At 68.5% G+C, this 57671-nt stretch carries 45 protein-coding genes, 2 tRNA genes and 2 pseudogenes (2 of these 49 cut by a window edge); 18 read left to right on the forward strand and 31 right to left on the reverse strand.

What is annotated here, in order from left to right:
• From J2853_RS20485 to pyrG, 4 genes are all read right to left on the reverse strand, one after another.
• A protein-coding gene (locus J2853_RS20485) for a ParA family protein (protein ID WP_089206256.1) crosses the window boundary here: on the reverse strand, positions 1-105 show its 5' portion. Its footprint begins 837 nt before the window's first position; the window shows 105 of its 942 coding nt (coding positions 1-105); it begins with the start codon at positions 103-105; its stop codon lies off the left edge, out of view.
• A 99-nt stretch (positions 106-204) separates the two neighbouring features.
• Positions 205-1131 carry a site-specific tyrosine recombinase XerD gene (locus J2853_RS20490; protein WP_307568745.1) on the reverse strand — a complete coding sequence of 309 codons (927 nt, stop codon included), beginning with the start codon at positions 1129-1131 and terminating at the stop codon, positions 205-207.
• Between the two features lie 12 nt (positions 1132-1143).
• A complete protein-coding gene (locus J2853_RS20495) occupies positions 1144-1794 on the reverse strand; it encodes an NUDIX domain-containing protein (protein WP_307560281.1) in 651 nt (216 codons plus the stop codon).
• Entirely contained in the window at positions 1791-3461 is a 1671-nt protein-coding gene (gene pyrG / locus J2853_RS20500; RefSeq protein ID WP_307560283.1) for a CTP synthase, read from the reverse strand. Before pyrG ends, J2853_RS20495 begins: the two co-directional genes overlap by 4 nt.
• 186 nt (positions 3462-3647) lie before the next feature.
• On the opposite strand from pyrG, the gene J2853_RS20505 reads away from it, so the two are divergent.
• On the forward strand, positions 3648-4421 hold the full coding sequence (locus tag J2853_RS20505; RefSeq protein ID WP_370879303.1) for an acyltransferase: 774 nt from the start codon (positions 3648-3650) through the stop codon (positions 4419-4421).
• Positions 4422-4551: 130 nt separating this feature from the next.
• On the opposite strand, the gene J2853_RS20510 is transcribed toward J2853_RS20505, so the two are convergent.
• Positions 4552-5157: a response regulator transcription factor gene (locus J2853_RS20510; RefSeq protein WP_307560287.1), complete on the reverse strand. Its 606-nt coding sequence runs from the start codon at positions 5155-5157 to the stop codon at positions 4552-4554.
• Between the two features lie 1004 nt (positions 5158-6161).
• On the opposite strand from J2853_RS20510, the gene J2853_RS20515 reads away from it, so the two are divergent.
• Both J2853_RS20515 and J2853_RS20520 read left to right on the forward strand, forming a co-directional pair.
• Positions 6162-6752, forward strand: a complete 591-nt coding sequence (locus J2853_RS20515; RefSeq protein WP_307560288.1) for a DUF4126 domain-containing protein — start codon at positions 6162-6164, stop codon at positions 6750-6752.
• Between the two features lie 205 nt (positions 6753-6957).
• Entirely contained in the window at positions 6958-7572 is a 615-nt protein-coding gene (locus J2853_RS20520) for a hypothetical protein (RefSeq protein WP_307560290.1), read from the forward strand.
• A gap of 25 nt (positions 7573-7597) precedes the next feature.
• Here J2853_RS20520 and J2853_RS20525 read toward each other — a convergent pair whose 3' ends face one another.
• Positions 7598-8845, reverse strand: a complete 1248-nt coding sequence (locus J2853_RS20525; protein WP_307560292.1) for an MFS transporter — start codon at positions 8843-8845, stop codon at positions 7598-7600.
• 122 nt (positions 8846-8967) lie between these two features.
• Between J2853_RS20525 and J2853_RS20530 the strand changes: the two genes are divergently transcribed.
• Positions 8968-9936, forward strand: coding sequence for a LysR family transcriptional regulator (locus J2853_RS20530; RefSeq protein WP_307560294.1), 969 nt, complete (start codon positions 8968-8970; stop codon positions 9934-9936).
• A gap of 183 nt (positions 9937-10119) precedes the next feature.
• Complete coding sequence (locus J2853_RS20535; RefSeq protein WP_307560296.1) at positions 10120-10992, forward strand: serine protein kinase RIO; 873 nt, start codon at positions 10120-10122, stop codon at positions 10990-10992.
• Between the two features lie 233 nt (positions 10993-11225).
• Here the strand turns inward: J2853_RS20535 and uvrB are convergent, their stop codons facing one another.
• Complete coding sequence (gene uvrB / locus J2853_RS20540; RefSeq protein ID WP_307560298.1) at positions 11226-13337, reverse strand: excinuclease ABC subunit UvrB; 2112 nt, start codon at positions 13335-13337, stop codon at positions 11226-11228.
• A gap of 374 nt (positions 13338-13711) precedes the next feature.
• Here uvrB and J2853_RS20545 point away from each other — a divergent pair, with 374 nt between their 5' ends.
• From J2853_RS20545 to J2853_RS20570, 6 genes are all read left to right on the forward strand, one after another.
• Positions 13712-15262 carry an SPFH domain-containing protein gene (locus J2853_RS20545; protein WP_307560300.1) on the forward strand — a complete coding sequence of 517 codons (1551 nt, stop codon included), beginning with the start codon at positions 13712-13714 and terminating at the stop codon, positions 15260-15262.
• Positions 15263-15318: 56 nt separating this feature from the next.
• Positions 15319-16569 carry an SPFH domain-containing protein gene (locus tag J2853_RS20550; protein WP_307560302.1) on the forward strand — a complete coding sequence of 417 codons (1251 nt, stop codon included), beginning with the start codon at positions 15319-15321 and terminating at the stop codon, positions 16567-16569.
• A gap of 28 nt (positions 16570-16597) precedes the next feature.
• Positions 16598-17371 carry a sporulation protein gene (locus J2853_RS20555; RefSeq protein WP_307560304.1) on the forward strand — a complete coding sequence of 258 codons (774 nt, stop codon included), beginning with the start codon at positions 16598-16600 and terminating at the stop codon, positions 17369-17371.
• 328 nt (positions 17372-17699) lie between these two features.
• Entirely contained in the window at positions 17700-18710 is a 1011-nt protein-coding gene (locus tag J2853_RS20560; protein ID WP_307560306.1) for a hypothetical protein, read from the forward strand.
• Positions 18710-19360, forward strand: coding sequence for a hypothetical protein (locus J2853_RS20565; RefSeq protein ID WP_307560308.1), 651 nt, complete (start codon positions 18710-18712; stop codon positions 19358-19360). Before J2853_RS20560 ends, J2853_RS20565 begins: the two co-directional genes overlap by 1 nt.
• A gap of 9 nt (positions 19361-19369) precedes the next feature.
• Entirely contained in the window at positions 19370-20191 is an 822-nt protein-coding gene (locus J2853_RS20570) for an inositol monophosphatase family protein (RefSeq protein ID WP_307560310.1), read from the forward strand.
• Here J2853_RS20570 and J2853_RS20575 read toward each other — a convergent pair.
• Positions 20181-21350 carry an ArsB/NhaD family transporter gene (locus J2853_RS20575; RefSeq protein WP_307560312.1) on the reverse strand — a complete coding sequence of 390 codons (1170 nt, stop codon included), beginning with the start codon at positions 21348-21350 and terminating at the stop codon, positions 20181-20183. The two genes, J2853_RS20570 and J2853_RS20575, sit on opposite strands and share 11 nt — an antisense overlap.
• Before the next feature lie 134 nt (positions 21351-21484).
• On the opposite strand from J2853_RS20575, the gene J2853_RS20580 reads away from it, so the two are divergent.
• Positions 21485-27172, forward strand: a complete 5688-nt coding sequence (locus J2853_RS20580) for a WD40 domain-containing protein (protein ID WP_307560315.1) — start codon at positions 21485-21487, stop codon at positions 27170-27172.
• 203 nt (positions 27173-27375) lie between these two features.
• Here J2853_RS20580 and coaE read toward each other — a convergent pair whose 3' ends face one another.
• The 5 genes from coaE to polA form a co-directional block, all read right to left on the reverse strand.
• Entirely contained in the window at positions 27376-27975 is a 600-nt protein-coding gene (coaE, locus tag J2853_RS20585; RefSeq protein ID WP_307560317.1) for a dephospho-CoA kinase, read from the reverse strand.
• A 217-nt stretch (positions 27976-28192) separates the two neighbouring features.
• Entirely contained in the window at positions 28193-28648 is a 456-nt protein-coding gene (locus J2853_RS20590; RefSeq protein WP_307560319.1) for a GNAT family N-acetyltransferase, read from the reverse strand.
• Between the two features lie 241 nt (positions 28649-28889).
• Positions 28890-30404, reverse strand: a complete 1515-nt coding sequence (gene rpsA / locus J2853_RS20595) for a 30S ribosomal protein S1 (protein ID WP_307560321.1) — start codon at positions 30402-30404, stop codon at positions 28890-28892.
• Positions 30405-30626: 222 nt separating this feature from the next.
• Positions 30627-31739: a polysaccharide deacetylase family protein gene (locus tag J2853_RS20600; protein WP_307560323.1), complete on the reverse strand. Its 1113-nt coding sequence runs from the start codon at positions 31737-31739 to the stop codon at positions 30627-30629.
• 108 nt (positions 31740-31847) lie between these two features.
• Positions 31848-34556, reverse strand: a complete 2709-nt coding sequence (polA, locus tag J2853_RS20605) for a DNA polymerase I (protein WP_307560325.1) — start codon at positions 34554-34556, stop codon at positions 31848-31850.
• A gap of 146 nt (positions 34557-34702) precedes the next feature.
• Between polA and J2853_RS20610 the strand changes: the two genes are divergently transcribed.
• A complete protein-coding gene (locus tag J2853_RS20610; RefSeq protein WP_370879534.1) occupies positions 34703-35047 on the forward strand; it encodes a PaaI family thioesterase in 345 nt (114 codons plus the stop codon).
• Between the two features lie 286 nt (positions 35048-35333).
• Here the strand turns inward: J2853_RS20610 and J2853_RS20615 are convergent, their stop codons facing one another.
• The 3 genes from J2853_RS20615 to J2853_RS20625 are packed head-to-tail and all read right to left on the reverse strand — an operon-like array spanning position 35334 to position 37810.
• The gene (locus tag J2853_RS20615) at positions 35334-36086 is read right to left on the reverse strand and encodes an amino acid ABC transporter ATP-binding protein (RefSeq protein ID WP_307560329.1); all 753 of its coding nucleotides are present in this window, start codon (positions 36084-36086) and stop codon (positions 35334-35336) included.
• Positions 36087-36091: 5 nt separating this feature from the next.
• On the reverse strand, positions 36092-36898 hold the full coding sequence (locus tag J2853_RS20620; RefSeq protein ID WP_307560331.1) for an amino acid ABC transporter permease: 807 nt from the start codon (positions 36896-36898) through the stop codon (positions 36092-36094).
• Positions 36899-36946: 48 nt separating this feature from the next.
• Positions 36947-37810 carry an ABC transporter substrate-binding protein gene (locus J2853_RS20625; RefSeq protein ID WP_307560333.1) on the reverse strand — a complete coding sequence of 288 codons (864 nt, stop codon included), beginning with the start codon at positions 37808-37810 and terminating at the stop codon, positions 36947-36949.
• Between the two features lie 323 nt (positions 37811-38133).
• Here J2853_RS20625 and J2853_RS20630 point away from each other — a divergent pair, with 323 nt between their 5' ends.
• Positions 38134-38694, forward strand: a complete 561-nt coding sequence (locus J2853_RS20630; protein WP_307560335.1) for a DUF4352 domain-containing protein — start codon at positions 38134-38136, stop codon at positions 38692-38694.
• Between the two features lie 79 nt (positions 38695-38773).
• Here the strand turns inward: J2853_RS20630 and J2853_RS20635 are convergent, their stop codons facing one another.
• The 6 genes from J2853_RS20635 to J2853_RS20660 all read right to left on the reverse strand — a co-directional run bounded on the left by J2853_RS20635 (position 38774) and on the right by J2853_RS20660 (position 44790).
• Complete coding sequence (locus J2853_RS20635) at positions 38774-39508, reverse strand: ABC transporter ATP-binding protein (RefSeq protein WP_307560337.1); 735 nt, start codon at positions 39506-39508, stop codon at positions 38774-38776.
• Positions 39498-40343: an ABC transporter ATP-binding protein gene (locus J2853_RS20640; RefSeq protein WP_370879307.1), complete on the reverse strand. Its 846-nt coding sequence runs from the start codon at positions 40341-40343 to the stop codon at positions 39498-39500. Before J2853_RS20640 ends, J2853_RS20635 begins: the two co-directional genes overlap by 11 nt.
• The gene (locus tag J2853_RS20645) at positions 40340-41437 is read right to left on the reverse strand and encodes a branched-chain amino acid ABC transporter permease (RefSeq protein ID WP_307560339.1); all 1098 of its coding nucleotides are present in this window, start codon (positions 41435-41437) and stop codon (positions 40340-40342) included. The genes J2853_RS20640 and J2853_RS20645 overlap by 4 nt, the downstream gene beginning before the upstream one ends.
• Positions 41438-41508: 71 nt before the next feature.
• A complete protein-coding gene (locus tag J2853_RS20650; RefSeq protein WP_307560341.1) occupies positions 41509-42477 on the reverse strand; it encodes a branched-chain amino acid ABC transporter permease in 969 nt (322 codons plus the stop codon).
• 163 nt (positions 42478-42640) lie between these two features.
• Positions 42641-43846, reverse strand: coding sequence for a branched-chain amino acid ABC transporter substrate-binding protein (locus J2853_RS20655; RefSeq protein ID WP_307560343.1), 1206 nt, complete (start codon positions 43844-43846; stop codon positions 42641-42643).
• A 332-nt stretch (positions 43847-44178) separates the two neighbouring features.
• The gene (locus J2853_RS20660) at positions 44179-44790 is read right to left on the reverse strand and encodes an ANTAR domain-containing response regulator (protein ID WP_307560345.1); all 612 of its coding nucleotides are present in this window, start codon (positions 44788-44790) and stop codon (positions 44179-44181) included.
• 116 nt (positions 44791-44906) lie between these two features.
• Between J2853_RS20660 and J2853_RS20665 the strand changes: the two genes are divergently transcribed.
• Positions 44907-44981 (forward strand) — tRNA-Leu (locus J2853_RS20665).
• Positions 44982-45080: 99 nt separating this feature from the next.
• The gene (locus J2853_RS20670; protein ID WP_307560347.1) at positions 45081-45848 is read left to right on the forward strand and encodes a helix-turn-helix domain-containing protein; all 768 of its coding nucleotides are present in this window, start codon (positions 45081-45083) and stop codon (positions 45846-45848) included.
• 2 nt (positions 45849-45850) lie between these two features.
• Here the strand turns inward: J2853_RS20670 and J2853_RS20675 are convergent.
• Positions 45851-45935, reverse strand: a tRNA-Tyr gene (locus J2853_RS20675).
• 515 nt (positions 45936-46450) lie between these two features.
• Between J2853_RS20675 and J2853_RS20680 the strand changes: the two genes are divergently transcribed.
• On the forward strand, positions 46451-46993 hold the full coding sequence (locus J2853_RS20680) for a GNAT family N-acetyltransferase (RefSeq protein ID WP_307560349.1): 543 nt from the start codon (positions 46451-46453) through the stop codon (positions 46991-46993).
• Positions 46994-47208: 215 nt separating this feature from the next.
• Here the strand turns inward: J2853_RS20680 and J2853_RS20685 are convergent, their stop codons facing one another.
• Both J2853_RS20685 and J2853_RS20690 read right to left on the reverse strand, forming a co-directional pair.
• Positions 47209-47652, reverse strand: coding sequence for a hypothetical protein (locus J2853_RS20685; RefSeq protein WP_307560351.1), 444 nt, complete (start codon positions 47650-47652; stop codon positions 47209-47211).
• A 670-nt stretch (positions 47653-48322) separates the two neighbouring features.
• A pseudogene (locus J2853_RS20690) lies at positions 48323-48784 on the reverse strand (transposase); the annotation flags it as partial.
• Between the two features lie 134 nt (positions 48785-48918).
• On the opposite strand from J2853_RS20690, the gene J2853_RS20695 reads away from it, so the two are divergent.
• Positions 48919-50190, forward strand: coding sequence for an IS256 family transposase (locus J2853_RS20695; protein WP_307568692.1), 1272 nt, complete (start codon positions 48919-48921; stop codon positions 50188-50190).
• A 33-nt stretch (positions 50191-50223) separates the two neighbouring features.
• Here the strand turns inward: J2853_RS20695 and J2853_RS20700 are convergent.
• From J2853_RS20700 to gltB, 6 genes and pseudogenes are all read right to left on the reverse strand, one after another.
• A pseudogene (locus J2853_RS20700) lies at positions 50224-50658 on the reverse strand (transposase family protein); the annotation flags it as partial.
• Between the two features lie 339 nt (positions 50659-50997).
• Entirely contained in the window at positions 50998-52428 is a 1431-nt protein-coding gene (gene pyk, locus J2853_RS20705; protein ID WP_307560355.1) for a pyruvate kinase, read from the reverse strand.
• Positions 52429-52506: 78 nt separating this feature from the next.
• A complete protein-coding gene (locus tag J2853_RS20710) occupies positions 52507-52911 on the reverse strand; it encodes a DUF2784 domain-containing protein (RefSeq protein WP_307560357.1) in 405 nt (134 codons plus the stop codon).
• A gap of 316 nt (positions 52912-53227) precedes the next feature.
• Entirely contained in the window at positions 53228-54898 is a 1671-nt protein-coding gene (locus J2853_RS20715; RefSeq protein ID WP_307560359.1) for a S8 family peptidase, read from the reverse strand.
• A 202-nt stretch (positions 54899-55100) separates the two neighbouring features.
• Positions 55101-56579 (reverse strand): glutamate synthase subunit beta, encoded by a 1479-nt coding sequence (locus J2853_RS20720; RefSeq protein WP_307560361.1) that lies wholly within the window; start codon positions 56577-56579, stop codon positions 55101-55103.
• Positions 56580-56692: 113 nt separating this feature from the next.
• Positions 56693-57671, reverse strand: partial view of a glutamate synthase large subunit gene (gene gltB, locus J2853_RS20725; protein WP_307560364.1) — the final stretch only. The gene runs 3527 nt beyond the window's last position; the window shows 979 of its 4506 coding nt (coding positions 3528-4506); its start codon lies beyond the right edge, outside the window — the gene reads right to left on this strand; the stop codon is at positions 56693-56695.

Consider the following 57671-nt stretch of genomic DNA (forward strand, 5'->3'; position numbering starts at 1 on the left):
AACTCCCCCACTGCGAGGAGTCCCGGCGGTTTTGGTGTCACCCCAGGGATTCTCGGGGTTTCCGGGGGTCGTTCCCCGGACAGAACCGTCGGTGGTCACAGTCACCAGTCGAACCTCCCTGACGGCCTCGAACCGGACCGTCCGGACGGACACTATGGCGTCAACACGTATGCGGCAAGGCGGCACGCCCGGACATAAGCAAGCTCAATGCCGTGTGCGCTGCTGCGCGGCGGCATAGACCTCACGAAGCTTGTCGACCGTGACCAAGGTGTAAACCTGAGTGGTAGTCACCGAAGCATGGCCGAGTAGTTCCTGAACCACCCTAACGTCCGCACCCCCGTCCAGGAGGTGTGTTGCGAATGAATGTCGCAACATGTGGGGCGAGACCCCGTTCAGCCCCCCGCGCTCGGCGGCGGCCTGGAGGACCTCCCAGGCGCCCTGGCGGGTGAGTCTTCCCCCTCTGGCGTTGAGGAACAGCCCGGAGGTGCCCCGGCCGCGAGAGGCGATCCGAGGGCGCGCCCGGGTGAGGTAGGCGCCCAGGGCCTCCCTGGCGAAGCGGCCCAGGGGCACCAGCCGCGCGCGCCCGTCCTTGCCGCGCAGGCGCACCCGCTGGATCTCCGTCCCCAGGTCGACGTCGTCCACGGCGAGGCCCACCGCCTCGGAGATGCGGGCGCCCGTGCCGTACAGGAGCTCCAGCAGCGCCCGGTTGCGCAGCGTGAGCGGGGCGCCGTCCGGCCCCGAGGCGGCGATCAGACGCTCCACGTCGTCGACGCTGATCGCCTTCGGCGGTCGTTTGAGCTGGCGCGGCGGATGCACCTCGTGGGCCGGATCGTGATGGCAGACGCCTTCGCGCAACGCGAAACGGTGCAGGCCGCGGACCGCGGAGACGGCCCGCGCCGCCGAGCTGGCGACGAGGGCCTGGTGCTCCTCGTCGCCTTCCCTGAGCGCGGACAGGAAGGCCGTGACGTCGGTCTCGACGACCTCGGCGAAGGTGACGTGGCCACGGTTCTTCAGATGCTCCACGTACCGCAGGAGGTCACGGCGATAGGAGGCCAAGGTGTTGGCGGCCAGGCCCCGCTCCACCGCCAGATGGGCGAGGTAGCTGGAGAGGACGGCCTCCGTCTCGCTCAGGGTGTCCTCCTGTCATGCCTCCGGTGCGTCGGCGGGCCGCAGTGAGGCGAAACCATCCGCCGAAGCGGCGTATGCGGCGAGAATACCGGCCACGGCTTGGGAATTGTGGATCATTCCCTCCATGGCACGCCGAACCGCGTCGGACAGGGGAATCCAGACCACCGGCATGTCGACTTCCTCGTGCCGGTGGACGAAGCCGAGCTCCGCCTCGGGAATGGGACTGACGTCCCTGGCGAGGAAGATCCGGGTCCGCTCGTCGGTCATCCCCGGCGAGGTGAAGGCGTCGACCAGGGTGTGCCAGGTGGCCGCCCTGTAGCTCGCCTCCTCGGCGAGCTCGCGGGCCGCCCCGACGTGGAGCGGCTCGCCCTCGACGTCGCGAAGACCGGCGGGCAGCTCCCAGAGCAGCCGCCGGACGGGGTGGCGGTACTGGCGGATCATCAGCACCCGGTTCTGGTCGTCGAGCGCGACCACGGCCACCGACCCGGGGTGGACCGCGTAGTCGCGGTTGACGACCTCTCCGTCCGGCATCACGACCGCGTCGGTCACCGCGGTGATGACCCGCCCGCGGAAGTGCTCGGCGGAGGAGACGACCTTCCAGTCCTCGGGGGCGTCCCGAACCTCCGGCTCTCCCGCGGCCCGCTCTCCCGGCTCCGTGGCGCTCACTTGCCCCGCCCGGCCTTGGCGACGGTTCCCCGGATGTCGGCGTAGGTCAGGGCGGCGTCGATCAGGCCCTTGAACAGCGGGTGCGCCCGGGTCGGCCGGGAGCGGAACTCGGGGTGCGCCTGGGTGCCGATGAAGAAGGGGTGCATGTCGGTGGGCAGCTCGGCGTACTCCACCAGGCGGCCGTCGGGCGACAGGCCCGAGAAGACCATGCCGACCTTCTCCAGCTGGTCCCGGTAGGAGTTGTTGACCTCGTAGCGGTGGCGGTGACGCTCGTCCACCTTCGGCTGGCCGTACAGCCGGCGCGCGAGGGAGTCCTCGGCGAGCTTGGCCGGGTAGAGGCCCAGCCGCATGGTGCCGCCCATGTCACGCTCACCGGAGACGACGTCCTCCTGGTCGGCCATGGTGGAGATGACCGGGTGGGTGGTCTCGGCGTCGAACTCGGTGCTGCCCGCGTCCTCGATGCCCGCCAGGTTCCGGGCGGCCTCGATGACCATGCACTGCATGCCCAGGCAGATGCCGAGCAACGGGACCTTGTTCTCCCTCACGTGCCGGACCGCGCCGAGCTTGCCCTCGATGCCCCGCACGCCGAACCCGCCGGGGATGAGCACGCCGTCCACGCCGTCGAGCTCGCGGGCCGCGCCCTCGACGGTCTCGCAGTCGTCGCTCTTCACCCAGCGGATGTTGACGCGGGTGTCGTTGGCGAAGCCGCCGGCGCGCAGCGCCTCGGTGACCGACAGGTAGGCGTCGGGCAGGTCGATGTACTTGCCGACGAGCGCGATCGTGACCTCGTTGGCCGGGCGGTGCACCCGGCGCAGGAGCTGCTCCCACTCCTTCCAGTCCACGTCGCGGAAGGGCAGTCCGAGGCGGCGGACCACATAGGCGTCCAGCCCCTCCGCGTGCAGCACCTTGGGGATGTCGTAGATGCTGGCCGCGTCGATGGCCGAGACGACCGCGTCCTCGTCGACGTCGCACATGAGGCTGATCTTGCGCTTGATCGCGTTCGTGACCGGCCGGTCGGAGCGCAGGACGACCGCGTCGGGCTGGATGCCGATGCTGCGCAGCGCGGCGACCGAGTGCTGGGTCGGCTTGGTCTTCAGCTCGCCGCTCGGCCCGATGTACGGCAGCAGCGAGACGTGGAGGAAGAACACGTTGTCGCGGCCGACCTCGTGGCGGACCTGGCGGACGGCCTCCAGAAAGGGCAGCGACTCGATGTCTCCGACGGTGCCGCCGACCTCGGTGATGACCACGTCCACGTCGGGACCCGCCATGGACCGGATGCGGTCCTTGATCTCGTTGGTGATGTGCGGGATGACCTGCACGGTGTCGCCGAGGTACTCGCCGCGGCGCTCCTTGGCGATCACGTTGGAGTAGACCTGGCCGGTGGTCACGTTCGCCGAGCCGTGCAGCTCCGTGTCGAGGAAGCGTTCGTAGTGGCCGACGTCGAGGTCGGTCTCGGCCCCGTCGTCTGTGACGAAGACCTCACCGTGCTGGAACGGATTCATCGTTCCGGGGTCGACGTTGAGGTAGGGGTCGAGCTTCTGCATGGTCACCCGCAGGCCACGCAGCTTGAGAAGGCGTCCGAGGCTCGACGCCGTCAGTCCCTTACCAAGACTGGAGGCGACGCCGCCGGTGACGAACAGATGTTTGGTGTGTGCGGCGCTGCGCAAGAAGGCTCCCGTGGTCGTTATAGATCAGTCGGCACACCCTGATGAATGGCCTACAGGTCCACGGGCTCTCAGAATATCAAACAGTATCGGCGAAGTGCCCGTCCGTCCCGAACCCGTGTTCCGATCAAACCTGACCAAGCGGTAACTTGAGCCGCTATGTCACTTAGTGGTGCGGCACGGCGTGCTGTGGGCAGTCTCATTCATCGGGGCTGGGCCGCGATCCGTACGGCCGGCGCGGTCACCCCCGTCACTCCCGCCGGATACCGGTTCCGCCGTCTCGGTGAAGGCGCCTGCCTGTCGTTCCCCGTCGGAGCCATCTTCGGCGAGGCCTGGATCGAGATCGGCGAGCACACCCTGGTCGGCGAGCGGGTCTCGATCTCCGCGGGCATGGGCCCGGGGGTCGACCTGGGCCCGGACTCGATCGTGAGGATCGGCGGGAGCTGCTCCATCGGCAGGGGCAGCCACATCGTCGGCCACCAGTCAATCGACATCGGCGAGCATGTGTTCACCGGCCCGTACGTCTACATCACCGACCAGAACCACGTCTACGACGATCCGGAGACGCCGATCGGCCGCCAGTGGCCACGCAACAACCCCGTGGTCATAGGCCCGGGGTCCTGGCTGGGCACCGGCGCGATCATCCTTCCCGGCACCCGGATCGGCAGGCAGTGCGTGGTGGCCGGCGGGGCCGTGGTGCGCGGGGAGTTCCCCGACCACAGCGTGATCGCGGGCATCCCCGCCAAGGTCGTCCGCCGTTACGTGCCCGGCGAGGGGTGGCTGCCGCCCCACCTCGCCGGTGTCCACGGCGCACCCGCGGAGGAGGCCGTCCGGACGCAAACCGCGGCGAGCCGGGCCGAGTACGCGGAGAACGGCGTCCGGGTCCCGTCCCCGGAGATCGGGACCGAACCCGCGGAGCACGCCGTCCGGATCGAGCCCGCCGCCCCGCTCGGCACCTGCTGAGCGAGCCCGCCTCCGCACCGGACAGGGGCCGGATCGTACGGTCACCACCCGCGAAAGCGTGATCTGTGAAGATTCGGCATCGATTTCCCTCCTCCTCCGGTCACCGGGACGTGGCCGCCCCGGTGACCGATCAGATCCAGCCGAGCTCCGAGGCGATCCGCACGGCGTCAGCGCGGTCGCGCGCTCTCGTTTTGACGATGACGCCGGAGATGTAGTCGCGGACCGTGGCCGCCGACAGGCAGAGCTCGGCGGCGACCTCCCCGGTGGAGGCCCCCCTGCCCAGCGCGGCGAGCACCGCGCGCTCCCGCTCGGTGAGCGGGCCGGCCCGGCGGCCCGTCTCCGCGGCGGCCAGCGCCGGGTCGATGAACCGCTCTCCCGCCGCGACCCTGCGAATGCTCTCGGCCAGCCGTTCGGCCGGCGCGTCCTTGAGCAGGAACCCGGTCGCGCCGGCGTCGAGGGCCCGCCGCAGATGGCCCGTCTGTGCCGCCCCCGTGAGGATCAGCACGCGACACTCGGGAAGCGCCTCCCTCAGCAGAGCGGTCGCGGCGATGCCGTCGAGGCCGGGCAGCTCGATGTCGACGACCGCGACGTCGGGCCTGAACTCCAGCGCCCTGCCCACCACCCGGTCGCCCCTGCCGGTCTCGGCCACCACCTCGATGGTGCCGGTGAGGCTCAGCAGGGCCGCCCGTGTCCCCCTGACGACCCCATGATCCTCAGCAAGAAGTACGCGAATCACCGGTCCTCACCTTTCCCCGTCACATTCGGTGGTTCCACCCCCGGCTCGGCCCCGTCCCCCGGACGGGCGATCGACGAACGGCGGGCGGACGTCACCGGGGTGTCCGCCCTCGGCTCGAACCCGGCGCCCCGTCCCCGCGGGCCGCCGTCTCACCGTTTATCTCCTCCACCCGCCCGTTATCTCCTCCACCCGCCCGCGCACTCCGAGAAGTCCCGCTTCCCCCCTCACCGGAGCCGGCGAGACCGGGCACCCCGTCGCCGCGCATGGACGGCGGTATCCGCCCGTCGCGTGCGATCATCTCGACCGAGCGACTCCGAGCGACTCCGCGCGGCTCAGCCCACCTGCGTCATGAGATGCTTTTCGAGGGGCGGTGGGTATCTGGACTGCCCACCGCCCCTTTTTCCGGTCCTGCGGAATCCCGCGAGAAGCGATTCGCCGAGCAGCGTCCACGGCCCGCCGCCGCAGCGACTCCCGACCTCCTCGCCCGACTACGTGGCGGCGGACATCCGGACCGCCCGCCGCTCCCCACGATTTACAAAGCGACAATTACCACTAGAAGCATCTAGCGCGCATATATCGTGATATTTATTATCAATTAAATGCCCTTATCGACCCTCGGCCGGAGGGCGGCGGGGTGGCCGCCACGAGGCCCCCGCCGGCGCCGCAGCCTCGGCGCCGCGTCGGACCCGGAATGCCGTACAACACCGCCGCGGCCGACCCCGGCGCCACCTGTGCCGGGGTTCCCATCCCCCGGACCGTCACGACGGTCGGCGCCGGACAGGACGCCTCCACCGGAGACCACCGCCCCACCCGCGGGCTCAGCGACGACGGCCCGACACCGAGCGGCCTTCCCCGTCTCTCCGCCCCAGGCCGGGCCCGCAAAGCCCTCGGAAGATAACGGCAATTATTTTTTCCGGAAACCGACATCAACCCTCCTGCCATATTATGGGGACATTCACGTTCGAATCGTTTAAATAGGAGAGAACCATCCACGTGGAGGTTCGATGCTCGCGGTTCTGACCGGCCTTGGCCTGTCCACGGCGGCCGGGCTCAACGCCTATATCCCACTGCTGGTCGTCGGCCTGCTCGCCAACTTCACCGATCAGGTACGGCTGCCGCAGGAGTTCGCCTGGCTGTCCAACGGCTGGGTGCTCGCCATCATCGGCGTGCTGCTGCTCGCCGAGGTCGTGCTCGACAAGGTCCCGGTGGTGGACAGCGTCAACGACATGATCCAGACCGTCGTCCGCCCGGCCTCCGGCGGGGTGGTGTTCAGCGCCACCGAGGCGGCGGCCCGGCTCGACGGTTCGACCTGGATGAGCCACAACCCCTGGCTCAGCTGGGTTCTGGGCATCGGGATCGCGCTGGCCGTGCACCTGATGAAATCGGCCGCCAGGCCGGTGGTCAACGCCTCGACGGCCGGGGTGGGCGCACCCGTGATCAGCACGGTGGAGGACGCCGGATCACTCGGCATGAGCCTGATCGCGATCTTCCTGCCGGTCCTGGTCGTCGTCGCGGTGGCGGCGCTGGCGTTGTTCGCGTGGTGGACGTTCCGCAAGGTACGGCGCCGCCGCGCGGTCCGGCGAAGTCCGGTCTGACGCACGGTCCGGTGTGATCCGGCCTGACCCACGGTCGGGTCGGGCATCCGGACCGTGGGTCGGGCACACGGTCCGGTCGGGCACACGGTCCAATAGGATCCGGTCTGATCGGTGATCGCGTACGAAGAAGTCCGATCGATCAACGACCGCGCACACACGGATGCGCGGGCTATGCTCGAAGCAGCTTGTTTCGCCCCATCGGGAGGTGGCTCCGATCGGCACTTTCCTCACCATCGTGCTGGTGATATTGCTGTTCTTACTCCTCGCGGGGATAGCCGGGGTCTACCTGCTGGTCAAGGTCGGGAAAAAGGCCACCAAGAAGGCCCGCAAGATGACCACCCACGTGGCTTCCCAGGTGGCGGCGATGGGCCCCGGCGACGCCGCCGCGACCGAGCGGATGCGCCTGGACCTGCGCCGGGAGGTCTCCCTGACCCGCCAGGCGGTGGACCACGCGCTGCGCGACGGGTGGGGACTGGGCGACCTGCCCCAGCTCGTCGCCGAGATCGGCGCACACGCCGATCAGCTCGACGCCCAGCTCGGCCAGTACGCCCAGCACAGTCGCGTCTCCGCCTACGTCGACCATGCCTCCCTGGACCGTCTGCGCGAGCACCACGCCAAGCTGACCACGTCCTGCGCCCGGATCCGCGCCGACCTGCTCAACGACCAGATGGCGCACTCGGCCGGCGGCATCAACGACATCCAGAGCCGCACCGACCTGGAGATCGAGGCCCGCCGCCGGGCCCCCGACCCCCTGGACCAGATCGACGAGCTCTACAACCGCACGATGGTCAACCGCTCCCGCCCCGACGATCACCACTGAGCCGTCCTGAACGGGCGGCGGTGAGTCATGCGGCCGGGACGTCTTCGGCCGGCCGGGCGGGTTCGGGGTCGACCAGGTGTGCCCGTTTGGGCAGCAGGAGCGGGGTGGCGAGCAGGAGGACACCGGAGACGGTGATCGCCGCGAGGGGGCTGGTGAGCGTGGCGAGAACGCCCCAGATCGTCATGAGGGCGGCCTGCACGAGTTTGCTGCTGGCACCCCATGCGCTGAGGACTTGGGCGGCGTGATCCGCGGGGGTCCGTTGCAGGCGTTCCGTGGCGTAGATCGGGTTGAAAACGCCCATGCATGTGATCAGCAGGCCCTCGACGACGATCACGGTGAGGAGTCCGGTGACGCCGGGGTGAACGAACGCGAGACCGAGCGGGAAGATCGATCGCAGCCAGCCGGAGACGGCCATGACCCGGTGCCGGCCGTAACGCTTCACGAGGCGTGCGGAGAGGCGGGCGCCCACGAAGCCGCCGAGTGCCGGGACGCCGAAGGCAAGCCCGTACTCCAAGGCCGAGAAGTGGTATTCGCCCAGCAGGAGGACGGCGAGAAGCGGGACGGTGGCCATGATCAGGCCGCTGACCAGGATCCCGTTGAAAAACAGGCGCCGTAGTACGCGGTCGTGGAGGATGAATCGCCAGCCACGGAGAAGGTCGGCTCCGCGCAGCCTGGTGGCCGGGTCACGGGGGGTCGCGACGTCGCCGCCGCGGATGCGCAGGACCCCGAACGCGGACAGCAGGTAGCTGAGGGCGTCGGCCACGAGGGTGACGACCGGGCCGAGCAGCCCGATGAGCGCGCCGCCGAGGGGCGGTCCGGCCGCGGTCGCCACCCAGCTCGTGCCCTCGAACCTCCCGTTCGCGGTAAGGAGGTGATCGCCGCGGACGAGGTGTTTCAGGTACGCGCCGGAGGCGGCGGTGAAGGCGATGCTCGCGGTTCCGGAGATGACCGAGACGACCAGCAGCTGGCCGTAGGACAGCAAGCCGAGGAAGTACGCGAACGGAACACTCGCCATCGCGAGGAACCGAACCAGGTCCATCGCGATCATCACCGGGCGCTTGGGCCGGCGCTCGACCCACGGCCCGAGCGGGAACGCGATGATCGCCGCGACGGCGAGCCCGGCCGCCTCCAGGAGCGAAACCGCGAATGCGGACGAGTGCAGCACTTGAACCGCGATGAGCGGGAACGCCCCGAAGGCGATCCACGTGCCGTACGTGCTGACGGCGTAGGCCGACCACAGCCAGCCGAAGTCGGACCCCAATTTCACACGCACGTGACTCCCTTGTGACAACCGATATTTGTGTCCCTGAATCACATCGCCTACAGGAGTGCAGGATCAAACAACTTCCTTTCAGCGAGCCACAACGATCGGTTGAGTAGGCATAGGGTGAGCCCATGGATACCGAGGCAATGCGATCGTTCGTCCGGGCGGCCGAGCTCGGACAGCTGCAACACGCGGCCGACGAGCTGGGCGTGACACAGCAGGCGGTCTCGAAGCGGATCGCCGCCCTGGAGCGCGAGCTGGAGGTCCGCCTGTTCACCCGTACCGCCCGAGGGGTCGAACTGACGCTCGACGGCCAGGCGTTCCTCCCCCACGCGCGGAGTGTCGTCGCGGGTGTCGATCGCGCCGTCACCGCGGTCAAGCCGGGCTCGCGGGCCCTCCGGATCGACGTTCTCGGTCTGCGAAGCGCGCAGGCCGTCGTCCTGCACGACTATTGGCGGTCGCACCCCGAAACCAACCTCGACGTGGTGACCCTCAGGGTCAACGACCCTCACCTGGCGGCCGCCGCCGTCCAGGCAGGCGACATCGACGCCTCGTTCCGCGCCGTAACCGATCCGGCCACGCTGCCGCGCGACGTGCGAATGATCCACGCCTTCGACTCCCCGCTGGAACTCCTCGTCGGCCCCAGGCATCCGCTCGCCTCCGCACGAACACTGACGCCGCCCCGGCTGCGCAAGCTTCGGATCTGGGTGCCGGGGATCGTGCCCCGAAGCGAATGGGCGGAGTTCTACGATCAGCTCGCCACCGCCTTCGACCTCCGCATCGACGCGACAGGCCCGAACTTCGGCAACGAGGTACTCCTCGACGCCCTCGCGGACTCCGCCGACGTGGCCACCCTCGTCGGCTCACGCGACCGGTATCTCTGGCCGACGAACTACGACCTACGCCGCATCCCGATCGTGAACCCGACTCTCGCCTACCCGCTCTCCCTCATGCTCCCCAGAACGAATCCGCACCCGGGACTTCAGGCGATCATCAACCACTTCGCAAGCCTGACACCGCTCCCCGAGACGGCCTGGCTCCCGTCCTGGGCAACGACGCCACGCCGCAGCGCGGCCCCTCGCGAGCCGGCGAGTAAATGACTTGCGACAGGACGAGGTGAGCCCGCATAATCGTCGAAGCCGATCAGCAGGCGCCCGCTGCGCCTCGAACGAAGGGAGGGTGACCGTGGCTGCTTTCTTCATTCATGCCCATGAGTCCTTTCCCATCGGTTCTCGCTGACCTGATCGCCACACCGGTGGGCTTCTCGAATCGGAGAACCCGCAGTGCCAAAGTCCCCTGAACATCGTCGCCGCGGCAAGTACGCGCTCGATGACGACGATGTCGAGTGGCTCGACAACACCCCCGTGGACCTCGACGGGCCGCCGTCCGGCGACCGCTGGTCCACCTGGGATCTGAGCACCCCCACCGAGCGCGGCCCCCGGCCGCATCCCAAATGGCTCGTCACGGAGCTGGCGGCCGTCGACACCGAGCTCGGCATCCTGAAGACCGGCAAGGAGGCCGACGTCCATCTGCTCTCGCGAGGGGTCCCGGGCACCGACCGGGTCTGCCTGCTCGCCGCCAAGCGTTACCGTTCGGCCGAGCACCGGCTCTTCCACCGCGACGCCGGCTACCTGGAGGGCCGCGGCGAGCGGGACAGCCGGATCAGCCGGGCGATGGCCAGCCGGTCCCGGTTCGGCAAGCAGATGATCGCCGGGCAGTGGGCCAACGCCGAATTCCAGGCGCTGTGCCGGTTGTGGTCGCTGGGTGTGCCCGTGCCGTACCCGGTGCAGATCGTCGGCACCGAGATCCTCGAAGAGTTCGTCGGCACCCCCGACGGTTTCGCCGCGCCCCGCCTGGCCGCCGTCTCCGACGGTCTCCCCGGCCTGTGGGAGCAACTCGTCGAGGCGATGGTGACCCTGGCCCGCGAGGGCCTGGCCCATGGGGACCTGTCGCCCTACAACATCCTCGTCCACGAGGAACGGCTGGTCATCATCGACCTGCCGCAGATCGTGGACGTGGTGGCCCATCCCGTCGGCGCGGAGTTCCTCGACCGTGACGCCCGCAACGTCGCCACCTGGTTCGCCGCACACGGTGTGGCCTCGGCCGACACCGACTCGCTGGCCTCGCTACTGCGTGCCGAGGCCCGGCTGAGCTGACCGGCGCCCACCGGCGCCGAGCCGTATCCCCCGCTGCCGGGACGGGCAGCGGGGACCGGCGCCCCACCTCGGAGACGCCGGCTCATCGCGGAACCTCCGTCTCAGGAGACACCGGTGCCTCTCAAGACCTCCGTCCGCAGGAGACACCGGCCCACCCGCGGGAGACGCCACCCCGCTCCGGAGTGCGCCGGCCCGCCTCGGCCCCGGACCGCGTCAGAGGACGCCGGCCCTCATCAGGAGACACCGGCCTCCCGCATGTCTCGAACCTCGCGCTTGAGCTCCTTGATCTCATCGCGGAGCCGGGCGGCGACCTCGAACTGGAGGTCGGCGGCGGCCTGGTGCATCTGGTCGGTGAGCGACTCGACCAGCGCCTCCAGCTGGGCCCGGGGCATCTCCCCCGCGATCGCCTTGGCGTGCTGACCCACCTGCCTGACCGCGAAGCCGGGGACCGGGGCCTTGCCGCGCGACTGCTGACGGCCGCCGCCACCGAGGAGCTGGGCGGTGTCGGCGTCTTCCCGGTTGAGCGAGTCGAGAATGTCGGCGATCTTCTTCCGCAGCGGCTGCGGGTCGACGCCGTTGGCCTCGTTGTAGGCGACCTGCTTCGCCCGGCGGCGGTTGGTCTCGTCGATCGCCCGCTCCATGGAGGGGGTGATCCGGTCGGCGTACATGTGCACCTGGCCGGAGACGTTCCGGGCCGCGCGGCCGATGGTCTGGATCAGCGAGGTCTCCGAGCGGAGGAAGCCCTCCTTGTCCGCGTCGAGGATGGCGACCAGCGACACCTCGGGCAGGTCCAGGCCCTCACGGAGCAGGTTGATGCCGACCAGCACGTCGAACTCACCCATCCGCAGCTCGCGGAGGAGTTCGATACGGCGCAGGGTGTCGACCTCGCTGTGCAGGTAACGGACCCGGATGCCGAGCTCCAGCAGGTAGTCGGTGAGGTCTTCGGACATCTTCTTGGTCAGCGTGGTGACCAGGACCCGCTCGTCCTTCTCCGTGCGGGTCCGGATCTCGTGGACGAGATCGTCGATCTGGGACTTCGTGGGCTTGACGATCACCTCGGGGTCGACCAGACCGGTCGGCCGGATGACCTGCTCGACCACGTCGCCGTGGGTACGGCCCAGCTCGTAGGAGCCAGGGGTGGCCGACAGGTAGACGGTCTGACCGATCCGCTCCAGGAACTCCTCCCACTTCAGCGGGCGGTTGTCCATCGCCGACGGCAGGCGGAAGCCGTGTTCCACGAGCGTGCGCTTGCGGGAGGCGTCTCCTTCGTACATCGCGCCGATCTGCGGGACGGTCTGGTGCGACTCGTCCAGAACCAGCAGGAAGTCTTCGGGGAAGTAGTCGAGCAGGGTGTTGGGCGCGCTGCCGGGCTCACGGCCGTCCATGTGACGGGAGTAGTTCTCGATGCCGGAGCAAGTGCCGATCTGGCGCATCATCTCCAGGTCGTAGGTGGTGCGCATCCGCAGCCGCTGGGCCTCCAGGAGCTTGCCCTGCCGCTCCATCGTCTCCAGGCTCTCGGCCAGCTCCGCCTCGATGCCCCGGATGGCGCTGTCCATCCGCTCGGGGCCCGCGACGTAGTGGGAGGCGGGGAAGATGTAGAGCTCCTCATCCTCCGTGATCACCTCGCCGGTCAGCGGGTGCATGGTGGAGAGCTTCTCGATCTCGTCGCCGAACATCTCGATCCGCACGGCGAGCTCTTCGTACTTGGGAATGATCTCGATGGTGTCGCCGCGCACCCGGAAGGTGCCCCGGGTGAAGGCCAGGTCGTTGCGGGTGTACTGCATGTCGACCAGGCGGCGCAGCAACCTGTCGCGCTCAAGCTCCTCGCCCACCTTGAGCCGGAGCATGCGGTCGACGTACTCCTGGGGCGTGCCCAGACCGTAGATGCACGACACGGACGCCACCACGATCGTGTCGCGGCGGGTCAGCAGCGAGTTGGTCGCCGAGTGGCGGAGCCGCTCGACCTCGTCGTTGATCGAGGAGTCCTTCTCGATGTAGGTGTCGCTCTGCGGGACGTACGCCTCGGGCTGGTAATAGTCGTAGTACGAGACGAAATACTCGACCGCGTTGTTGGGCATCATCTCGCGCAACTCGTTGGCGAACTGCGCGGCGAGCGTCTTGTTGGGCTGCATGACCAGGGTCGGCCGCTGAAGCCGCTCGATCAGCCAGGCGATCGAGGCGGTCTTGCCCGTGCCCGTGGCGCCCAGCAGGACGTTGTCCTTGTCACCCGCCTTGACGCGCCGCTCGAGCTCGGCGATCGCCGTCGGCTGATCGCCCGAGGGGGTCATGTCGGTGATGACCTCGAAGGGGGCCACCTTGCGCTGCAAATCTGTTACCGGCCTCACCTGCTCCACTGTAGGCGGAGCCACCGACAATCCTTCTCCGGTCGCCCGGCCCGCACCCGGGCGGCCACCGGTCACCCCTCCCGTCCCACGGCCCTCGGCCGTACGGCGGGCGAACCGCGCCGCCCACCGTCCCACGGCCCTCGGCCGTGCGGCGGGCGAACGCGCCGTCCTCCGGTCCGTCCGCCCTCGACGGCGCGGCCTCCGGTCGCGAACCCCCGGTCGCACGGTCGCCGGCCCTGCTGCCGGGGGGAACCGTGCGGCCTTCAATCGTGCGTCAAGCGAACCGCAAGCGTGATGTCCTTGACTGTTCCGCGCGCCAACGATCACCAAGCGTGATATATCCGCCTTTTGGCCTATGACCATCCGGAGGTTTGATGTCCCGACCGAGAGAAGCCATGCAGGCCACGCTGGCCGCTGCCCAGGCGATAGGACAGGGCGGTGACGCGCGGCAGGTCATCGGGCAGGCGGTGGGGCAGATCGCCGGCCAGGTCGCCGGCGAGAAGGGGTTCTCACTCAACACCTCGGACTTCATGGCCGCCCGCGACCAGGGCGTGTCCCTGGCCACCTCCATCGAGGCCCGCAGCGCGTCGCTGAACGAGGCCGGTGAGATCATCAACCGCAGTTTCACCGGCAAGGGCCCGAACGGCGAGCCGGTTCACGTGATCTCACCGGTGGTGATCCCCAAGGACACCACGGCCCGGATCGTCCTCCCCCTGGTCGGGCTGGCGGCGCTCGGCCTGGTCGGTCTGGTCGCCACCGGGCTGCCCGACGGCGCGCGGGTGCTGTTCGGCCCCCACTACTGGGTCGTGCTGCTGCTGGCCGCGGGTTTCCTGTGGTGGCGGCGGAGCGTGGTCATGGTGCCCGAGGGCTGCAGGGCCCTGATCACCAAGTTCGGCAAGCTCGTGCAGATCGCCGAGCCCGGCCGGGTGACGCTGTTCAACCCGTGGAAGCGGGTCAGCTACATCGTCAACACCACCCGCGAGTACCCCTTCAACGCGCCCATCCGTGAGGCCCCGACCCAGCAGGGCGTCAAGGCCAGCGTCGACCTGTTCCTGCAGTTCCGGATCGAGGACCCGGCCGAGTTCATCTTCGTGCTCGGCTCGGTCGGCGGCTTCCAGGCCAAGCTGCAGAACGCGATCAGCGAGGTCACCCGCTCCCTCATCTACGCCCAGCGCGCCGAGGAGATCTACGACCTGGTCGGCGAGAGCACCATGGGCATGCTGGACAACCTCAACCAGCAGTTCCTGCCCGCCGTACGGCTCACCGACGTGAACATCACGCATGCCGAGCCGACCAGCCAGGAGTACCGGATGGACCTGGCCGCCCCCGAGATGATCAGGGTGGCCAAGGAGGCGTACACCTACGAGTACGAACTCCAGCTGCGCAAGGAGCAGAACGAGGGCGACCTGATCAAGGAGCTCGCCGGTCTGCAGGAGCAGCTGTCGGCCATCCACGCCGAGATCGCCGGATACCAGGCCCGGATGGACACCGCGCTGGAGCGCGCGTCCCACCAGGCGAAGGCCCAGGGAGGCCAGCGGCTGGTGGAGGCCGAGTCCACCGCCAAGGCGAACGCGGCCCTCCTGGAGGCTCAGGCCCTGGACATCCGGGCTCTGAGCGCGGCCGAGGCGCCGGAGATCCTGGACTACCGCTTCGAGCAGGACCTGCTCGACAAGCTCGAATCCGTGGCCTCCCACATGCCCCGGCTGGTGCAGATCGGCGAGACCGCCGACATCGACCTGCTCGCCCTGGCCAAGCAGATGGTCGGCAGCCACGAGAAGCAGCTGTTCTCCGACACGGACATGGCCGCGATCAGGGACCGGATCACCCAGATCGGCAGGCGTGTCGCGGACCGGGAAGCGGAGATCACCGCTCTCCTGCACCCCGTCTCCGAGACCGTGGCGCCCCCCGCGGAAGCGAAGGCGTGAGATGAGCGGTCCGCGAGGAACGAACGGCCCCGTAACGAACGAGGAGCGGTGAACGCGTGAGCAACAGAGAGTTCTCCAAGATCAAGGAATCCCTGGCCTCGTGGTCGGAGATCCGCCAGTTGCTGCGCGGCGGCGAGTCCGGCCAGCTCGTCCCGGTGGTGATCCCCAAGGATCGCCGCGGCTTCGCCTGGGTGGCCCTGCTGTTCCTCTCCCTCTATCTGGTGGGCACCGCGGTGCTGGCCGACGGGATGCTCTCCGGTCTCGCCGCGATCGGCGCGGTGGTCTTCCTCGTCGCGGCGCTGGTCTGGATGTGGCGCCGGGCGATCATCGAGATCGAGGAGGGCACCACCGGCGTGCGCAGCCGGTGGGGGGCGATCGTCGGCGTCCTGCCCCCGGGACGCCACTACCTGTGGCTGCCGTGGGACCGGGTGGACGCGGTGGTGGACACCTCCACCGAGATCCCCTACTCCGCCCCGATCGTGGCCTGCCCCACCGCGGAGAACGTGCCGCTGAAGTCCATCGAGTTCTTCCTGAAGTTCCGCATCGTCGACCCGGTGGCCTTCGTCCGGACGATCGGAGCGGGCAACTTCGACCTCGTGCTCAGCAGCGCCGTACAGGACGCCATCCGCCAGCGCAGCCGCCAGGTCAACACCGAGCGGGCCTACGACCTGCGGGGGTCCGACGTGGGCGACATGCAGGAGCTCCTGACCCGCCAGCTCGGCCGGTACGGCGTGCGGATCACCGGCGCCAACATCCCCGACGTGCAGCTGCCCGACCAGTACCAGCAGCACCTGGCCACCCGTGAGAAGGTCGCCAAGGAGCTGTCGGCCTTCGAACGCGAGTGGGAGCTCACCCGCAAGCGGCGGATCGACACCCTCCTGATGGAGATAGAGCGCTCCAAGAAAACGCGTGACGCACGTATCGTCGAGGTGAGAGCGGCCGCCAACACCGCGCGTAAGGACGTCGCCCGCATGCTGGAGGAGCACGAGACCGAGGCCCAGCGAGTGCGCTGGGAGATCGAGGCCAAGGGACGGGCGGAGCTCACCTCCGCCTCGAACGAGGCGAAGGGGCTGCGCCATCTGGCCGACTCCTACCGCGACAACCGCGCCGTGCTCGAATACGAGCTGGCCCGCCGCCGGCTGGATGTGGGCGCCAAGCTCGCCGAGAGCGCCCCGCGACCCGTCGTCGTCCGCACCAGCGGCGCGTCCGGCGAGACCAGCGCGCTGTCCACCCTGCTCCTGGCCCAGATCCTGCCTCAGCTCGGCAGCGGGAACGGCCACGTCAAACCGGTCGTTGAACCCAACTGAAAACCTTCTATCCCCTGGGAGTCCCCCGATGGTGTTCCGTAAGCTGATGGCCGCGTTCGGCGCCGGCGTCGAGGTCGACACGGTGTTGCAAAACTCCAACGTCCGCCCGGGCGAGGTCCTGCGCGGGCAGGTCAACTTCCGCGGCGGCGGCTCCGACTACAAGGTCGAGGGCATCTTCATCGACTTCACCGCGGTCGTCGAGGTCGAGAGCGGCGACAACGAGTACAAGTCGACGTACAGCTTCCTGCGCCAGCAGGTCAGCGGGCCCTTCCAGCTCGCCTCGGGCGCCCCCCAGTCGACTCCCTTCGAGATCCCCGTCCCCTGGGAGACCCCGATCAGCGCCATCGGCGGCCACCCGCTGCGCGGCATGCAGCTCGGCGTCGCCACCGAGCTCGCCCTGGCCGGCGCGCTCGACAAGGGCGACCGCGATCCGCTGTTCGTCAACCCCCTGCCCGCCCAGGACCACGTGCTCGGCGCGCTGGACAACATGGGCTTCCGCTTCAAGAAGGCCGACCTGGAGCGCGGCACACTGCACGGCTCGCAGATGCCGTTCTTCCAGGAGATCGAGTACTACGCGGGCCGCGAGTACACCCGCCACTTCAACGAGCTGGAGCTGACCTTCATCGCCGGTCCGCACGCGCTGGACGTCATCCTGGAGGCCGACAAGCGCGGCGGCTTCATGAGCTCCAGCCACGACTCCTACAACCGGTTCACGGTCCGCTACAACGACCACCCGGGCCAGGTGGAGCAGTCGCTCCGCGCGGGCCTGCAGGCCATGGCCCAGAAGCGTGGCTGGTTCTGACCCTCTCCCCTTAGTACGAGCACGGCCGCGCCCCGGTCGCCGTCACGGCGGCCGGGGCGTCGCGCGTCTCCCCCCGCGACCGTGCCGCGGGCGGGGCGAGGCCGGGATCCGCACCGCCCCGGCACACCCCGCGCGTCTCGCCGGGTGGCTCCGCACCGGTTTCGGGCACGGGAAGCGCTCCCACCGGTCGACCACCCGCGTGAAAAGGTCCTTGAAAGGGTAAAACGATTCCCAAGGCGAGGCATGGAGTATGCCGGGGTCCGGATCTACGATGACGACGTGACCATGACAGCGGGGGCTGACTGTCGACTGGACGGGCGGAGCTTACGTGGGGCGGATTGCACGGTTCGGAGCATGGCTCGGTAAGAACGTCGACGGTTTCATCGCGCTGCTCCTCGCCGTGGGCGTCGGCGTGGTGGGGCTGGTGGACGACCAGATCGACGAGGCCCTCAAAAAACAGGTGATCGAGGGCGGGACCCTCCTCGTGCTGGCGTTGCTGGCCACCGCCATCCTGCGGGACCGATGGCGGCAGGAGCCGGTCGAGACGGCGATCCGGAAGAGCTTCACCAGCGCCGCCTCGATTCCCGGCCGGCTGGAGCGGCTGGAGGGCGTGGTCGGCGAGGCGGGGAAGGCGTTGCAGGACCTGTCGGTCGTGCATGTGCTCAACGGCGCCGAGGAGATCGCCAAGGCGCATTCCGAGGGCCGCAGGGAGACCGACCGCTGGATCTTCAAGGGCGGCACCGGCACCTACTTCCGAGCGGTGACGCTGCCCGAGTGCGTCGCGGCGGCCCGCAAGGAGCGGCGAGCGCTGCTGATGCGCCTGGAGATCCTCGACCCGAGCGACGAGCGGGTCTGCGAGGCCTACGCCCGCTTCCGGCGGTCGATGTCGCAGGAGCCGGACGGCACGGGAGAGATCTGGACGCCCCAGCGCACCCGCAAGGAGGCCTACAGCACCATCCTCGCCGGCTGCTGGTACCACCAGCGGTTCGGCCTGCTGGAGATCCACATCGGGCTGTCGGCCACGATGACCACGTTCCGCTGGGACCTCTCGTCGGCATCACTGATCATCACGGGGGAGGATCCCCGGCGGGCGCTTCTGGCGCGCAGGGGATCCTTCTACTACGACAGCTGCACCACCGAGCTGATGACCAGCCTGGAACAGGCCAAGCGGGTGCCGATCGAATTGGGCAGATCGGTCCCGCTCAGCGACGAGCCCACGATCGAGGAGGTGCGCAGGCTGTTCGAGACCCTCGGCCTGCCCCTCCCCCGCTCCTACACCGACAGGGACATCGGCGACCTCACACGAAAGGCGCTTCGGGCGAAGAACCCATACCTGTGATGAGATACCAAGATCTGCACAATGAGATGATCAACGGTACGGCGCGCGGCTCCCTTCCCGGATGGGCGGGACAGGTTCTCAGGGCCATCGGCTCCGGCGACTCGCCGATCACCGCCGTCCGCCATCCGCTGGGCTTCCTCTGCCTGCCGCTGGAGCGGACCGAGGAGTACGGCGTGTGCGTGCACGTCTGGTCCGGCGCGCTTCCGCACGCCTCCTCCACCACCTCGCAGATCCACTGTCACAGCTGGGACCTGCTCAGCCACGTGCTGTACGGCCGGGTGGAGAACGTCCGCACCGACGTCAGCGACAGCGACACAACCTCGGCCGCCACCCACCGGATCTTCGAGGTGGTCAGCGAGCCCGACGGCGACCACATCCGGCCGACCTCGCGCACCGTCAGGTGCGAGAGGGAGACGAGCGAGGTGTTCGGCCCCGGCGAGACCTACACGCTGCCGGCCGGGGTGTTTCACGCCAGCCTGATTCCCGGCGACGGCGAGACGGCGACGATCGCGCTCGGCCGGAGCCGGCCGGGCCACAGCGACCTGTCGCTGGGCCCGCCGGACCTGCCCGCCCACCTCATCTCCCGCTACCGTTGCGACGCGCGGGAGACCGCCCGCGTCGCGCTGCACGCCGCCCGGCACCTGGTCTAGGAGGACCGCATGGCCAGTGACACGGATCTGGAGCACGCCCGGCGGATCGCCGTCGACGCCGCGGAGGCGGCCGGGCTGCTGCTCTCCGCGGGGACCTGCGGGATCGTCGAGATCAACTCCAAGGGCGATCACGGCGACGTGGTCACCAACCTGGACCTGGCCGCGGAGAAGCTGCTGCTCGAACGGGTGCTGGCCGCCTTCCCCGATCACGCGGTGATCGCCGAGGAGTCGGGGAAGGCGGGCGAGACGGGATCCGGGTGGACCTGGGTCATCGACCCGCTCGACGGCACCAACAACGTCGCGATCGGCCTGCCGCTGTACGCCGTGGGCCTGGCCCTGTGCCGGGCCGGGCTGCCGGAGCTCGGGGTCGTGCACGAACCGGTGACCGGCAGGACCTGGTCGGCGATACGGGGACGGGGTGCCCTCGGCCCCGGGGGTCCGCTGACCGTCCCGCCCTACCGCCCCACCGCTCACGGTCCCGTGCTCGCCTGGATCCAGGGGTACGGCGTGCGGCGCGGCGACGCCGTGGCGGGGGCGCTGAAGGCGGAGCTGGACGAGCGTGCCCGCCGGGTTCTGAGACTCTGGGCTCCGCTGCTCGCCTGGGTGATGCTCGCCCGGGGGGACATCGACGGGATCATCGGCTACCGGACCGGGATCGTCGACCTGCCCGGCGGCCTGCTCATCGCGCGAGAGGCGGGAGCGCTGGTCACGGCCTACGACGGCACGCCCTTCGACGCCTCGCTGTCGGGCGACGAACACGATTTCGTCGCGAGCAGGCCCGGGCTCCTGCCCGACCTGCTGGAGCTCGTCAGGGAGGGGGTCAGGCGGTGAGCAGCAAGGCCCCCACGGTCGCGCCCACGCCGACCACGGCCAGTCCGGCCCCGGCCAGGACGAACGTCGGTATCGGCACCCGCACCCCGCTCCGGCGGCACCACTCGAACCACAGCAGGATGGCGAGCGAGGCCCACGGGGTGATCACCGATCCGACGTTGGTGCCGATGAGCAGGGCCAGCAGCTGGTCCTGGTTACCCATGGGGATGACCTTCTCCACCGCGGTGTAGGCGGGCAGGTTGTTGATCAGGTTGGCGAGTCCGGCGCCCACGGCCGACGCCCGGTAGGCCCCCTCGGCGCCGTCACCGGTCCCGGCCAGGGCGCTCGTCACCTCCGACAGGCCGTACCGGCTCAGGGTGGGGATCACCAGGAACAGGCCGGTGACGAAGACCAGCAGCTGCCACGGAAACAGCGCGACGGTGAGCTTGGAGCGGTCACGCCAGGCGAAGGCGGCGATCATCAGCATCGCGGCGGCCAGGGCGGCCACCTCGATCGGCAGCTCCAGCAGGATGGCGGCGATGAACAGCAGGCACACCACGGCCGCCGTACGGAACAGCACCGGGTCGGCGATCGGCTCGGGGACCGGCGGGTCGTAGCGGTCGGCGCCGCGCCGGCCGCGCCGCCAGAAGAACACCCACAGGAAGACCATGGTGACCGCGATGGAGACGAGCTGCGGGAACCAGAGCCGCCCGGCGAACTCCTGGACGGACATGTCCAGCCGTTCCATGGCCAGCAGGTTGGTCAGGTTCGAGATCGGCAGAAGCAGGCTGGCGGTGTTGGCCAGCCAGACGGTGGTCATGGCCAGCGGCAGCGCGGCGATCCCGGTCCTGGCCGCCAGGGCGAGCATGACGGGCGTCAGCAGCACCGCCGTCGTGTCCAGGTTCAGGAACATGGTGACCAGCGAGGCGAAGGCCGTGCACAGCAGGAAGAGCGCGACGTAGTTCCCCCGGCCCGCCGCCGCCATCCGGGTCGCGATCACGTCGAAGACCTGAGCCTCCTTGGTCAACTCCGCGAGGATGACCACGGCGCCGAGGAACAGCAGGATGGGCGCGATCCGCTCCATCTGCCCCAGGGCCTCCCCCGCCGGGAGCAGTCCGGTGGCGACGAACAGCAGCCCCAGCCCGAGCAGGCCGATCCGGATTCGGTCCAGAACACTCAATCGCCGCAACACAATCTGACATGATCCACGAGACCGGCTCGGATTGCACGCGCCCTCTTGATCGAAACACTCCAAAACCCCGCAACGGCGGGCGATACTGAACTGCGGGCGCGGTGGCGACGGATGGGGACGCGATGGCTCGGGACGACAGGCCGATCGACATCTTCGTCAGTTACTCCCCCGCCGACGAACGCTGGGCCTCCTGGATCGCGTGGGAGCTGGAGGCCGCCGGATACCGGACGATGATCCAGGCCTGGGACTTCGTCCCGGGCACGCAGTTCATCGAGTTCATGGACCGCGGCGTCAGCGAGGCCGCCCTGGTGGTGGCGGTGCTGTCGCGAAACTACCTCAGGTCGCGCTGGGGGCGGATGGAGTGGCAGGCCGCGCTCCGCGCCGACCCGGAGAACCCCTCCAACAAGCTGGTGACGATCAGGCTGGAAGACTGCCCGCTGGAAGGGCTGCTGTCCACGATCACCTGGGTGGACCTGGTCGGCGTCGCCGATCCCGGCCAGGCGCGTGCGCTGCTGCTCGACCGCATCGCCCAGGCACTGGCGGGCCGGGCCAAACCGCTGGAGCGGCCGTCGTTCCCCAACGGCCCCACGCCCATCCCCGGCCAGGTTCTCTCCGCGTCCTTCCGGCGCGAGACCTCACGGACGCGCCGTACCCCGGTGGCGCCGCCCGCCTATCCGGCCGGGCCGTCGACGCACGCCCCGCGCGAGTCGATCACGCTGCTGCACATCGCGGGTTCCCGATTCGGACGAGGGCTGGCCGAGGAGGGCGAGCCCCTGACGGCCGAGGAGCTTCAGCCGAGGATCTGGGCGGATCTGACCCGGCTGCGAGACGCCGGGCTGCCCCGTCCCGACCTGATGGTGGTGACCGGTGACCTGACCGAGTCGGGCAGCCGCAGGGAGTTCGGCGAGGCCGCGGCCTTCCTGACCGGGCTGCGGGTGCTGCTCGGCCTCGAACCGCAACGCCTGATCGTCGTTCCCGGGCCGAGAGACATCACGAAGGCGGCCAGCCGGGCCTACTTCAGCAACTGCGAAGCCGACGACATCCGCCCCCAACCTCCCTACTGGCCGAAATGGCGGCACTTCACCGGCCTGTTCGAGGAGCTCTACCTGGGACTCGACGGCCCGGAGTTCGACAGCGCCCAGCCCTGGACGCTCTTCTCCGTGCCGGAGCTCAAGGTCGTGCTCGTCGGCCTGAACTCCACCATGGCGATGAGCCATCGCGAGGAGGATCTGTACGGCTTCGTGGGCGAGGCGCAGGCCGCGTGGTTCGCCGAGCGGCTGCGGCCGTTCGAGGAGTCGGGCTGGCTGCGGATCGGCGCGATCGGCCACCCGCCGTCGCCGTCCCGCCTGCGCGACACCTCGACGCTCGAACACCTGCTGGGCGGCCGGCTCAACCTGCTGCTGCACGGGGCGGGCGAGGGGAGCCTGGAGAGCCTGCCCTGCCTGCCCGCACCCGGCCCCGGCCGCCATCAGCTCATCGAGGTGACCGCCACCGGCCTGCGCCGCTGGGACCGCGACGGGGGGGAGATCGCCCCCGCCGAGGAGATCTCGCGCCGCTGGCACGCGACAGGGCTGACCTTCTCGTCGGGAAAGATCGCGCCCGGACTGCCCCCGCAGCCCCTCCCCGCCGCCGAGCCCGAGCGGACCGCGAGCCCGGCCGCGCTGCTGCTGGAGCGGATCGCGGAGGTCTGCGAGGCCAGGCACGAACGGGTGAAGATCAGGAGAGTCGCCGACGAGGTCCCGCAACTGCTGGTCACCTACCCCGAGGACGGCTTCATCAGGCAGCTCAGGATAGGCGCGCACGTCGGCGAGATGACCTCCGGCGACGTGGAGGCGTTCGCCAGGCAGATTCACGCCTCAGGGCTGGAGCACGGCGCCGAACTGATCTACCAGGGCCCGCCGCCCGCTCAGGTGCTCCGCGAGGAGATGACCCGGCGAGGGCTGCGGCTGCGCAGCTTCACCGAGTTCCAGGGCCTGCTCGACCTGACGGGATACGTGGCCGACCAGACGGCGCGGCTGCTCGCGGACCGGCGCTACCCGCACGAGCTGTACGTCGCGCAGCGCTTCAGGGAGCTGGACCGGCCCGGCCAGCTGGTCAAGGACGGGCTCACCGACGAGCTGATGCGGCTGCTGGCCACCGACCACGGCCGGTTCCTGCTGGTGCTGGGCGACTTCGGGCACGGCAAGACCTTCGCCCTGCGCGAGCTGGCCAGGCGGATCCCGATGGAGCTGCCCCACCTGGCGCCCATCCTGATCGAGCTGCGCGCGCTGGACAAGGCGCACTCGGTGGACGGCCTGGTCGCCGCGCACCTGGCCAACCACGGCGAGGACGTCATCGATCTGAAGGCCTTCCACTACATGCTCCGCCAGGGGCGCATCGTGCTGCTGTTCGACGGATTCGACGAGCTGGTGACCCGGATGACCTACGAGCGGGCCGCCGATCACCTGGACACGCTGCTGCAGGCCGCCGAGGACAAAGCGAAGATCATCGTGGCCAGCCGCACCCAGCACTTCAAGTCCAGCGCCCAGGTGCTCACCAAGCTCGGCGAGAAGGTGGGGCTCCTGCCGCAGCGGCGCGTCCTCAGCGTCGAGAACTTCACCCGCCTGCAGATCCACTCCTACCTCGTCAACCGCTACGACGGCGACAAGAGCGCGGCACAGGACCGCTTCTCGCTGATGAGCGACATCGAGGACCTGCTCGGGCTGGCCAGGAACCCGCGCATGCTCAGCTTCATCGCCGAACTCGACGACCAGCGGCTCGCCACCGTGGCCCAGGCCAAGCACACCATCAGCGCGGCGATGCTGTACCAGGAGATCCTGGGCTCCTGGCTCGCCTTCGAGGAGCACCGGGTGAGCGGGGTGCGCGGCACGCCCACCGGGCTGCGCCGCGAGGAGCTGTGGCAGGCGGTGAGCACGCTGGCGCTGCGGCTGTGGGAGAGCGGCGAGGCCTACCTGCGGCCCGCGGAGCTGGCGGAGGTCGCCGAGACGCTGACCGGGCTGGCCGACGGGCAGCTTTCCGGCCAGCAGACCGCGCACGCGGTGGGAACCGGCAGCCTCATGGTCCGCACCGAGGAGGGTCTGTTCGGGTTCATCCACTCCTCGGTCATGGAATGGCTGGTCGCCCGGCACATCGCCGCGACCCTCGCCGACCCGGTGACCCTGGCGCTCAGGCCGCTGTCACAGCTCACGGTCGAGTTCCTGTGCGACCTGGCCGACGTGCGCGCCTGCCAGGCGTGGGCCACCGAGGTGCTCGCCACCCCCGGCGCGGACGACGTCTCCCGGGCCAACGCCATCAAGATCACGACCAGGCTGCGTACCCCGGCGATGTCCGACCTGCGCGGGGCCAACCTGCGGGGCGAGGACCTGTCCTCGCGTGACCTTCGGGAGGTGGACCTCACCGGCGCCGACCTGACCGACGCCACCCTGGTCGGCACCGACCTGTCCCGCGCCGTGCTCCGCGGCGCCCGGCTGAACGGGGCCCGGCTGGACGAGGCGAAGCTCACCGGCGCCGACCTGCGCGGCGCCGACCTGACCCGGGCCAGGCTCGCCAGGGCGGACCTGCGGGACGTGTCCCTGGCCGGAAGCCGCTGGCAGCGGGCGGCGCTGATCGACGTCACCGGTACGGTGCCCGGCATCCCCGAGCTGCGCGGGGCGGCGATCGCACCGGGCCAGCCGGTCGAGACCCAGCTGGCCCCGGCCGCGATCGGCGTGCCGTACGGCTATCACTTCCAGTTCAGCAGGCTGCCCGATCCCGTCGCCTACAGCCCCGACGGCGAGACCGTGGTGATCGGCAGCGACGACGGCGGGGTGCTGCTCTGCGACAGCGGCACGGGCCTGCCGATCAAAAATCTGCAGGGCCACCGGGGACGGGTCTACGCCGTCACCTTCAGCGGCGCGGGAGACCTCCTCGCCACCGGGGCGAGCGAGGGAACGGTCCGGCTCTGGGATCCGGTCACCGCGACCCCCTCCCACGTGCTCACCGGCCATCCCGACGGGGTGTGGCCGGTGCTGTTCAGTCCCTCGGGGCGGCTGATCGCCGCGGGCGGCGCGGACGGCGTCGTGCGGGTCTGGGACACCGCCACCGGGCTGCCGCACCGGGAACTGTCAGGCCACGACGCGCCGATCTACACCGCGACCTTCGACGCGGGCGGCGAAACGCTCGTCACCGGCGACGCGAACGGGACCATCCGGATGTGGAACGTACGGACCGGCGAGATCCGCCGGACCCTGATCGGGCACCGCGGCGCCGTCTACCGCATCGCCTACGACCCCGCCGGCACCGTCCTGGCCGCGGGCGACCGGGAGGGCGTGGTCCGGATCTGGGATCCCGAGAACGGGCGGATCCTGCACGAGCTGATCGGGCACACGAACAGCGTCTACACGCTGGCCTTCGCCCCCTCCGGGCAGTTGATGGCGACCGGCGACACCGAGGGCACGATCCTGCTGTGGGACCCGGTCACGGGCGCCTCACGCGGCGCCCGCACCGGCCACAGGACGGCCGTCTACCAGGTCGGGTTCAGCCCGGACGGCTCGCTGCTGGCCAGCGCCGACTCCGACGGGACGGTCCACCTGCAGGACGTCACCGGCCGCCACGAGCGGCTGGAGCTGGCCGGGCACCGAGGTTCCGTCTGGCCGTTCGCGTTCCGGCCCGACGGCGAGCAGCTCGTCACCAGCAGCAACGACGGCACCATCCGGCTCTGGGATCCGTCTACCGGGCAGTGCCAGCGCGTCCTCCGCGGTCACGGCCGCAAGATCACCTCAGTCCGGTTCAGCTCCGACGGCAGCATGCTGGCCACCAGCGGCAACGACGGGGTCGTCCGGGTCTGGGAGCCGCGCACGGGCCGCCGCCTGCGGGAGTTCACCGGGCAGTCCGACCGGCTCATCTCCGCCGTCTTCAGCCCGACCGACCCCACGCTCGCCACCGCGAGCAACGACGGCGGGGTGCATTTCTGGAACGCCGCCACCGGCGACTACGAGCGCGAACTGCACGTCGAAACCGACCACGTCTGGGCGGAGGCGTTCAGCCCCGACGGAGACCACATCGCCACCGCCAACGACGACGACAGCGTCTGCGTCTGGTACCGGGCGACGGGCCGCCGGGCCGTCAAGCTCGCCGACCACCGCGGGCGGGTCCGCTCCATAGCGTTCAGCCCCGACGGCCGCTCCGTGGCCACCGGCTGCGACGACCGGCTGGTGCGGATCTGGGACGTCGAGACCGGCGAGTGCGTCGCGACCCTGGAGGGCCACACCGGCCGGATCTACTCGGTGGCCTTCGGACCCGACGGCACCAGGCTGGTCAGCGCGAGCAACGACGGCGACGCCCGCGTGTGGGAGCTGCGGCCCGGCAGTCCCGGTCAGGTCAGGCTCCTGCACACGCTCACCCGCCATTCGGGAGGGCTGTGGTCCGCCGCCTTCAGCCCGGACGGCTCGCTGCTGGCCACCGCGGGCGACGACCTGACCGTGCGGCTCTGGGACACCGCCACCGGCCGGCACCTGCACGCGCTGACCGGACACACCCACCGCATCTGGTCACTGGCCTTCTCCCCGGCCGGAGACCTGCTGGCCAGCGCGGGCGATGACGGCGCGGTGATCCTGTGGAACCTTCCCCTTGGCACCGCTCCCACCCAGCGGGTGGTCCTCCTCGGCCTGCCCGAGGGGTGGGCGGCGATCGCTCCGGACGGCCGCTACAAACTCGTGGGCGAGGTGACCGGCCAGTTCTGGTACGTCGTCGGCACGCGGAGGTTCGAGCCCGGAGAGCTGGACGACTACCTGCCGGCGATCGGGAAGATCCCCCTGGACGCGGAGTTCTGACCCCCGCCGGGGAACCCGCCGTCGCCCGGTGATCCGGCAGCCCGCCGAGGCTCCGGTCGCCGTTCGGAGATCGACGACCGCCCGGAGTCGTGATCGCCGTCCACCCGGGGGCCCGGCAGCCCGCCGAGGCTCCGGTCGCCGTTCGGAGATCGACGACCGTCCGAGGGCCCGGGGAGCGGCCGGAGTCGTGATCGCCGTCCGGCTCAGGACGCGGCGCGGGCGATCAGCTCGGACCAGACCTCGTCCACCCGGGCCTGGAGCTCCTCCAGCGAGCCCTCGTTCGACACTACGATGTCCGCGAGCTTCAGGCGGTTCTCCCTGGTCGCCTGGGCGGCGAACCGGGCCCTGACGTCCTGCTCGTTCATGCCGCGCAGCTCGACCAGCCGGGCGAGGCGAACCTCGTCGGAGGCGTCCACGACGACCACCACGTCGTACATCGGGGCCAGGTTGTTCTCCGCCAGCAACGGCACGTCATAAACCATGATCGCGTCGTCGTCCGTCTGCTCCTGCAGCTCGGCGACCCGCGCCCCGACCAGCGGGTGCACGATGGCGTTGAGGGAGGCCAGCTTCTCCGAGTCGGCGAAGACGATCGAACCCAGCCTCTCCCGGTTGAGCGACCCGTCCTCGTGCAGCACTTCGGTGCCGAAGACCCCGGCCACGTGCGCCAGCCCGGCCGTGCCCGGCTCGACCACCTCGCGGGCGATCTTGTCGGCGTCGATCAGCACGGCGCCGCAGGCGGCCAGCCGCCGGGAGACCTCGCTCTTGCCCGACCCGATACCGCCGGTAAGTCCCACCTTCAACATGATCCGCAGCATACGCCGTACGGCCCGCGGCACGGAGCCGTGAAGACGGGTCTCCCCTCCGGTGGTCCACGGTACGGAGCCGTGAAGACGGGTCTCCCCTCCGGTGGTCCACGGTACGGAGCCGCGGAGACGGGTTTCCCCTCTGACGGCTCGCGACACGGAGCCGCGGAAGCGGGTTCTCCCTCCGACGTCCGGGCCGCCCGCCGACCCCGGCGCCCTACAACTGCCGGCGCATGTGGACCAGGGTCAGGTGGTCGCTCATCCGCTCCCTGCGGGTCTCACGGTAGCCGTGACGGCGGTAGAGCCGCAGATTGCCCTCCGACAGGTGCCCGGTGAACAGGTCGAACGCCAGGGCCGAGACGACCTCGTCGTGAAGGGCCGTCAGCAGCGTGCCGCCGAGACCCCGCCCCTGAACGTCCGGCGCGACCACCAGGCGGCCGACCATGCAGGTCGTGCCGGACAGCCGCCCCCGGATCGCGCCCACGATCCGCCCGGTGTCGCGGGCGACGAGCACCGTCGCCGTCTCGACGGCCTTGCGGATCTGCGCGGCCGACTCCACCAGCGGGGGGATGAACGGATCCCCGTAGAGCTGAGCCTCGCCCACGTAGGCGGCACGCTGCACGGTCAGGATCTCGCCCGCGTCCCCGGGCTCCGCCCGCTCGATCACGATCACGGCGCCACCCTAACGGGAACGCGCACGGCGCCGATCAGCGGGTGCGGACCCGCCCCCGGGGCGCCGCTCCGAGCGGGAGCGTCCGGGCCATCCGATCGGCACCCGCACGGTGCCCCCTAGGACGCGCACGGTACTCCCCCGGGACGCGTGCGGCGCGGCCTCGAACCGCCCCGGTGGGCACGCACGGAAAAGGGCCCCGCCGGAGCGGGGCCCTTCCTTGAACCGTTATCGCTTCACAACGTCAGCTCTGGCCGCCCGCGAGCTTCTCGCGCAGAGCGGCGAGAGCCTCGTCGGAGGCGAGAGCGCCCGCCGCCGGAGCGGAGGAGCTGCTGGAGCTGGTCGTGGAACCCGAACCGGAGCTCGCGCCGGGGGCCGGGGTCTCACCGGAGTAGGACGTGGGCGCGGCTTCGCCGGCCTCGGCCTCGGCCTTGCGGGCCTCCTCGACCTGCTTCTTGTGAGCCTCGAAGCGGGTCTGAGCCTCGGCGTACTGCCGCTCCCACTCCTCACGCTGCTTGTCGAAGCCGTCGAGCCACTCACCGGTCTCCGAGTCGAAGCCCTCGGGGTAGATGTAGTTGCCCGAGTCGTCGTAGGTCGCCGCCATGCCGTACAGCGTGGGGTCGAACTCGACGTCGGTTCCGATGGCACCCTCGTTCGCCTGCTTGAGCGACAGCGAGATCCGGCGACGCTCGAGGTCGATGTCGATGATCTTCACGAAGATCTCGTCACCGACCTGGACGACCTGCTCGGGGATCTCGACGTGGCGCTCGGCCAGCTCGGAGATGTGAACCAGGCCCTCGATGCCCTCCTCGACGCGGACGAACGCACCGAACGGCACCAGCTTGGTGACGCGACCGGGCACGACCTGACCGATCTGGTGGGTGCGAGCGAACTGCTGCCAGGGGTCTTCCTGCGTCGCCTTGAGCGACAGGGAGACGCGCTCGCGCTCCATGTCGACGTCGAGAACCTCGACGGTGACCTCCTGGCCGACCTCGACAACCTCGGAGGGGTGGTCGATGTGCTTCCAGGAGAGCTCGGAGACGTGAACCAGACCGTCGACGCCGCCCAGGTCCACGAAGGCACCGAAGTTGACGATCGAGGAGACGACGCCCTTGCGGACCTGACCCTTCTGCAGGGTGTTGAGGAACGTCTGGCGCACCTCGGACTGGGTCTGCTCAAGCCAGGCGCGGCGGGAGAGAACCACGTTGTTGCGGTTCTTGTCCAGCTCTATGATCTTCGCCTCGAGCTCACGGCCCACGTACGGCTGAAGGTCACGGACGCGACGCATCTCGACCAGGGAGGCCGGGAGGAAGCCACGGAGGCCGATGTCGAGGATGAGACCACCCTTGACCACCTCGATGACGGTGCCGGTGACGATACCGTCCTCGTCCTTGATCTTCTCGATCGTGCCCCAGGCCCGCTCGTACTGAGCGCGCTTCTTGGACAGGATCAGGCGGCCTTCCTTGTCCTCCTTCTGGAGAACCAGGGCCTCGACGTGCTCGCCAACCTCGACGACGTCCGCCGGGTCGACATCGTGCTTGATCGAGAGCTCGCGCGAGGGGATGACACCCTCGGTCTTGTAGCCGATGTCGAGCAAAACTTCGTCTCGATCGACCTTGACGACGGTGCCCTCGACGATGTCGCCGTCGTTGAAGTACTTGATGGTCAGGTCGATCGCTGCGAGGAAGTCTTCCTCGGAGCCGATGTCGTTGACCGCTACCTGCGGGGTGCTCGAGGTGGCCTCAGTGCTGCTCGTCATGTGTGGAGTTGCTCCGAACGCGGACAGATGTCGATGTGGCGAACGCGCGGCGGGCTTCTTATCGTTCAGCCGAATGAATTGGCATCGGCGTGATCGAGCGCGAGCCCACTCCGTCCGAGACACGCGCGAGCCCACAGCGCAGCGATCAGCATATGAGACCAGACGAGTATGGTCAATCCAGAGGCACGACACGCGGGCAGATCAGACCGGTTACGGACACGCTCAATAGGCGTTGATCTGCTGCCTCCGCTGAGACCTGATATTACCCCGAAGCCCCTGTGGGATGGAGATGCGTTCGGGATCGCCGTCCGCCGTGTAGCGCTCTCCGGGGTGCCTGTGCAGCCACTCCAGCCAGTATTGCGAGCACCACTTGCGGCACTCGCCCTTTTTACCGTTGCTCTGGATCCGCTGGATGGCCCGCCAGTCGAACTTGGTGACGAAAGGCGAGGCCGACGGCTCGGCGCCGGCCAGGAAGACGCCCTTGAACGCGAACCGGCCCCCGTCCCACGTGCCGGACTGCACGATGGACTTCTTGCCCGGCATCGCCCCGAAGGGCAGCGCCAGCGTCTCGGAGGGGCCGAGACCGAGTTTCTTCAGCAGCAGTTCCATCCTGACGATCTGCTCGGCGACCTTCTTCTTCGGCAGGACGGCCAGGGAGGGGTGCGTCCAGGTGTGGTTGGCCACCTCGAAGCCGTGCGCGGTCAGCCACCGCACGGCGTGCCTCTGGTCGTCCAGGTTCCGCAGGCCGAACGGCCGGCTGTTCACCCAGAAGGTGGCCACGGGCCGGAAGCCCGGATACTTCCTGGCGACCTGGTAGATGATCCCGACCGCGGTGTCCTTCGCTGGCATGTCGTGCGCGTCGAACGCGAAATGGCCGCTGTGCCCGTCGTCGAAGGTCAGCACGACGGGGTGCTTGCCCGCCGGAACGTTGATCTCCCCCGTGACGAACTCCCGCGCGGTGATCGGCACGTAGTCGTCCTTGGCCAGCTTCTCCATCTCCTGACGCACCTGGGAAGGCGTGCGGTCGATGGAGGCCCGCCGCTTCTTCACGATCCGGTGGTACATCAGCACGGGGATCATCCCCGCCTCGTTGGCCTTCACCTGCCGCGCGAACTCCACGGTGGCGGGAACGGGCGGCGGCAGCTCGGCCGAGGGCAGGTCGGGCTTCGGCGAGGGAGCCGCGGGCGCGGGCGGGGCGCTCGTCGCCCTGCCGGCCATCGGGGTCGGCGCCGGAGCCTCCGCCCGGGGGAGCACGAGGAGCCCCACCACCGCCACGGTCACGACCACGACATTGGCGAGCACGACGATCCGCGTGAGGTGGGGTGAACTCCGCACAAAACTCCCGTGCCCGTCGAGGTATCCGGCTGAATCGACAGCCTAGAACAGACTCAGACAGGCCGGGCATTCACCGATATCCGGCGCCTTTCCCCATACGGCCGGCGATCAGTGCCCGGCGTCCTCCCAGGTGCGGCCGACGCCCAGGGAGACCACCAGCGGGACGCGCAGGGAGTAGGCGGCGTTCATCCGGTCGGTGACCAGTTCGCGCAGGGTCTCCAGCTCCCCCGGGGCCACCTCGAACACGAGTTCGTCGTGAACCTGGAGCAGCATCCGGGAGCCCAGCGCCGCCTCCTTCAGCGCGCCGTGCACGTTGAGCATCGCGACCTTGATGATGTCGGCCGCCGAACCCTGGATCGGCGCGTTGAGCGCCATCCGCTCGGCCATCTCCCTGCGCTGCCTGTTGTCGCTGTTCAGGTCGGGAAGGTAGCGGCGGCGGCCCAGGATCGTCTCGGTGTAGCCGTCGTTCCTGGCCTGGGCGACGATCGCGTTGAGGAAGTCGCGGACCCCGCCGAACTCCTCGAAGTACTCCTCCTTGAGCGCCTTGGCCTCCGACACCGGGATGCTGAGCTGCGCCGACAGCCCGAAGTCGGACAGACCGTAGGCCAGGCCGTAGTTCATCGCCTTGATCTTGGCCCGCATGTCCCCGTTGACCTGCTCGGGGGCGATGTCGAAGACCCGCGCCGCGGTGGCCCTGTGGAAGTCGTGCCCCGACTCGAAGGACGCGATCAGCGCCTCGTCCCCGGACAGGTGGGCCATGATCCGCAGCTCGATCTGGCTGTAGTCGGCGGTCAGCAGGGTCTCGTAGCCGGGCCCCACCACGAAGCCCTGCCGGATCCGGCGGCCCTCGGAGGTGCGGATCGGGATGTTCTGCAGGTTGGGGTCCTTCGAGCTGAGCCGCCCGGTGGCCGCCACCGTCTGCTCGAACGTGGTGTGGATCCGCCCGTCGTCGGAGATCTCCTTGATCAGGCCCTCGACCGTGGTGCGCAGCTTGTCCTGGTCACGGTGACGCAACATGATCGTCGGGAGCTCGTGGTCGGTCTGCGTGGCCAGCCAGGCCAGCTGGCCGGCGTCGGTGCTGTAACCGGTCTTGATCTTCTTGGTCTTGGGCAGCGCGAGCTTGACGAACAGGATCTCCTGGAGCTGCTTGGGCGAGTTCAGGCTGAACTGCTCGCCCACGGCGGCGTGCGCCGCCTCGACGGCCTGCTTCACCGCGGCGCGGAACTCCGACTCCAGGCCGCCGAGCTGGTCGCGGTCCGCGGCGATCCCGGCCCGCTCCAGCTCGGCCAGCACGGTGACCAGCGGCAACTCCACGTCGCCCAGCAGATAAGTGCCCCCACGCGGCTCCAGGAAGGCCTCCAGGGCGTCGGCGAGCTCCCGGACGGCCAATGCCCTCAACGCCAGGTCGCGGGCCGTGTCGTCGCCCTCATCGTCGTCGAAGAGGCTGGCCTGGCCCCCGGCCTCCGCCTCGCCGCGCAGCTCACGCCGCAGATAGACCTTGACGAGCTCCTCCAGCGGGAACGACTTCTGCCCCGGCATCGCCAGGTAGGCCGCCAGCGCGGTGTCGCAGGCGAGGCCGCGCAGCTCCATGCCGTGTGCCCACAACGCCAGCATCGGGCCCTTGGCGTCGTGCACGTCCTTGGCCTTCGACGCGTCGCCCAGCCAGTCGCGCAGGGCCTTCTCGTCGGCCTCGGTCAGCGCGGCGGGGTCGATGAACGCGGCCCGGCGCGCGCCGGTGCCGTCGTCCGGCGCGGCGATCGCGATGCTGTCGATCCGTCCGGTGCCGCTGCCGTACGCACCCTTGAAGGCCAGGCCCACCCGGCCCTCGGGCAGCGCCCGCAGCCACGCGGCCACCTCGTCGGGCCCCGGCGTGGCGACCTCGACCTCGAAGCCCTCCCCCTCCGGGACCTCCGCCGAGCCGAGCGTCTTGAACAGCCGCTCACGGATCTCGCCCCGGAACTCCAGCGTGTCGAGGATCTTGTTGATCTCCTCGCGGTCGGACGCGCCGACCGTCAGGCCCGAGACCTCGTGCTCCAGCGGCACGTCACGGATCAGCTGGGTGAGGCGGCGGTTCATCAGCACCTGGTCGAGATGGTCGCGGAGCTTGTCGCCGACCTTGCCCTTGACCTCGTCGACCCGGTTGACCAGCTCCTCCAGCGAGCCGAACTCGCGGATCCACTTGGCGGCGGTCTTCTCCCCCACGCCGGGGATGTTCTTGAGGTTGTCACTGGAATCGCCGCGAATGGCCGCGAAGTCCGGATATTGGGCCGGGGTGAGCTCGTATTTCTCCACCACCGCCTCGGGGGTGAACCTGGTCATGTTGCTGATCCCGACCCGGGTCATCAGCACCGTGACGCGATCGTCGACGAGCTGCAGCGCGTCGCGGTCGCCGGTGACGATCAGCACGTTCATGTCCTGACCGGCGGCCCGCGTGGCGAGAGTGGCGATCAGGTCGTCGGCCTCATATCCCGCCAGGGACAGGTGCGGGACGCGCAACGCGTCGAGCACCTCGTGGATCAGGCTCATCTGGCTGCGGAAGCTGTCGGGGCTCGCGCTCCGGTTCGCCTTGTAGTCGGAGTACTCCTCGTGCCGGAACGTCGGCTCCGACCGGTCGAAGCAGACCGCCACGTGTGTGGGCCGCTCGTCACGGAGCACGTTGACCAGCATCGAGGTGAACCCGTAAACCGCGTTGGTCGTCTGACCCGTCGTCGTGGAGAAGTTTTCCTCCGGGAGGGCATAGAAGGCCCTGTACGCCAGGGAATGCCCGTCCAGCAACAGGAGACACGGACGAGTGGGGGTCGCTTCTTTCTTCGGCACACCGAAAGCCTAGTCTCCTGGTGCGACAGAAAACCTGGCCTCACGCGACTGGAGACAACCCCTTGACCATGACAGACCCCGGCGACGTCACACCCGGCGTGGAGGAGCAGGTCCGCGCCGCCCACACGAACACGCTCGTCGAGCGGATGGGCATCGAGATCACCGAGGCGACCCCGGCACGGGTGGTCGGCCGGATGCCGGTCGAGGGCAACATCCAGCCGTACGGACTGCTGCACGGCGGCGCCTCATGCGTGCTCGCCGAGACCCTGGGCTCGACCGGCGCGGCGATCCACGCGGGCCCCGGGCGCATCGCCGTGGGCATCGAGATCAACGCCACCCACCATCGCTCGGCCACCTCCGGGTACGTCACCGGCGTGGCCACCCAGGTGCACGGGGGCCGGACCATCGCCACCTACCACATCGAGATCACCGACGAGCGGGGCCGCCTGGTGTGCACCTCACGCCTCACCTGCATGCTCCGCGACATCTGATCACATCGCGTATTCGATCATAACCCGACCCCGTTTTTGCCTTTCTGGCGCAACTGATCGGATACGCTGGGTGACATCGACGCCCGCGGGGAGGCCGAGTAGAAAACGTACAGGGTCGGGGAAGCTCTGTACGGCGCCAAAGGCCTCCCCCGGGCTCGTCGGGCCCCATGGGTGAGACCGGCCGGGATCCACCCGGTCTCCCCTCACCCCGGGGGCCTTGCAGCCCTTCGGCGCCTGTACGGCCCGCACCGCGCAGAGGCGGGCCGTACAGGAACGAACCGGCGCCTCAGATGTCGGTGTGCGTCGGGTCGAGCACGCGGCGCAGGAAGGTCTTCGTGCGCTCGTGCTTCGGGTCGCCGATCACCTGGGCGGCCGAACCGTCCTCGACGATCACACCGCCGTCCATGAAGACCACCCGGTCGGCCACGTCCCTGGCGAACGCCATCTCGTGGGTGACCACGAGCATGGTCATCCCCTCCTCGGCCAGCTTGCGCATGACCGTGAGCACGTCGCCGACCAGCTCGGGGTCCAGCGCCGAGGTGGGCTCGTCGAAGAGCATCAGGTCCGGGCTCATCGCCAGCGCCCTGGCGATGGCCACGCGCTGCTGCTGGCCGCCGGAGAGCTGGATCGGATAGGAGTCGCTCTTGTCGGCGACCCCGACCTTCTCCAGGTTCTCCCTGGCGATCCTCTCGGCCTCCGCCCTGCTCCGCTTCAGCACCCGCCGCTGGGAGATCATCACGTTCTGCAGCACGGTCATGTGCGGGAACAGGTTGAACTGCTGGAAGACCATGCCGACCCGGCGACGGGCGGCGTCGATGTCGACGTCGCGGTCGGTCAGCTCGACGCCCTCCAGGAACACCTTGCCCGACGTGGGCTGCTCCAGCAGGTTCACGCAGCGCAGCAGCGTGGACTTGCCCGACCCCGACGGGCCGATGACGCAGACCACCTGGCCGGGGTCGACCGCGAAGTCGATCCCCTTGAGCACCTCCAGCCTGCCGAAGGACTTGTGAAGGTCGCGGATCTCGAACGCATGGGCCATCGGGGTCACCGTCCCTTCATCTGACGCTTCTCCAGCCTGGACGCGAGATAGCCCAGCGGAATGGTGACGAGCAGGTACGTCACACCGACGACCAGGAGGGGTGTGGCGTTGGCGTAGGTCGAGGCCGTGTCGTTGCCGAACTTCGTGAGCTCGACGTACTCGCCGGAGACGCCGAGGAACAGCACCAGCGAGGAGTCCTTGAGCAGGGACACGAACTGGTTGGTCGTCGGCGGGATGACGATGCGGACGGCCTGCGGGATGACGATGGAGATCATGCCCCGGCTGTAGGACATGCCCAGCGAGCGGGCCGCCTCCAGCTGCCCCTTGGGCACCGCCTGCAGGCCCGCCCTGAGCGTCTCGGCCATGTAGGCCGATCCCACGATGGTCAGTCCCAGGATGCCCTGGCCGTAGGTGCCGCCGGGCACCTCGAAGCCGGGCAGCGCCAACGGCAGGAAGAGGATGAACAGGAAGATCAAGACCGCGGGCAGTCCCCGGAAGATCTCGATGTAGGCGACCGCGATCCACCGGTACGGCCGCACCGACGACAACCGCATCAGCGCGAACAGCAGGCCGAGCAGGAAGGCGAAGACGAAACCGCCCACCGAATAGATGATCGTGTTGAGCAACGCGACCGAGAACAGCTCCGGCAGCATCTCCGCCGCGACTTCGGACTTGGCGAAGTTCTGGCCGAGAGGGCCCCACTCGATGCGGGTGACGAGGAAGACGGCCACGACCACCAGCACGACGTACTGGATGATCCGGCTGATCTGCTGCTTCTTACGCGGACTGAGCTTGGTCCTGCCGGGGGGCACCCCGGCAGGACCTGGCGACTCAGTCGTCGTCGACTGGTCTGTCATGGATCAGCCGAGCTCGCCGGGCTTCTTGCCGAACCACTTCATGAAGATCTGGTCGTACGTGCCGTCCGACTTGGCCGTCGTGATCGCGTCATTGATGGTCTTGAGCAGGATCGGGTCGGCGCCCTTCTTCAGGCCGATGCCGTACTGCTCACCGGTGTCCAGACTGCCGGCCAGCTCGAAGCCGGCGGCGATGTCCGGCTTCTTCAGCCAGGTCAGGACGACGGGCAGGTCCTGGATGATCACGTCGACCTGGCCGGACTGCAGACCGAGCAGTTCCTTGGGAGAGTCGGCGAACTCCTTCGGGTCGAGCCCCGCCTTCTTGGCCTCGTCAAGGCCCGTGGTCGAGGCCTGGGCGCCGAGCTTGAGGTTCTGGGCCTTGACCTCCTCCAGCGTCTTGGCCGTCACGCCCTTCTTGACCAGCAGCGCCTGGGTGGCGTCGAAGTAGGGAACCGAGAAGTCGATGTTCGCCTGGCGCGCGGGCGTGATGCTCATGCCGGCGGCCGCGACGTCGCACTTGCCCGTGGCCATCGCCGCGCCGCTCTTGATGACGGCGAAGTCGATGTCGACGATCTCCTGCGTCAGACCGAGCTTCTTGGCCGCCAGGTCGACGATGTCGACGTCGAAGCCGACGGTCTTGTCGCCCTCCTTGAACTCGAAGGGCTCATACGGAAGGTTCGTGCAGGTGGTCAGCTTGCCGGGAGTGACCAGCTTGGGACCGGCGGCGGCCGCGGGGGCGCTCGACGAGGCACCGTCGCCCGAACTCGCGGTGGTGGTGGAGCCACCGCCGCAGGCCGACAGGCCGAGCACGCCGGCGACGGCCACCGCACCCACCGCGAGCGCGCGACGGGAAACAAAACTCAGGCCCACTACGGCCTCCTTACGGTGAAATGTCGCATGTTTTATGGATACCTCAGTGCTGGTGATGCTTCCTCACCCGCACGACCATGCAGATCACCAGTACGACACAATTCGGACAACAACTACATTCAAGGATCCTTAATAAGTACCCTGTCCCCATCATGGGACGAGACCGGGCCGTTAATCGAATCGAACGCCTCCCGGCCCACCCCCCGTGGCGAGCGGAAACCGTAAAATCGCCTGTCAGGCCCTACCCGGCCGCGTCGGGCCCCCGCGTCACCGGCCTCGCCCATCCGTTGAATTCGAAAGCCGCCTCGGTTACGTTGCCCGATGTGCGCAACCCCCTAATCCTGTTCACCGGTGCCATCATGGCCTCCGCCGTCCTGACCGGCTGCACCGGAACAGGGCCGGCGAAATCCGCAGCCCCCACCCCCGCCCCCACCCCGACCTACGAGCTGCCGCCCCGCCCGGTACGGCCCGGCGAGCGTCCCGTCGACGCCCGGCCCGTGAACGACGGCGACACCCGATTCCAGGTCATCGGCCTGCAGACGGGCCTGAGCGGCTTCTTCGGCAGCCACGCCGAATGGCAGGCCAAGGGCCAGTACGTGGTCGTGCGGATCATCGTGGAGAACCCCGGGCGCACCAACTCCCGGTTTCAGGCCAAACGGCAGAAACTCATCACGACCGACGGCGCGGCCCACAGCGTCGACGACTTCACCCAGGCCATCAAGCGCCAGCCCGACACACTCCCCGTCGGCGCCGAGGTCAAGGTCGAGATGGACCTGTGGTTCGACATCCCCAAGGAGGCCAAGGTCTCCGCGATCCGGCTGTTCGGCGACCCTCCCCTCGGCTCCAGCGCCGCCACCGACGGCGCCGAGGTGCCCCTGTCCTGAACCGGCGGGCCGCCCCCACGAGAAACGGGCCCGCCGCGCGGATGCGCGCGGCGGGCCCGTGACGTCAGGCGATACGGCCCTACGCCTGCTCCTCCGACACCTCGTGCGTGACAGCCCCACCGAGGTAGGCGGCCTGCACGGCGGGATCATTGAGCAACTCGTCGGCGGGCGCGCTCTTGACCACCGTCCCGGTCTCCAGGACGTAGGCCCGATGAGCCAGCTTGAGCGCCTGCTGGGCGTTCTGCTCCACCAGCAGCACCGTGGTGCCACGACGGTTGATCTCCGCGATGATGGAGAAGATCTGCTGCACCAGCAGCGGCGCCAGACCCATCGACGGCTCGTCCAGCAGCAGCACCTTCGGCTTGGCCATCAGCGCGCGGCCGATGGCGAGCATCTGCTGCTCACCGCCGGACATCGTCCCGCCCATCTGGGTCCTGCGCTCGGCCAGCCGCGGGAACAGCTCGTAGACCTCCGCCAGATCAGCGGCGAAGTCACCCGAACGCGTGTAGGCGCCCATGAGCAGGTTGTCGTGCACCGTCATACCGGGGAAGACGCCCCGGCCCTCGGGCGCCTGGCCCAGACCCGCGACGACCCGCTGATGACCGGGCATCTTGCTGATGTCCTTGCCGTCGAAGGAGATGCTCCCCGACGACAGGCCACGCAGACCCGAGATCGTCTTCAGGGTCGTGGTCTTGCCCGCCCCGTTCGCCCCGATGAGCGTGACGATCTCGCCCTCGTTCACCTCGACCGAGATGCCCTTGAGCGCCTCGATCTTGCCGTAGTGGACATGGATGTCCTTGACCTCAAGAAGCATCTGCGGGAGCCCCCAAATACGCCTCGACGACCCGGGGGTCGTTCCGCACCTCGTCCGGCAGGCCGTCGGCGATCTTCTGGCCGAAGTCCAGCACCGCGATACGGTCGCTGATTCCCATGATGAGGCTCATGTCGTGCTCGATGATCAGAATCGTACGGCCGGCGTCCCGGATGTCCCGGATCAGCTGCTGCAGCGCGATCTTCTCCGCCGGGTTCATACCGGCGGCCGGCTCGTCCAGCAGAAGCAGCTTCGGATTGGTCGCCAGCGCCCGGGCGATCTCCAGCCGGCGCTGGTCACCGTAGGGCAGGTTCTTCGCGTGGTCGTTCGCGCGGTGCGCGATGCCGACGAACTCAAGCAGCTCCATCGCCATCGCACGGCCGTCACGCTCGGCCTTGCGGTGCCAGGGAAGCCCCAGCGCCACACTGACCACGCCCGACCTGTGATGCGCGTCGGCGCCCACCATGACGTTCTCGATGGCCGTCATGTTGTGGAACAGCCGGATGTTCTGGAACGTCCGGGCGATGCCACGCTTCGTGATCTTGAAGCGCTTGACGCCGCTGATCCTCTCACCCAGGAAGCGGATCTCTCCCTGAGTCGGCTGGTAGACCCCGGTCACCACGTTGAAGACCGTGGTCTTGCCGGCGCCGTTCGGGCCGATGAGGGCGAAGATCTCACCCTCGTTGATGGTCAGGTCGACCTCACGCAGCGCCGTGACACCGCCGAAGCGCATGACAAGGCTCTTCAGCTCCAGCATCGCGCGACCGCTCCGCTCCTGAATCGGCGCGGGCACCGGCTCCGGCTCCTGAACCGCGTCCGCGTTCACATCAGCGCTCACTTGGAAGCCACCTCCTCGCCACGCGCCTCGGGCCCGGGCACCTCGGCTCCGAGCGTACCCATCCCACCGCTTCCCTCTTTCAGTTCCGCCTTGCGTTGACGCGATGGAAGCAGACCCTCCGGACGGAAGATCATCAATGCGACGAGCACCCCGCCGAAGATCAGCATGCGGTACTCCTCCAGACCGCGGAAACGCTCGGGCAGCCACGCCACCACGAACGCGCCCAGCATGACGCCCGGAAGGTTGCCCGCACCACCCATGACCACCGCGGCCAGGATCGTCGCCGACAAAAGGAACTGGAAGTCGTTCGGGTTGATCGAGATGGACTTCGCCGCCCACAACACGCCCATCGAACCGCCGATGGAGGCACCGATGGCGAACGCCAGCATCTTGAACCGGAACGTCGGCACGCCCATGACCTCGGCCGCGTCCTCGTCCTCACGGATCGCCGCCCAGGCCCGCCCGACGCGGCTCTTCTCCCAGCGCTTCACCAGGATGATCACAATGACGGCCAGGCCCACCAGCAGGTAGTAGTAGGGCTTGGGATCCAGCACGCCGTACTTGAGAGGCTCGACACCCCCGAGCAGATCGGAGACGTTCACCCCGAGAATATGGAGATCGTTGATGCTCGGCGGGTGCGGGATCCCGCGGATGCCGTTCGGGCCACCGATCTCGTCGGTGTTACGGGCGGTGATGCGGATGATCTCGCCGAAGCCCAGCGTGACGATCGCCAGATAGTCACCGCGCAGCCGCAGCGTCGGAGCACCCAGCGTGACACCCGACAGCGCGCACAGCGCGATGCCGACCAGCATGATGACCCAGAAGTTCCAGCCGAGCCTGGTGCCGATCAACGCCATCGCGTAACCGCCCACGGCGTAGAACGCGACGAAGCCCAGGTCGAGCAGGCCCGCCTGACCGACCACCACGTTCAGGCCGATCGCCAGGATCACATAGGTCCCGATGGGGAAGAACAGAATGCTCGCCCAGTCGGTGTCGGGCGACATGAAGCTGCCGATGCTGTCCGACGGCAACAGCAGAGCCGCGACGATCAGCAGCAGGTAGACGATCCAGCGCTGCCAGGCCGGAGTGTTCAACCAGCGATCGTGCGCGACATCGCCGAAATGACCAAGTCCGGTACGGAAACGTGCCAGGGGATTCTTCTGGTTCATGCGCGCGCCTGCTGAAGTGATTCACCGAGGATTCCGGTGGGACGGAACATCAGGACGAGGATGAGGATGACGAAGGAGATCACGTGCTTCCAGTCGGAGCCGAAGAAGATGGCTCCATAGTTCTCCACCAGACCCAGGGCGATACCGCCGACCAGAGCGCCGCGCAGGTTGCCGATACCGCCCAGGACCGCCGCGGTGAACGCCTTGATCCCGAAGAGGAACCCGATGAAGTAGTTCGTGTTCTCATAGGAGATCAGATAGAGGGCACCGGCCACACCGGCCATTCCACCGCCGATGAGGAACGTCATCCGGACGATCTTGTTGATGTCGACGCCCATCAGAACGGCCGCCTCGGGGTTCTGCGCGGTGGCGCGAATCCCTCGGCCGATCTTCGTACGATTCACGAGGGCGTCGAGCGCGATCATCATACCGATGGCCGCCACGATGACCAGCACCTGGTCCACCCGGACCGAGAAGCCGAAGAGCTTGAAAAGCTCGGTCCGCTCCATCAGCCGGGGCAGACCCATCTGGATCCGGCCCTGCTCCGGACGGTTGAACACCTTCGGGATGACCAGGAGCGCGAACAGCTCCTGCAAGAAGATCGAGGCGCCGATCGCCGAGATCAGGGCCGCCAGCCGGGAGGCACCGCGATTACGGAGCGGCCGGTAGGCGATCCGCTCCAACGCCATCGCCGTGCCCGCCGAAGCCAGCATGCCGGCCAAGATCATCGCCACGATGATGCCGACCAACGCGATACCGGTCAGTGGCGAGTTGATACCCAGCACGAACGGCACGAACATCGCACCGAAAGTTCCGATCATGAACACTTCGGAATGCGCAAAGTTGATGAGCCGCAGCACGCCGTACACCATGGTGTAGCCGAGCGCGATCAGGGCGTAGATCGAGCCGAAGGCAAGGCCGTCGATCGTCGCCGGCCAGAACTGATTGATGAAGTCATTGAGCACTAGGGTTTACCACTTCTAGCGGGGGTCGCCTGCACTGCCGGTAGCACACCGCTTCCAGCAGAAGCTCGTGGACTCTGATGGAAGTACGCAAGAAGCGGGAACGCATCGCGGCGTTCCCGCTCCCCGCGCGTCAACTACCTGATCTTTCCTTCAAACTACCGGCTCAGCCCAGCTTGGCCTCGGCAGCCTTGCCCAGCAGGCCGATGGCGCCATCCTTGACCTGGTAGATGTAGATGTCCTTCGCCGCGACCTCACCGTTGGCCTCGAACTTGATCTGCTTCGAGACACCCGCGAGGTCGACCGTGGAGATGAACGCGTTGATCTTGTCGGTCGTGGTGTTGCCGGCCTTGACCGCCTCGACGAAGACCGTGGCCGCGTCATAGCCCTCGGCAGCGTAGATCGCCGGGTCGGCGCTGTAAGCAGCCTTGTAGGTGTCGGCGAAGGCCTTCACCTTGGCGTCGGTGACATCCGGGGTCGCGATGTAGCACGGGCAACCCACGAGAGCGCCCTCGGCGTTCTCCGCACCGGCACCGTCGATGAGGCCCTTGTCCAGCGAACCGTCGCCGGACAGGAACTTCGCGTCCTTCACACCCTTGTCACGGAGCTGCTTGAGCAGGTTGCCGCCCGCGGCGTAGTAACCACCGAAGAAGATCGCGTCAGGCTTGGCAGCCACGACCTTGTTCACGACAGAGGAGAAGTCGCTCTCAGCCGGGTCGAGCGAGTCGTTCTCCAGCTTCACGCCCTTGTCCGTGAGCGTCTTCCTGACGACATCGGCCAGCGGCTTGCCGTACTCGGACTTGTCGTCGATGACGAAGACGTTCTTCGCAGCGACGCCGTCCGCGATGAAGTTGGCGATACCGGGGCCCTGGACGCTGTCGCTCGGGAGAACCCGGTGCCAGTACTTCCAGCCGTTCGTCGCCAGCGCGGCGTTGGTGGCGGATGCCGAGATGCTCGGGATCATCGCCTCTTCCAGCACCGGTGCCACCTGAGCGGACTCACCCGAGAACGCCGGGCCGATCATACCGACGATCTTGTCGGTATTGATGGCCTGCTGCGCCAGACCAACGGCCTTGGAGCCGTCTCCCTGGCTGTCGTACTGGACCATCTCGATCTTCACGGGCGGGTTGGTCTTGTTGTACTCGTCAATGACGAGCTTCGCACCATTCCTGGGCGGAATGACGATGCCGGACTGTGCACCGGTGAGGTCACCCATGAATCCAAGCTTGATGGTGCCCCCGGCCGCGGCGCTGGAGCTACCGGTTTCCGGGGCGGCCTCCGTGCCTCCTCCGTCTGAGCAGGCAGCGAGACCGAGGGTGAGCGCCAGACCGGCGGCGAGCACTCCACCGAGGCGTGCAGACTTAGGCCGCAAGGTTGCCTTCCTTTCGCCCAGTCCCTCGTCAGGACCGAGTTCACAGATGACCTCCCCTGGCGGGGTGGCCAGGAGGTTGTGTCGGTTAGTACAGCTAGCGGATGTCACGGGTCGATACAGGACGGCCCGCCGTTGCTGTTTCGTTATTACACCGATCCTTTTCGGCTATCAGACACAAAAGCCATGGTCACTGGCGACCTCATGCGACCTAGAGAGATCACTCCATGTACGCGAAGCCACACTCAGCACAACGACCAAAGGGCCCGACAAGCCGTCCCACAGGAAAAATCACCAGCGCACCGCGAAAGCAAAAGGCGACAAAACGCCACAAATCAAACCTCTGAAGCCCCAGCGGCACCGGTCGTCGGCCCCGACATCTCGGCGACCACGACCTCGGCCACCTGACGCATGCTCAACCTGCGATCCATTGACGCCTTCTGAATCCACCGAAACGCCTGCGGCTCACTCCACCCATGCCGCTCCATGAGCAACCCCTTGGCCCGCTCGACCAGCTTGCGCGTCTCCAGCCGCTCCGAAAGAGTCCCGACCTCCCGCTCCAGCGCGGCCATCTCCTCATGCCGGCTGACCGCCATCTCGATCGCGGGCACGAGATCCGACTTGGTGAACGGCTTCACCAGATACGCCATCGCCCCGGCGTCCCTGGCCCGCTCGACCAGATCCCGCTGCGAGAAGGCCGTGAGAATCAGACATGGCGCGATCCGCTGCGACACGATCTGCTCGGCGGCCGAGATCCCGTCCAGGATGGGCATCTTCACATCCAGGATCACCAGATCGGGCCGGTGCTCCAACGCCATCTTGACCGCGGTCTCCCCGTCCCCGGCCTCCCCGACGACGGCATACCCGTCCTCCTCCAGCATCTCCTTCAGGTCGAGGCGGATCAGTGCCTCGTCTTCCGCGATCACCACTCGCCGCTGCGTACTCACGAGCAAGAGAGTACCGACGTCCGCTAGATTGGGACCACGTCGGCGCCGTCAACTGATTGCCATCAGCTAGGCTGCACGACAAGTGTTTTGGAAAATCCGGACAAGTCCGGATTCCTGCCCCGGTACCCCAATTGGCATGAGGGAGCGGATTCAAAACCCGTACAGTGTGGGTTCGAGTCCCACCCGGGGCACAAGAAGAGCCGCCCGACCTGAAGTCGGGCGGCTCTATCGTTTTCGGCACCATCCGTAGCGACTTCAAAACTGTCGGTAGCGCTTGGCATGGTTGCCTCATGCACTCCCGCGAAACAGTCGACCGTGCACTCCGGCTCTCGGCTCTCGGGCTGGTTGATCGTGAAGTCGCCAAACTGTGCGGCGTCTCTCTGGGGGCCGTACAGAAATGGCGGACACGGACACGCCGGACAAGTCAGGACGAGGATCTCAGGAGACACCATTCATGTCCTCGCTGTCACGGCCAGACGCTTGACTTCGAGGCCTATTCCTACCTGCTCGGTCTCTACCTCGGTGACGGTCATATCTTGCTGTGCAAGAAGGGCGTCTACCAGCTCTCGCTGGCATGCTGTGGCACCTGGCCCGGATTAATAGAAGCGGCGGCAAAAGTCATGTCAGCGGTTATGCCGACCTCATCCGTCAGCCGCCGCCGGCATCCGGGCTGGACGGAGGTCAAAAGCTACTCCAAGCACTGGGCCTGCCTGTTCCCTCAGCACGGTCCCGGCCGGAAGCACGAACGAAAAATCACACTGGAAAGCTGGCAGCGTGAGATCGTCGCGGCGAACCCGGGCAACCTCGTTCGAGGACTGATGCACTCGGACGGGTATCGCGGCGTGAATCGCGTCCGTCGCCATTTCAACGGCAGTGACCACTGGTACGAGTATCCGCGCTATCTCTTCGTGAACGAGTCCCGGGACATCCTTGACCTCTGCGGGGAGGCGCTCGATCTCCTGGGGGTGGCGTGGCGCTATTCCAAACCCAACACCATCTCCGTGGCCAAGCGGGGAGCGGTTGAGCGGTTGGACGAGTTCGTGGGGCCGAAGTACTGAGGTGGTGGGGCGAGAGGGATTCGAACCCCCTCAGTCGAAACACCTGATTTACAGTCAGGCCCGGCTCTCCAGCTCCGGCGCCGCCCCGTGGTGGCGATTTCAGGATGGTCTTTCGCCGGCGCGCGCGGCAACGGGTTTTCCGGGTTGGCCTTCGGCTGCCCCGCACTGCTCTGCTCTGTCCTCCATCGCCTTGCATCGTCTTGCCTCGCCCTACCCTGCTCCACCCTGCCTCGCCCCGCCCTGCTCTGTCCCGCCCTGCCCCGCTCCGCCCTACCCTGCTCTGTCCCGCCCCGCCCTACCCTGCTCCGTCCCGCTCCGCCCCGCCCCGCCCTGCGCTGTGCTGCCTCGCCCGGTGGGATGAGGCGCGTCTTCGTACGCGGTGCAGGAGAGGCGAGTTCGCCGGGGCGGTGTCCGGTGGGTGCGCGGGGGCGGCGGTGGGCGGGCAAGTAGGTTGCTCGGAAGACGGTTTATCGAAAGGTGGCGGCGTGGAGGCGACGGGGAACGGCCGGGATTGCCGGAGCGGGGTCTCGGTGGTCCTTCCCGGGGGTGTGGCTCCGGCGGTCCTTTCGGGAGGTGTGGCCCCGGCGGCCCTTGCGGGGAGGGTGAGGCTGAGCGGGCACGGGGTGGTGCTGCGGGAGTGGGAGGAGGGTGATCTGGCGGCGATGGTCGGGTTGTTCGACGACCCCGATGTGGCCTACTGGACGCCGTTGGTCTCGCCGTTCGATCTGGAGGCCGCGCGGGTCTATCTGAAGCGGGCTCAGGAGAGGCGGGCGGCGGGAAAGCGGGTTCAGCTCGCCGTCACCGTCGATGGGGGCGAGCCGATGGGCGAGGTGTTGCTGATGTTGAGCGAGCTGAACCTGGATGTCGCGGAGATCGGTTATGCCGTGGGGGCGGCGTACCGGGGGCGGGGGCTGGCCGCACGGGCGGTGCGGGTGATGACGGGTTTCGCTCGTGACACCGTGGGTGTCTCGCGGTTGTTGCTGGAGATCGAGGCCGAGAATGCCGCGAGCGCGGGGGTGGCTCGGGCGGCCGGCTATCGCCTGACGGAGGCGCCGCCGATCCCGGCCGAGGAGAAGGGGCGCCGGATCTCCTTGCAGACGTGGGAGTACGACCAGGCGTCGATCGGGGTCGGTCCGCGCGGGTGAGGTGGACGCCGTCGGCTCGTGGGGGTGGGTGGACGGCGTCGATCTGGCGGTGCCCGTAGAGGGTCGTCCGGTGGGATCAGGGGGCTGGGGCCGTGACCGGGTCCCTCGCCTTTTGTAAAGGCGAGGGGTGTGCCGGGCGGCTGGGGGGTTCGGTGTGGATCCGGCCGTTCGGGCGGGGTGGTGGTCGTGGTCTGACGGTGGTCTCTGGGTGGTTTCTACCAGCCGGCTGGTTTGTTGACCTTCCAGGAAAGGGGCCACGCGCCGTTTTTGTTCGTGTAGAGCTGAATGACGACGAATTCACTCTCGTATGAGCTGATTGTTCGAGTGGTCCACACCCCGTTGCACTCTTTGGCGGTCGGAGAGTCGGGGTCGCCCAGCAGATGAATGCTCATTCTGGCGCAGTAGCCGTCGCCGGGGCCTGTGTCGATCAGCTGCGCCTTTACCGTTGCCGTGTAGTACGGTTTCCCCGCTTTCTTACTCCAGATGACGAAGCCGTTCCGTATCCTGGCCACGACCTTTCCGTTCACCGTGAAGGATTTGTCGGGAAAGCGGACGGTCGCGGTGGTGCCGGCGGTGTTCGCCCATGCGGCCGATGGTGCCACGAGAAACGCCGACAGCATCGCTCCGGCAACGAGCGCGCCTTTCCAGGTTTTTCCCACGAACGTGCCTCCCGTATGAGGTGCTTGTGTAAATTCGCCCTATAGGCGACCCCGTTTCGCAAGTCAGGCTATACAACAATTTATGCCAAATAAAGGGAAATACGATGTTTATGGTGTCGTGTGCCTGGGGTAAGGAGGCGGCCTCTCCCCCGGGCCTGTCGATCCCCTGTTGAGGGATCCGACCCTTATCGGATGACCCGGCCCTGACCGGAAGCCCTCCCCGCCGGTGGAACGGCCGGCGAGAGCCGGGGTGGCGTGTCCCTGTCGGCAAGGCCGCTCCGGGGACCGATCCCATGTCGCCCGGAGCCCTCCAGGCAGACGTCACCTCACCGAACAGCCGCCGCGGGCCCCGTGAAGGCTCCGCGAGACCCGGGGAGAGCCCTGGAAAGCCCGGGGAGAGGTCTGGAAAGCCCGGGGAGAGGTCTGGAAGGCCCTGAGAGGCACCGGCTTCCCGGGCCACCCCACGTCAGGGGGCGGGACGAACCGCGGCCGGCCTCTTCGCCATTGGCCGCGGACGAGGTTGAGGCCGGACGTGCCCGGAGGGGATCCGGTGACTTGAGCGCCTGCTGGGCGTTCTGCTCCACCAGCAGCACCGTGGTGCCACGACGGTTGATCTCCGCGATGACGACCTCGCCGCCTTCTCGAGACGAGACGAGTAAGTCCGATGTGATCAGTGGTCGTAGGCGATCAGCGAGCGGGTGACCGGGGCTCCGGTCTTGTTGTTGTGCCAGATTGCCGCGGCCATCGCCAGGATGCGCTGGGCGACGCGGACGGCGACGCCCTCGAAGGTCCGTCCGCCGTGTTGTTCCAGGTCGAGTTGGCCTTTGAGAGTGTCGTTGACCGACTCGATGAGCTGGCGGACCTTCTTGAGCATTGGCTCGCCGTGCCGCTGTTTCTCCCGCTTGCGGGAGGGACACAGCAGGTCGATGCCGTGGGCGGCGAGTTCCTTCTCAAAAGGCTTGGAGGCGAAACCCTTGTCGCAGATGAGCAGAATGCCCTCGCGTTCGGCGATCAGGCCGGCATCGACCTCGAGCATCGCGGCCAGCACCTCCCGCTCGCCGATCTTCGGGTTGGCCAGCGCCCATAAGATCGGCATGCCGGTCGGGGTGCACACCAGATACAGCCGCAGGCCCCCAGAGAGCAATGATCGAAACCTGTGGATCTGCCGGGGAGGGGTGTACCTTCCCGGATCATCCGATGATGGTTTCGAGATAAGGCCGACGTTGGCGCGTCGGTCGGGAAGGCACACCCGTGCCGCTCACCGTAGTGCCCGAACCGCCCGCTGACGACAGCTCATCGACGGCCGCCGCCTCCTCGTTGATCGATGAGATCGTCCGTGAGGGCGCCCGTAAGATGCTGGCCGCCGCGTTGCAGGCCGAGGTGGACGCCTACATCGCCGCCTTCGCTGACGAGCGCGATGCGGCCGGTCGCCGTCTGGTGGTGCGTAACGGCTCCCATCAGCCGCGCGAGATCCTCACCGCGGCCGGCGCGATCGAGGTCACGGCCCCGCGCGTCAACGACAAGCGCATCGACGAGCAGACGGGTGAGCGTCAGCGGTTCTCCTCATCGATCCTGCCGGCCTGGGCGCGTAAGACCCCGCAGGTCAGCGAGGTGTTGCCGCTGTTGTACCTGCACGGCCTGTCCTCGGGCGATTTCATCCCCGCGCTGGGCCAATTCCTCGGCTCGACCGCGGGCCTGTCCGCGCCGGTGATCACTCGTCTGACCGAGACCTGGAAGGGCGAGCAGCGCGCGTTTGCCGCCCGCGACCTGTCCGGCGCCGACTACGTCTACCTGTGGGTCGACGGCATCCACGTCAACATCCGGCTGGAGGAGCACAAGCTGTGCCTGCTGGTGATGATCGGGGTGCGCGCTGATGGCCGCAAGGAACTCGTCGCGCTGAGCGACGGCTATCGGGAGTCGGCTGAGTCGTGGGCCGATCTGCTGCGCGATGCCAAAAGGCGCGGGATGCGGGCGCCGGTGCTGGCGATGGGGGACGGTGCGCTGGGGTTCTGGTCCGCGCTTCGGGAGGTGTTTCCGCAGGCCAGAGAGCAGAGGTGTTGGTTTCACAAGATCGCTAATGTGCTGGGGGCGCTGCCGAAGTCCGCTCACCCCGCAGCGAAGAAGGCCCTGGCCGAGATCTGGAACGCCGAGGACAAAAACCATGCCCAGGCCGCGGTCAAGGGCTTCCAGGCCGCCTACGGCGCCAAGTATCCCAAGGCCGTGACCAAGGTGGTCGACGACCTCGAGGAGCTGCTCGCCTTCTATGACTTCCCGGCCGAGCACTGGGTGCACCTACGCACGACCAACCCGATCGAGTCGACCTTCGCCACCGTCCGGCACCGCACCAAGGTCACCAAGGGGCCCGGCTCACGCGCTGCCGGGCTGGCCATGGCGTTCAAGCTGATCGAGTCCGCCCAGGCCCGCTGGCGCGCGGTCAACGCCCCTCATCTGGTCGCGCTGGTCCGCGCCGGGGCGACCTTCACCGGCGGCAAGCTCGTCGAACGACCCGACGACCACGTCCCATCCGCAGCCGCTTAAAAGATCTTGATCCACAGGTATTGACGATTGCTCGCCCCAGAAGAACCGGGAGTGTGAGGCGCAGTAGCCATAGCCGGCCCAGCCGGCCAGGTTCGAGCGCTGCACGGTTGGGCGCGACATCCCGCACGGCACCGGTGTGGAGTCAACGATCCAGTGGTTGTCGAACCAAAAGTCGCTGTCGGTGGCCAGCTCCCGGATCATCTGCTTGACCAGGGGCAATGCCGCGCGCAGGCGTTTGTTGTAGCCCGACTGCTGCGGCAGGTACGGGAACATGCCGGACAGGTGCGTGCGGGCGAAGCGCAGCCAGCGGGCCTCGGAGTGGTGACCGAGCAGCGCCTGGGCCACCGCTAGGCAGACGAGCTCGGAGTCGCTGAGCAGCGGCGGCCTGCCCATCGATCGGCTTCCTCCGATCTTGTCGTCGATCTTCACATATAGTGCGGTCAAGAGGGTGTTCAGGTCTTGCGTCACAACATGATCTTGAACGCCCTCTCTTCATGCCCGGTCACCGGCCCCAGACATCGGACTTACTCGTCGAGGGCCGGCAGGCGGCGAGGCGTCTCCTTCGAGATCTCTCGGAAGAGCGCGTGGACCGGGAACGCGGTGGTCGCCGTCGTGGTCATACACCCGTGCCATCCGGCCGGACGGCTGCCGTACCGGCGGTTGTCGGCCGTCTCGGCGGGCCGGGGGCCCGGCCGGTGTGCCGGGCGCGCTGTTCGATCTGACGATGTATGTCGGTGAGTGCGGGGCGGGTACGCCATACGAGCACGGGGCCACCGCCGAAGCGATGACCCCGTGGGGACGAGCGTGTCAGGCGGGGTTCGAGACCGCCGAACCGATGGTGTGGACGCGCAGCGCGTTGGTGGAGCCGGCCGTCCCGGGAGGGGATCCGGCGACGATGACGACCTTGTCGCCCTTCTCGAAGCGGGAGTTGGCCAGCAGCGAGGCCTCGACCTGGCGGACCATGTCGTCGGTGTGGTGGACGAACGGCACCTCGAAGGTCTCCACGCCCCAGATCAGCGCGAGCTGGTTGCGGATCTCGGGGGCGGAGGTGAAGGCCAGCAGCGGGATCGGCGAGCGATAGCGGGCCAGGCGGCGGGCGGTCTCACCGGACATGGTGAACGCCACCAGCGCCTTGGCGCCGACGATGGCGCCGACCTCGGCCGCGGCACGGGCGATGGCGCCGCCGGTGGTCTCCGGCAGCCGGTCGAGGCTGTGGGTGGCCTGCAGCGAGGTCTTCTCCGCGGTCGTGGCGATGCGGCTCATCGTCTCGACGGCCGCGATCGGGTAGTTGCCGACCGAGGTCTCACCGGAGAGCATGACCGCGTCGGCGCCGTCCATGACGGAGTAGGCGACGTCGGAGGCCTCCGCGCGGGTGGGGCGCGGGGCGGTGATCATCGATTCGAGCATCTGGGTGGCGACGATGACCGGGCGGGCCTTCTCGCGGCACAGCTCGATGGCGCGCCTCTGCACGATGGGCACCTCTTCGAGGGGCAGCTCGACGCCGAGGTCGCCGCGGGCGACCATGATGCCGTCGAAGGCCTCGACGATCGCCGGGAGCCGCTCGACGGCCTGCGGCTTCTCGATCTTGGCGAGCAGCGGGAGGCGGATGCCCTCCTGCTCCATGATGTTGCGCACCACGTCGGCGTCGGAGGGACGGCGGACGAAGGAGAGGGCGATCATGTCGCAGCCGGTGCGCAGGGCCCAGCGCAGGTCGGTCTCGTCCTTGTCGGTGAGGACCGGGGCGCTGACGTTGACGCCCGGCAGGTTGATGCCCTTGTTGTCGGAGATCATTCCGCCGACGAGCACGCGGGTGGTGACGCGCTGGCCGTCGACGCCGGTCACCTCCAGGTGGACGCGGCCGTCGTCGACGAGGATGCTGTCGCCGGGGCTGACGTCCTTGGGGAGGCCGAGGTAGGTCGTGGAGACCTGCTCACGGTTGCCGGGAAGGTCTTCGGTGGTGATGACGAAGACGTCGCCGAAGCCGAGGCGGACGGGCCCCTCCTCGAATCTACCGACCCGGATCTTGGGGCCCTGTAGGTCGGCGAGCACGCCTACGCCACGACCGAGCTCGGCGGCAGCCTCCCTCACCCTGTCGTAAACCTCCTTGTGCAGCTCATGGCTGCCATGGCTGAGGTTGAAACGGGCCACGTCCATACCCGCCACGATGAGTTCGCGGAGGCGTTCGGGAGAGGAGGTGGCGGGGCCGAGGGTGCAGACGATTTTCGCGCGACGAGTCACGGATCCCACCCTAATTGGTACAGACCACTGGGTTGTGACGTTAGTCATGACGGCGATAAAAAACTGGGTTACATAAAGCTACCCCTGGTGAACGGGAGGTGGCCGATCGGTTCCGGCCTTCCGACGGGGATGCGGGCGGCGTCTCCACAGGTGACCGAGCCAGGAGACGAGCACGAGGATCACCACGCCGAGGCGTACCAGGTTCGTGTGCTCCTCGGGATAGACGATCCCCTCGATGTAGTGGTCGATGAACCCGCCGGGGGGCAGCCCCCGCTCTCCCGCGTTGCGCCTGCCCCAGTCTTCCGCGACGGTCAGGGGGCATTCGACGCCGGTCACGACGGAGGTGAGCCCCCATGCCGCGACGGCCAGGTGTGCCCAGATCAGGCGCGGCCACCGCCAGGCGAGGAACCCGCCGACGGCCATGAAGACCAGGAAGAGGAAGTGCACCACCATCGCGGCTTCCCCGATGAGGCGATAGCCCATGACACGACCGTAGATCCTGACCGGGGCCTCTGTCGCCCGTTCTCCGGGCGGTACTTCGCGGGCCGGTCCGGGCGGTGGCGGGTAAGGGTGATTTTGGCGTATCCAGACTCGGGCGTGACCTGCGAGGCCCCCTGTCTCCGCCGCCGGCGCGATCGTCCGGCCGTCGCCCCACCCGGGCCGCCGTCCCCCGCCACCGAACCGGCTGTGTCACTGAGCCGGCTGTGTCACTGAGCCGGCGGGCCGCTGCCGCCGATCGCCGGGCCGGCGATCGCCGGGCCGCCGGCCGCCCGGGGCCGGGCGGCCGGTCACGGAGCGCTCAGCTGACCGGCTTCCCGCCGGAGGGCTTGTCGGCCTTCGCCGACGGGTTGCGGATCGCGACCTTGGACGCCGCGTAGGCGTCGGCGATGCCGCGGCCGTAGAAGCCGTTGTCCGCCTTGGAACCGTTGCAGACCTGGGCGATCTCCTGGCCCTCGAGGTGGTAGACGTACTTGCGCGGCGAGGGGCAGGCTTCCTTCTTGGCCGTGGAGTAGAGCAGGCGCTGGACCTCGTCGGGAGACATGGTGACGCCGCCCTTGCCGGGCTTGCCGAAGCGGCTGATCAGGATGGCCGCGACGCCGGTGGCGTGCGGGGCGGCCATGGAGGTGCCGGCGAGATACTGGTAGTAGGCGCAGGTGCCGTTCGCGCAGTCGCGGACGACCGAGGGGCTCAGCGGCTCGCCGCTCGCGGAGAGCAGCCCCTGGCCGCGGAGGACGCGCTCGGGCGCCGCGGCCAGGACGGTCCTGGTGACGTCGGCCTTATTGCCGCCGTCGTACTCGTCGCCGCCGGGCGCCGCCAGGTCGGTCTGCTCGGTGCCGTAGTCGGAGTAGTAGGCCTTGCGCTTGGTCGGGCCGACCGCCGACACCGAGATGACGCCCTTGGATTCGGCGGGGACGTTGAGACAGGAGTTGTCGATCTTACGGACGCGCTCGGTGTCGGACGGGTAGTCGGGGCTGGTCGCGTCGGACGTGGGCCTGCCGAGGTCGGTGGAGCCGTTGCCGAGGGCGCTGATCAGGGTGACGCCCCGCTTGCGGGCGTAGTCGAGGGCGCGCTGCATGCCGGTGATGACGCCGCGCTGTTCGAGTTGCTCGGCCTTGGAGTCGGCGGGGTTGGACGCGCAGTTGAACAACCACGGGTCGACGTAGTAGCTCATGTTGACCACGTCGATGCCGACGTCGGCGGCGTAGGTGAGCGCGTCGAGGCTGGGCTTGAGGAAGAACAGGCCGGAGTCCTGACCGGCGCGCAGGTTCACCAGGGACACCCCCGGGGCGACCCCGGCGACGCCCAGGCCGTTGACGGGCGAGCCGATGGTGCTGGCCACGTGGGTGCCGTGGCCGTCGTCGTCCCAGTCGGCCGGGTCCTTGCAGCCGGGGAACTCGCAGGGGCCGTCGAGGGTTTTCCCGTTGGGATCGTTGGGACGGTCGGTCACGAAGTTGCGGCTCAGCGACTGGTTGAAGTTGGGGGCGATGTCGGGGTGCTGCCCGTCCACGCCGGTGTCGATGATGCCGACCAGCACCTTCTTGCTGCCGGGGGCGGTGGCGTAGGAGCCTTCGGCGGTGGCGCCGATCATCTTCATGTCCCACTGCCGCCCGGCCAGCGGCTCCGCGCCCGAGGACAGCTTGACCCCCGGGATGTCCGACGCGCTCCCCCTGGCCGGGGCGGCCACGGCGTCCGAGGCGGCGAACCCGATCTCACGGTCGGAGGAGACGCCCGCGACGGCGGCGCTGGCCGCCAGGCTCTCGATGAAGCGGGAGCCCGGGCCTCTGGCCACGATGTATCCCAGTTTGGCCTCGGTGGACAACGCGGTGCCGCCGTCTTTCCCGATCGCGGCGAGCGCCCGGTCCTTCGCACCGTCGGCGTAGAAGACCAGATAGTCGCGGGTCTGCCCGGTGGTGGCCGTGGCCCCGCCTGTCAGGGTGCCGGCGGTGAGGGTTGCCGCCAGAGCGATCATTGTCGCCGCGCCCGTAAGGCGTCTGGTCCCGCGATTCATCAATCCTCCGCACCTGGGCCGACCAAGGGAAACCACCGTTAAGGCATGCGACCGGCCAAATAATCCGCCCGCCGGTACCGCCCCCATCACCGTACGGCAGGAAAAGCGATACCGGTGTTGCCGGTACGGCATGCATGCCGTACCGGCAACACCGGCGATGTCGTCAGACCAGGGGCCGGGCCGTCGGTGGGATCGCGACCGGCAGGGCCGTCTGACCGGTGAGGTAGCGGTCGGCGGCCGAGGCTGCGGAGCGGCCCTCGGCGATCGCCCACACGATCAGCGACTGGCCGCGGCCGATGTCACCGGCGACGAACACGCCGTCCACGGAGGACATGTAGCCCCTGTCGCGGGCGACGTTGCCCCTGGCGTCGAAGAACTCGTCTCCGGCGTCCTGGGCCAGCTCCCGCAGCAGGCCGTTCTTCTCCGGGCCGACGAAGCCCATCGACAGGGCGACCAGCTCGGCCGGGATCTCCCGCTCGGTTCCGGGAATCGGCGCGAACCCCGCTCCGGGGCCCTCCACCTCGACCAGGCGAAGCGCCCGGACATTGCCCTCGGCGTCGCCGACGAACTCGGTGGTGGAGACCGCATAGACCCGGTCGCCGCCGCCCTCGGCCAGTTCCTCGTGAGCGCTCTCCATCTTGAACAGCATGGGGAACGTGGGCCACGGCTGGCTGCCGGGGCGCTCCTCCGGGGGACGGGGCATGATCTCCAGCTGGGTGATCGACGCGGCGCCCTGGCGGATCGCGGTGCCGATGCAGTCGGCCCCGGTGTCGCCGCCGCCGATCACGACGACGTGCTTGCCCTCGGCGCTGATCGGGGAGACGGTGTAGTCGCCCTCCTGGACCTTGTTGGACGGGGGGAGGTACTCCATCGCCTGGTAGATGCCCGCCAGGTCTCGTCCGGTGACGGGCAGGTCGCGCCACTGGGTGGCTCCGCCCGCCAGGACGATCGCGTCGTACTCCTCGCGGAGCCGGGCCGCGGTGATGTCGACGCCGACGTTGACGCCGGTGCGGAACTCGGTGCCCTCGGCCCGCATCTGCGCGAGCCTCCGGTCGATGTGCCGCTTCTCCATCTTGAACTCGGGGATGCCGTAGCGGAGCAGACCGCCGATCCGGTCGGCGCGCTCGAACACCACCACGTCGTGCCCGGCCCGGGTGAGCTGCTGGGCGGCGGCCAGGCCGGCGGGGCCCGAGCCGACGACCGCGACCTTCTTGCCGGTCTTCGAGGCCGGGGGCCGGGGGGTGACCCAGCCCTCGGCGAAGGCCCGGTCGATGATCTCGACCTCGACCCGCTTGATCGCGACCGGGTCGGAGTTGATGCCGAGCACGCACGCCGCCTCGCACGGAGCCGGGCACAGGCGGCCGGTGAACTCCGGGAAGTTGTTGGTGGCGTGCAGGCGCTCGATGGCCTCCTGCCAGTCGTCGCGGTAGACCAGGTCATTCCATTCGGGGATGAGGTTCCCGAGCGGGCAGCCGTTGTGACAGAACGGGATGCCGCAGTCCATGCAGCGTGCGGCCTGCTTGGTCAGTTCCGGCTTGGGGAAGTCCTGGTAGACCTCCCGCCAGTCGCGGATGCGGACGTCCACCGGGCGGCGGGCCGGCAGCTCGCGTTCGTGAGTGAGGAAACCCTTAGGGTCAGCCATCGTCGTACCCCCCTAATCCTGAGCAGTCTGGTGAGCGCGGCCGGTGGCGGCCTGGATCGGTGTCGGTGTCGTTCGCGGACGGCCGGGATCGCCGATACGCGGCGGCATGGGCGTCATCCCTGGACCGCCGCGGCCATGACGGCCTCGTCGATGTCGCGGCCTTCGAGCCGGGCGGATTCGGCGGCCTTCAGGACCCGCTTGTAGTCCGTCGGCATGATCTTGCTGAAGCGAGACGGATCCCAGTCGGCGAGAAGCGCCTTGGCCACCGTGGAGCCGGTCTCCGTCATGTGCGCCTCGACGATCTCCCGCAGCGCCTCGGATTCGGCCTCGGTCAGCGTCTCGATCTCCACCATCTCGCGGTTGACCCGTTCGAGGTTGAGGTCGAGCAGGTAGGCGAGGCCGCCGGACATGCCCGCCGCGAAGTTGCGTCCGGTCGGGCCGAGGACGACGACCTTGCCGCCCGTCATGTACTCGCAGCCGTGGTCGCCGACGCCCTCGACGACCGCGGTGGCGCCGGAGTTGCGGACGCAGAACCGCTCTCCCATGACGCCCCTGACGAACGCCTCACCGGAGGTCGCGCCGTACAGGCCGACGTTCCCGGCGATGATGTGACCTTCCAGCGGGGCCTCGTCGTGCGGCTGGACCGTGATCCGGCCGCCTGACAGGCCCTTGCCGAGATAGTCGTTGGCGTCGCCGGTCAGCCGTAGCGTGATGCCCTTCGGCACGAAGGCGCCGAAGGAGTTGCCCGCCGAGCCGGTGAAGCGGATGTCGATGGTGTTGTCGGGCAGGCCCTCGCCGCCGTACCGCTTGGTGACCTCGTGCCCGAGCATCGCGCCGACCGTGCGGTTGACGTTGCGGATGGGCAGGTCGAGCGTGACCCGGCGGCCGTTCTTGAGCGCGCCCTCCGCGAGCTGGATCAGGGTGTGGTCCAGTGCCTTGGCCAGACCGTGGTCCTGGCCTTGGACACGGCGGAACGCGGCGCCCTCGGGCAGTTCCGGCTGGTGCAGGATCGGCGCCAGGTCCAGGCCGCCGGCCTTCCAGTACTGCTCGGCCGAGGTGGTGTCCAGCATCTCGGCGTGGCCGACGGCCTCG

Source organism: Streptosporangium lutulentum, from assembly GCF_030811455.1.
Taxonomy (GTDB): domain Bacteria; phylum Actinomycetota; class Actinomycetes; order Streptosporangiales; family Streptosporangiaceae; genus Streptosporangium; species Streptosporangium lutulentum.

Excerpts from the sequence above, each read along its gene's own strand:
- J2853_RS20515 (WP_307560288.1), top strand. The coding sequence starts at position 6,162 with ATGCTCGCGGTTCTGACCGGCCTTGGCCTGTCCACGGCGGCCGGGCTC.
- J2853_RS20530 (WP_307560294.1), top strand. The coding sequence starts at position 8,968 with ATGGATACCGAGGCAATGCGATCGTTCGTCCGGGCGGCCGAGCTCGGA.
- J2853_RS20545 (WP_307560300.1), top strand. The coding sequence starts at position 13,712 with ATGTCCCGACCGAGAGAAGCCATGCAGGCCACGCTGGCCGCTGCCCAG.
- J2853_RS20555 (WP_307560304.1), top strand. The coding sequence starts at position 16,598 with ATGGTGTTCCGTAAGCTGATGGCCGCGTTCGGCGCCGGCGTCGAGGTC.
- J2853_RS20565 (WP_307560308.1), top strand. The coding sequence starts at position 18,710 with ATGAGATACCAAGATCTGCACAATGAGATGATCAACGGTACGGCGCGC.
- J2853_RS20570 (WP_307560310.1), top strand. The coding sequence starts at position 19,370 with ATGGCCAGTGACACGGATCTGGAGCACGCCCGGCGGATCGCCGTCGAC.
- J2853_RS20580 (WP_307560315.1), top strand. The coding sequence starts at position 21,485 with ATGGCTCGGGACGACAGGCCGATCGACATCTTCGTCAGTTACTCCCCC.
- coaE (WP_307560317.1), bottom strand. The coding sequence starts at position 27,975 with ATGTTGAAGGTGGGACTTACCGGCGGTATCGGGTCGGGCAAGAGCGAG.
- rpsA (WP_307560321.1), bottom strand. The coding sequence starts at position 30,404 with ATGACGAGCAGCACTGAGGCCACCTCGAGCACCCCGCAGGTAGCGGTC.
- J2853_RS20610 (WP_370879534.1), top strand. The coding sequence starts at position 34,703 with ATGGGCATCGAGATCACCGAGGCGACCCCGGCACGGGTGGTCGGCCGG.
- J2853_RS20615 (WP_307560329.1), bottom strand. The coding sequence starts at position 36,086 with ATGGCCCATGCGTTCGAGATCCGCGACCTTCACAAGTCCTTCGGCAGG.
- J2853_RS20635 (WP_307560337.1), bottom strand. The coding sequence starts at position 39,508 with ATGCTTCTTGAGGTCAAGGACATCCATGTCCACTACGGCAAGATCGAG.
- J2853_RS20670 (WP_307560347.1), top strand. The coding sequence starts at position 45,081 with ATGCACTCCCGCGAAACAGTCGACCGTGCACTCCGGCTCTCGGCTCTC.
- J2853_RS20710 (WP_307560357.1), bottom strand. The coding sequence starts at position 52,911 with ATGGGCTATCGCCTCATCGGGGAAGCCGCGATGGTGGTGCACTTCCTC.
- J2853_RS20715 (WP_307560359.1), bottom strand. The coding sequence starts at position 54,898 with ATGATCGCTCTGGCGGCAACCCTCACCGCCGGCACCCTGACAGGCGGG.
- J2853_RS20720 (WP_307560361.1), bottom strand. The coding sequence starts at position 56,579 with ATGGCTGACCCTAAGGGTTTCCTCACTCACGAACGCGAGCTGCCGGCC.